42 protein-coding genes, 3 tRNA genes and 1 pseudogene (1 of these 46 running past the window's edge) are annotated in these 57,671 nt (G+C 70.0%); 21 read left to right on the forward strand and 25 right to left on the reverse strand.

The window, feature by feature from the left end; all coding sequences use genetic code 11:
* Positions 1–166 precede the first annotated feature (166 nt).
* Positions 167–1,005 (reverse strand): annotated as a pseudogene (locus tag ACFY3V_RS08340) (IS5 family transposase).
* Positions 1,006–1,764: 759 nt separating this feature from the next.
* Here ACFY3V_RS08340 and ACFY3V_RS08345 point away from each other — a divergent pair.
* Positions 1,765–2,541: an AMP-binding protein gene (locus tag ACFY3V_RS08345; protein ID WP_362904982.1), complete on the forward strand. Its 777-nt coding sequence runs from the start codon at positions 1,765–1,767 to the stop codon at positions 2,539–2,541.
* 275 nt (positions 2,542–2,816) lie between these two features.
* A complete protein-coding gene (locus ACFY3V_RS08350; RefSeq protein ID WP_362904984.1) occupies positions 2,817–3,599 on the forward strand; it encodes an SDR family NAD(P)-dependent oxidoreductase in 783 nt (260 codons plus the stop codon).
* A gap of 57 nt (positions 3,600–3,656) precedes the next feature.
* On the opposite strand, the gene ACFY3V_RS08355 is transcribed toward ACFY3V_RS08350, so the two are convergent.
* On the reverse strand, positions 3,657–4,643 hold the full coding sequence (locus tag ACFY3V_RS08355; RefSeq protein ID WP_362904986.1) for an ArsR family transcriptional regulator: 987 nt from the start codon (positions 4,641–4,643) through the stop codon (positions 3,657–3,659).
* Positions 4,644–4,709: 66 nt separating this feature from the next.
* Here ACFY3V_RS08355 and ACFY3V_RS08360 point away from each other — a divergent pair, with 66 nt between their 5' ends.
* Positions 4,710–6,050 carry an MFS transporter gene (locus ACFY3V_RS08360; RefSeq protein WP_389771309.1) on the forward strand — a complete coding sequence of 447 codons (1,341 nt, stop codon included), beginning with the start codon at positions 4,710–4,712 and terminating at the stop codon, positions 6,048–6,050.
* A 56-nt stretch (positions 6,051–6,106) separates the two neighbouring features.
* On the opposite strand, the gene ACFY3V_RS08365 is transcribed toward ACFY3V_RS08360, so the two are convergent.
* From ACFY3V_RS08365 to ACFY3V_RS08390, 6 genes are all read right to left on the reverse strand, one after another.
* Positions 6,107–6,748 (reverse strand): MBL fold metallo-hydrolase, encoded by a 642-nt coding sequence (locus ACFY3V_RS08365; RefSeq protein WP_389771312.1) that lies wholly within the window; start codon positions 6,746–6,748, stop codon positions 6,107–6,109.
* Positions 6,749–6,844: 96 nt separating this feature from the next.
* Positions 6,845–7,297 (reverse strand): hypothetical protein, encoded by a 453-nt coding sequence (locus ACFY3V_RS08370; RefSeq protein WP_389771315.1) that lies wholly within the window; start codon positions 7,295–7,297, stop codon positions 6,845–6,847.
* 250 nt (positions 7,298–7,547) lie between these two features.
* The gene (locus ACFY3V_RS08375; RefSeq protein ID WP_389771318.1) at positions 7,548–8,354 is read right to left on the reverse strand and encodes an IclR family transcriptional regulator; all 807 of its coding nucleotides are present in this window, start codon (positions 8,352–8,354) and stop codon (positions 7,548–7,550) included.
* Positions 8,338–8,745 (reverse strand): 4-carboxymuconolactone decarboxylase, encoded by a 408-nt coding sequence (gene pcaC / locus ACFY3V_RS08380; RefSeq protein ID WP_350944867.1) that lies wholly within the window; start codon positions 8,743–8,745, stop codon positions 8,338–8,340. The genes ACFY3V_RS08375 and pcaC overlap by 17 nt, the downstream gene beginning before the upstream one ends.
* Before the next feature lie 196 nt (positions 8,746–8,941).
* Positions 8,942–10,366 (reverse strand): 3-carboxy-cis,cis-muconate cycloisomerase, encoded by a 1,425-nt coding sequence (pcaB, locus tag ACFY3V_RS08385; RefSeq protein WP_389771322.1) that lies wholly within the window; start codon positions 10,364–10,366, stop codon positions 8,942–8,944.
* Between the two features lie 28 nt (positions 10,367–10,394).
* Positions 10,395–11,576, reverse strand: a complete 1,182-nt coding sequence (locus ACFY3V_RS08390; RefSeq protein WP_362904998.1) for a thiolase family protein — start codon at positions 11,574–11,576, stop codon at positions 10,395–10,397.
* A gap of 254 nt (positions 11,577–11,830) precedes the next feature.
* Here ACFY3V_RS08390 and ACFY3V_RS08395 point away from each other — a divergent pair, with 254 nt between their 5' ends.
* From ACFY3V_RS08395 to ACFY3V_RS08405, 3 genes are all read left to right on the forward strand, one after another.
* Positions 11,831–13,282: a benzaldehyde dehydrogenase gene (locus ACFY3V_RS08395; RefSeq protein ID WP_389772181.1), complete on the forward strand. Its 1,452-nt coding sequence runs from the start codon at positions 11,831–11,833 to the stop codon at positions 13,280–13,282.
* Positions 13,283–13,461: 179 nt separating this feature from the next.
* Entirely contained in the window at positions 13,462–14,670 is a 1,209-nt protein-coding gene (locus ACFY3V_RS08400) for a CynX/NimT family MFS transporter (RefSeq protein WP_389771326.1), read from the forward strand.
* Between the two features lie 241 nt (positions 14,671–14,911).
* Positions 14,912–16,009, forward strand: coding sequence for a glycerophosphodiester phosphodiesterase (locus ACFY3V_RS08405; protein WP_389771329.1), 1,098 nt, complete (start codon positions 14,912–14,914; stop codon positions 16,007–16,009).
* A 138-nt stretch (positions 16,010–16,147) separates the two neighbouring features.
* Here ACFY3V_RS08405 and ACFY3V_RS08410 read toward each other — a convergent pair whose 3' ends face one another.
* Positions 16,148–16,666, reverse strand: coding sequence for a cysteine dioxygenase family protein (locus tag ACFY3V_RS08410; RefSeq protein WP_362905004.1), 519 nt, complete (start codon positions 16,664–16,666; stop codon positions 16,148–16,150).
* Between the two features lie 157 nt (positions 16,667–16,823).
* A complete protein-coding gene (locus tag ACFY3V_RS08415; RefSeq protein ID WP_389771332.1) occupies positions 16,824–17,876 on the reverse strand; it encodes an amidohydrolase in 1,053 nt (350 codons plus the stop codon).
* Positions 17,877–18,098: 222 nt separating this feature from the next.
* Between ACFY3V_RS08415 and ACFY3V_RS08420 the strand changes: the two genes are divergently transcribed.
* Positions 18,099–19,091: a LacI family DNA-binding transcriptional regulator gene (locus ACFY3V_RS08420; protein WP_362905008.1), complete on the forward strand. Its 993-nt coding sequence runs from the start codon at positions 18,099–18,101 to the stop codon at positions 19,089–19,091.
* A 43-nt stretch (positions 19,092–19,134) separates the two neighbouring features.
* Here ACFY3V_RS08420 and ACFY3V_RS08425 read toward each other — a convergent pair whose 3' ends face one another.
* Positions 19,135–20,655 (reverse strand): aromatic amino acid lyase, encoded by a 1,521-nt coding sequence (locus tag ACFY3V_RS08425; RefSeq protein WP_389771337.1) that lies wholly within the window; start codon positions 20,653–20,655, stop codon positions 19,135–19,137.
* A gap of 4 nt (positions 20,656–20,659) precedes the next feature.
* Positions 20,660–21,040 carry a phage holin family protein gene (locus ACFY3V_RS08430; protein ID WP_350944882.1) on the reverse strand — a complete coding sequence of 127 codons (381 nt, stop codon included), beginning with the start codon at positions 21,038–21,040 and terminating at the stop codon, positions 20,660–20,662.
* An 863-nt stretch (positions 21,041–21,903) separates the two neighbouring features.
* Between ACFY3V_RS08430 and ACFY3V_RS08435 the strand changes: the two genes are divergently transcribed.
* From ACFY3V_RS08435 to ACFY3V_RS08445, 3 genes are all read left to right on the forward strand, one after another.
* The gene (locus ACFY3V_RS08435; RefSeq protein WP_350944884.1) at positions 21,904–22,188 is read left to right on the forward strand and encodes a hypothetical protein; all 285 of its coding nucleotides are present in this window, start codon (positions 21,904–21,906) and stop codon (positions 22,186–22,188) included.
* A gap of 88 nt (positions 22,189–22,276) precedes the next feature.
* A complete protein-coding gene (locus ACFY3V_RS08440) occupies positions 22,277–22,672 on the forward strand; it encodes an OsmC family protein (RefSeq protein ID WP_362905013.1) in 396 nt (131 codons plus the stop codon).
* 480 nt (positions 22,673–23,152) lie between these two features.
* Positions 23,153–23,229, forward strand: a tRNA-Lys gene (locus ACFY3V_RS08445).
* A gap of 162 nt (positions 23,230–23,391) precedes the next feature.
* Here the strand turns inward: ACFY3V_RS08445 and ACFY3V_RS08450 are convergent.
* Positions 23,392–25,164 (reverse strand): protein kinase, encoded by a 1,773-nt coding sequence (locus ACFY3V_RS08450; protein WP_389771343.1) that lies wholly within the window; start codon positions 25,162–25,164, stop codon positions 23,392–23,394.
* Positions 25,165–25,170: 6 nt separating this feature from the next.
* The gene (locus ACFY3V_RS08455; RefSeq protein WP_362905017.1) at positions 25,171–26,574 is read right to left on the reverse strand and encodes a DUF4407 domain-containing protein; all 1,404 of its coding nucleotides are present in this window, start codon (positions 26,572–26,574) and stop codon (positions 25,171–25,173) included.
* Between the two features lie 305 nt (positions 26,575–26,879).
* Here ACFY3V_RS08455 and ACFY3V_RS08460 point away from each other — a divergent pair, with 305 nt between their 5' ends.
* From ACFY3V_RS08460 to ACFY3V_RS08475, 4 genes are read left to right on the forward strand one after another with little or no spacing between them, the layout of a single operon-like run.
* Positions 26,880–28,346 (forward strand): hypothetical protein, encoded by a 1,467-nt coding sequence (locus tag ACFY3V_RS08460; protein WP_389771347.1) that lies wholly within the window; start codon positions 26,880–26,882, stop codon positions 28,344–28,346.
* A complete protein-coding gene (locus tag ACFY3V_RS08465) occupies positions 28,343–29,362 on the forward strand; it encodes a hypothetical protein (protein ID WP_389771350.1) in 1,020 nt (339 codons plus the stop codon). Before ACFY3V_RS08460 ends, ACFY3V_RS08465 begins: the two co-directional genes overlap by 4 nt.
* Before the next feature lie 20 nt (positions 29,363–29,382).
* On the forward strand, positions 29,383–31,305 hold the full coding sequence (locus tag ACFY3V_RS08470; RefSeq protein ID WP_389771353.1) for a hypothetical protein: 1,923 nt from the start codon (positions 29,383–29,385) through the stop codon (positions 31,303–31,305).
* Between the two features lie 14 nt (positions 31,306–31,319).
* A complete protein-coding gene (locus tag ACFY3V_RS08475) occupies positions 31,320–32,993 on the forward strand; it encodes a hypothetical protein (RefSeq protein ID WP_362905025.1) in 1,674 nt (557 codons plus the stop codon).
* 145 nt (positions 32,994–33,138) lie between these two features.
* Here the strand turns inward: ACFY3V_RS08475 and ACFY3V_RS08480 are convergent, their stop codons facing one another.
* The 8 genes from ACFY3V_RS08480 to ACFY3V_RS08515 all read right to left on the reverse strand — a co-directional run bounded on the left by ACFY3V_RS08480 (position 33,139) and on the right by ACFY3V_RS08515 (position 42,846).
* Positions 33,139–35,943, reverse strand: a complete 2,805-nt coding sequence (locus tag ACFY3V_RS08480) for a hypothetical protein (RefSeq protein WP_389771356.1) — start codon at positions 35,941–35,943, stop codon at positions 33,139–33,141.
* Entirely contained in the window at positions 35,940–37,238 is a 1,299-nt protein-coding gene (locus ACFY3V_RS08485; RefSeq protein ID WP_362905082.1) for a CHAT domain-containing protein, read from the reverse strand. Before ACFY3V_RS08485 ends, ACFY3V_RS08480 begins: the two co-directional genes overlap by 4 nt.
* Positions 37,239–37,243: 5 nt before the next feature.
* A complete protein-coding gene (locus ACFY3V_RS08490) occupies positions 37,244–39,004 on the reverse strand; it encodes a hypothetical protein (RefSeq protein WP_389771359.1) in 1,761 nt (586 codons plus the stop codon).
* Positions 39,001–39,936: an AAA family ATPase gene (locus ACFY3V_RS08495; protein ID WP_362905031.1), complete on the reverse strand. Its 936-nt coding sequence runs from the start codon at positions 39,934–39,936 to the stop codon at positions 39,001–39,003. Before ACFY3V_RS08495 ends, ACFY3V_RS08490 begins: the two co-directional genes overlap by 4 nt.
* Positions 39,933–40,367, reverse strand: coding sequence for a CU044_2847 family protein (locus ACFY3V_RS08500; RefSeq protein WP_389772183.1), 435 nt, complete (start codon positions 40,365–40,367; stop codon positions 39,933–39,935). The genes ACFY3V_RS08495 and ACFY3V_RS08500 overlap by 4 nt, the downstream gene beginning before the upstream one ends.
* Before the next feature lie 741 nt (positions 40,368–41,108).
* Positions 41,109–41,185: transfer RNA gene (locus ACFY3V_RS08505), tRNA-Gln, on the reverse strand.
* A 17-nt stretch (positions 41,186–41,202) separates the two neighbouring features.
* Positions 41,203–41,275 (reverse strand) — tRNA-Lys (locus tag ACFY3V_RS08510).
* 140 nt (positions 41,276–41,415) lie between these two features.
* Complete coding sequence (locus ACFY3V_RS08515; protein ID WP_389771363.1) at positions 41,416–42,846, reverse strand: hypothetical protein; 1,431 nt, start codon at positions 42,844–42,846, stop codon at positions 41,416–41,418.
* Between the two features lie 245 nt (positions 42,847–43,091).
* Here ACFY3V_RS08515 and ACFY3V_RS08520 point away from each other — a divergent pair, with 245 nt between their 5' ends.
* Together ACFY3V_RS08520 and ACFY3V_RS08525 are read left to right on the forward strand one after the other, a co-directional pair.
* Positions 43,092–43,781, forward strand: coding sequence for a ThuA domain-containing protein (locus ACFY3V_RS08520; protein WP_362905035.1), 690 nt, complete (start codon positions 43,092–43,094; stop codon positions 43,779–43,781).
* A 293-nt stretch (positions 43,782–44,074) separates the two neighbouring features.
* Positions 44,075–47,212, forward strand: coding sequence for a M14 family zinc carboxypeptidase (locus tag ACFY3V_RS08525; protein WP_389771366.1), 3,138 nt, complete (start codon positions 44,075–44,077; stop codon positions 47,210–47,212).
* A 318-nt stretch (positions 47,213–47,530) separates the two neighbouring features.
* Here ACFY3V_RS08525 and ACFY3V_RS08530 read toward each other — a convergent pair whose 3' ends face one another.
* Positions 47,531–47,674: a hypothetical protein gene (locus ACFY3V_RS08530; protein WP_389771369.1), complete on the reverse strand. Its 144-nt coding sequence runs from the start codon at positions 47,672–47,674 to the stop codon at positions 47,531–47,533.
* Positions 47,675–48,521: 847 nt separating this feature from the next.
* Here ACFY3V_RS08530 and ACFY3V_RS08535 point away from each other — a divergent pair.
* Positions 48,522–50,201, forward strand: coding sequence for an endonuclease/exonuclease/phosphatase family protein (locus tag ACFY3V_RS08535; RefSeq protein WP_389771372.1), 1,680 nt, complete (start codon positions 48,522–48,524; stop codon positions 50,199–50,201).
* Between the two features lie 287 nt (positions 50,202–50,488).
* Complete coding sequence (locus ACFY3V_RS08540) at positions 50,489–52,138, forward strand: serine/threonine-protein kinase (protein WP_389771376.1); 1,650 nt, start codon at positions 50,489–50,491, stop codon at positions 52,136–52,138.
* A gap of 62 nt (positions 52,139–52,200) precedes the next feature.
* Here ACFY3V_RS08540 and ACFY3V_RS08545 read toward each other — a convergent pair whose 3' ends face one another.
* Positions 52,201–53,001 carry a MerR family transcriptional regulator gene (locus ACFY3V_RS08545; protein ID WP_389771378.1) on the reverse strand — a complete coding sequence of 267 codons (801 nt, stop codon included), beginning with the start codon at positions 52,999–53,001 and terminating at the stop codon, positions 52,201–52,203.
* A gap of 2 nt (positions 53,002–53,003) precedes the next feature.
* Entirely contained in the window at positions 53,004–54,257 is a 1,254-nt protein-coding gene (locus ACFY3V_RS08550; protein WP_389771381.1) for an MFS transporter, read from the reverse strand.
* 519 nt (positions 54,258–54,776) lie between these two features.
* Between ACFY3V_RS08550 and ACFY3V_RS08555 the strand changes: the two genes are divergently transcribed.
* From ACFY3V_RS08555 to ACFY3V_RS08565, 3 genes are all read left to right on the forward strand, one after another.
* On the forward strand, positions 54,777–55,913 hold the full coding sequence (locus ACFY3V_RS08555; protein WP_362905049.1) for a TIM barrel protein: 1,137 nt from the start codon (positions 54,777–54,779) through the stop codon (positions 55,911–55,913).
* 173 nt (positions 55,914–56,086) lie between these two features.
* Positions 56,087–56,998, forward strand: coding sequence for an NADP-dependent oxidoreductase (locus tag ACFY3V_RS08560; RefSeq protein ID WP_389771385.1), 912 nt, complete (start codon positions 56,087–56,089; stop codon positions 56,996–56,998).
* Positions 56,999–57,118: 120 nt separating this feature from the next.
* Positions 57,119–57,671 carry the 5' portion of a lytic polysaccharide monooxygenase gene (locus ACFY3V_RS08565; protein ID WP_362905053.1) on the forward strand. Its footprint extends 314 nt past the window's final position, so only the first 553 of its 867 coding nucleotides appear in the window; its start codon is at positions 57,119–57,121; its stop codon lies beyond the right edge, outside the window.

Consider the following 57,671-nt stretch of genomic DNA (forward strand, 5'->3'; position numbering starts at 1 on the left):
GACCCGCTACGACAAGCTCGCCGCCCACTACCGATCAGCCGTGACCATCGCCTGTCTACTGCTCTGGCTCAGGTGATCCACAAAACAGGACCTAGACCACGAGCGCCTGCGCTTTTACCTCCATCTCGACCCGCTCACCTGGGGCTAATCAATTTTTTAGGGATCATCAGGCGGACCAGAGGAGGATGCCGGCGATATGGAGTCCGGCCAGGTAGATGGTCGCGGTCTTCTCGTAGCGGGTGGCGATGCCGCGCCACTGCTTGAGGCGGTTGATGCACCGCTCGACGGTGTTGCGCTGCTTGTACGCCTCACGGTCGAAGGACAGCGGCCTGCCACCCCGGCCTCCCCGACGCAGTCGGTGGCCTCGCTGGTCGGCCGGAACTGGGATCACCGCCCGGATGCCGCGTCTGCGCAGGTGCTCACGGATCGCGCGGGAGGAGTACGCCTTATCGGCCCAACCTCCGGCCTGGTCCGAGGCCGGCCGCGTCGGCGGGGAATGCGCAGGCGTGCCATCACCTCGGTGAAGGCGGGCGCGTCACCGGCTTGGCCGGCGGTGAGGTGGAAGGCTAGCGGCCGGCAGCGATCGTCGGCGGTGAGGTGGATCTTCGTGGTCAGTCCACCTCGGGACCGGCCGATGGCATGGTCGCCCGGCTCGTGGGCTGGGGCCCCTTTTTTGCGGGCCCCAGCCGCGTGCTGATGAGCCCGCACGATCGTGGAGTCCACCGACAAGGCCCAGGTCAGGTCCTCGTCCGCGTCGGCTTGGGCCACCAAAGTGATGAACACCCGCTCCCACGTGCCATCGACGGCCCACATCCTCAGCCGGTTGTAGACACCTCGCCAGTTGCCATACCTGTCGGGCAGGTGGACCCACTGGGTCCCGGTCTGGAACTTGAAGGCGATCGCACCGATCACCTGCCGGTGCTCCCTCCACCGGCCGCCTCGCTTCGGCGGCCGGTCCGGAAGCAACGGCTCAATCCGCGCCCACTGCGCGTCAGTCAACGGCACGCCCGGGCCAACGACCGGCTGATCCAAACGAAACTGCCTAGGTCGCGCGTCCTGTGCGGCGGGTGTGAGGTTCTACATACCTCGGGCTACACATTCGTGGGCGTGAAGATACATCTCCGGATACGCAGTCCGGTGCATGTGTCGTGCTCACCGCGCGCCGTACGTTTTCCTGGTGTTCGACCGATGACGTCCAGCCTTCCGCACCGTGCCGGTCACAGTTCCGGTCCGGGACGGCAGGTCCACACCATCCCGGGCGTCTCGGTCGAGCACGCCGCGGACGTCGCGTGTCCCCGTTGATGGCCCGGGTCTCCTCGGAGGGGTGGAGACCTGGGTCATGGGCCATGCGACAGCGGGCTCGAGTCGCGCAGGGCTCGGGCCCGCCCATCGCGTCTCCGTTTTCGGGGAGGCCACGGAGGTTCGCGGAGGCCGGGGAGTCGGCGGACAGGTCGCATCGGGGGTTTCGAGCGCGAGGAGCGGTTTCAGGGGTTTCGTCGATTTCGTTGGTTTCGTCGAAGGGCGGAGCCCGTGGCCCCGACGCCCGCCGGGGATGCAGGGGATTCGATGCGGAGGCACGTTTTCAACGGGGATTCGGAGCACGGGGAGCGGTTTCGTCGAGGGTGCGGGACCCGCCGACCGGGTGCACACCGGGGGGCGAGGCCCGCCGACCCGGTGTGCGCCGGGGCAGGAGGCCGAATACACAGTCATCTACATACATCTACGGATGCCCGCGCGGATGGAACGGCCCTACCGTCATGCGGCATGAGACCCACCTCCCCGTCAACCAGCTGCACCCTCACCGAGGCGGTGTTCGGCTACGCACACGGTCGAGGTGATCGACCCGCGCTGATCGATCTCGGTGCCGGGGTGGTGTACGGCTATCGCCGGCTGGCCGCGGAGGTGACGCGGGGGGCGTCGGGCCTGGTGAGGCGGGGGGCCAGACGGCGCCAGGTGGCCGGGATCCACGTGGACAGCGCGGTGGCCCAGACACTGGCGGTGCACACGGTCATCGCGGCGGGAGGGGTGGCGGCACCGATCACCTCCGGATGCGAGGAGATGGCCGACCTGCTGGCCGAGTGGGACGCGCGGCTGCTCATCACCACCCCGCGCCTGGCGGACGTGTCGTTGCGGGCCGTGGAGGACTCGCGGGTCCGGCAGGTGATCGCGTTCGGTCAGGCCCGTGACACCGTCGACTTCGCCGACCTGCTGCTCCTGGAGCCCGTCCCGCTGCCCTTCCTCGATCCGGCGGTGCAGCCCGCCCTCCTGATCGACGACGGGGGGGTGCTCACCCACCACGACCTGATCACGCGGATGAACACGCTCGACGAGGGTGCCGAGCTGGGCAAGTCCGACGTCCTGCTGGTGACCTGGCCCCTGGGGTGCAGTCTGGCCATGACGACACTGATCGGGCTGGCGCTGATGCGCGGTTCCCTGGTCGTCGTGGCCCCCGGCCTCTCGTCCGACGAGCTGTCGGCGACGATCCACGACTTCGGGGTCACCGTCGTGGCACTGTCCGACGGAGCCGTCCAGCGCGTCTGACGGCCTCCCCGAGGCGGCTTGCCGGCGTCGGCCGATCGAGGTCCCCCTCGGCCCGGACGCCGGCGGTGTGTCATCAGGCTCCAGGGGCCGGCGGCGTCCGACGTCCTCGCTGAGACGGCCTGCCGGTGTCGGCCGATCGGGTCCGGCCGACACCGGCAGGCTCCCCGAGATGGCCTGGCAGGGGTTTGACCTGGCCAGACCTCCGCCCGGCGGCGTGCGTTCCCGTTCCGCTGGGTAGTCAACGATCAGCCCGTTCGAAGAAGGGGATCGTTGTCATGGCGCGCATTCTGATCACCGGCTCCACCGACGGCCTCGGTCTCATGGCCGCCCGGCTGCTGGCCCACGACGGCCATGACGTCACCCTGCACGCGCGTAACGACACCCGCGCCGGTGACGCGCGCGACGCGCTGCCGGAGGCCGAAGCCGTCATCATCGGCGACCTGACCACCATCGAGGGAATGCGGTCGGTCGCCGTCCAGGCAGGCAGGATGGTCCGCTACGACGCGATCATCCACAACGCCGCCGTCGGATACCGCGAGCCGAGCAGGATCGAGACCGCCGACGGGCTCGCCCACGTGTTCGCGGTGAACGTGCTCGCCCCTTACCTGCTCACGGCACTCATCACCCCGCCCGATCGGCTGGTCTACCTGAGCTCGGGCATGCATCGCGGCGGGGACACCGGTCTGGACGACCTCCAGTGGACCGCCCGGCCCTGGGACGGCTCCCGGGCGTACGCCGACAGCAAGCTGCTGGACGTCGTCCTCGCGTTCGCGGTCGCCCGCCGATGGCCCGACGTGCTGTCCAACGCGCTCGAACCCGGCTGGGTCCCGACGAAGATGGGAGGTCCGGGCGCGCCGGACGACCTCTCCCAGGGGCCGGTGACGCAGGCGTGGCTGGCCGTGAGCCAGGACCCCGAGGCCACCGTGACCGGCGGCTACTTCCACCATCGGAAACCGTGTTTCGTTCATCCGGCCGCGCGCTCGCCCGAGTTGCAGGACGGCCTCCTCGCCGCGTGCGCCAAGCTGACAGGTGTCTCCCTCCCGTCGCACGCGGCGTGAGAGGCCGATCGGCGTTTCGTTCTCGTGCCCGTCACCGGGCGACCGGCCGCCGGCTCCTCAGGGCCTTCGCCCTGATGGGTTGACCAGGGAGTCGCCCAGCGCGGTGCGGTGGTACAGGACACCGCGACCGGTGCGGCTCCCGGTGACCAGGCCCGCCCTGCGCAGGGCGGAGATGTGCCCGCCCACGGTCCCCAGACTCAGCTCCAGCAGGATCACGAGCTGGGTGGTGGTCGCCGGGGTCGCCAGCTCCAGCAGGAGACGGCTCCTGGTCCTGCCGATCAGCCCTGCCAGGCCGTCCGGCGTCTCGGGCGGGATGCCGGTGCCCCTGGCCGGATAACTGATCGCGTACGGCCAGTGGGCCTCCAGGTAGGAGGCGATCCCGGTGGGGAACACGGTCGGCACGAAGAGCAGCCCGCTTCCGTTGAGCCGGTGGGTCTCGTCCGCACCGTTGGAAAGCACCTCGATGACGCCGTCGGGACGCCAGCGGATCCGAGGGCTGAGGTCGTCGAGGGCCGAGGCCCAGCCGTAGGTCGCCAGACGTCCCGCCCGCTGGACCACGTCCCGCTCCAGGATCGCGTGGAAGCGCGGCCACGCGGGGGACACGATCTCCTTCCAGAGAGCCTCCAGTGCCTCGGCGAACAGTCGTACGACCTCCGGTGAGAACAGCACGTCCATGACGGGCGGGGGGAGGCGCGGCGCCCCCTCCAGGTTCCTGGCGATCTCGGCGTGCGCCCGTGCCACCGGGGTGGCCCGCACCACCGCGATCTCCGCCTCGAACGGGGTGTTCACCCCGGTCGGCGGCGGTGCGGGGAAGTCGGCGTTGTAGTGCCGCTCGCGGAACAGCGCCACCATGGCACCCAGCCCGGGGTGAGTGAGCAGCAGCCTCTCGTACGGCTCCCGCATCCTTCCGGCCCACGCCCGCCACTCTCCGGCCTCCCGCCTGCCGGAGAGGGTCCAGAGCGCGTGATGGATCACGATGAGCGGGGAGATGGCGAACCTGCTCGCCATGATGTCGTGCGGGGTGACCTCGATACGGAAGACCACTGAGCGACCTTTCGGATATGTCCGAAAGCTTAGTCAGCCGTTCAAGCGTCTTCCACCATCGTCTCCATGACCACACAAGAGCGCGGCGCGACCTATACGGAGGTCTTCGCGAGCCGGGAGTTCCGTGTCCTGTTCGGAAGCTTCACCCTCCTGGTGGCGGGGGAGCAGGTCAAGATGCTCGCTCTGTCGGCGCTAGTGTACGCGCGGACCGGTTCGCCGGGACTGTCGGCGGCGGCGTACATGGTGGGTTTCCTCCCCTACATCGTCGGCGGGACGTTCCTGCTCTCGCTGGCCGACCGGCTCCGCCCGCGTGCGCTGATGATCGCCGGTGAGCTGCTGCGGATGGTGACCTGCCTGCTCCTGGCCTTCGCCGGGCTGCCCGTCTGGGCGATGCTCGTCCTCGTTCTCGCCACCGGTCTGTTCTCGCCGGTCTTCGGGGCGGCGCGCAGCGCACTCCTGCCCGACCTGCTGCCCGGCGACGCGTTCGTCCTGGCCAGGTCGGTGCTGAACGTGACGGCGGCCGGGGCCCAGATCGGCGGCCTCGCGGCGGGCGGCGCCATCCTCGCCTTCACCGGACCCGAAGGAGCACTCACCGTCACCGCGGTCCTGTCCCTTCTGGCGGCCGCGGTGCTGCGCTACGGCCTGCCCGACCTCCCCGCGAGGAACGCGAGGGGCACCGGCTCCCCCGGCGACGACACGAAGGACGGTGGCCTTCCCGACGAAGACCTCTCCGGCGCCGACCTTCCTGACGCCTGTCTTCCAGGCGGCGGCTCCCTCACCGAGGAGAAGAGCAAGGCGAGTGCCCGGACCGTCGCGGGTGGCGGCGCCGTACGGGAGACGCTGCGCGTCAACCGGGCCCTGCTGACGGACCGCCGCGTACGCGGACTGCTGCTCACGCAGTGGTTGCCGGTCTCGCTCGTGGTGGGTGCCGAGGCGATGATGGTCCCCTACCTGGGAAACACCGCGGGGTTCGCGCTCGCCGCCGCCTCCCTCGGCCTGGCGGTCGGAAACTTCGTCATCGCCCGGTTCGTCTCGCCCGCCGGAAGGGAACGACTGGCGTTCTCCTTCGCGATCGTGTCGGGCATCCCCCTGCTCGCCTTCGCCCTCCAGCCGGGACTCGCCGGAGCCGCGCTGATCGTGATGCTCGCCACCGCGGCGTCGAGCGCCTGCCAGCTGGGGTTGCAGCGGTGGTTCGTGGACGCGGTGCCGGAAGCCGTGAGGGGGCAGGCCTTCGGCCTGGCCGCCGCGGGAATGATGACCGGCCAGGCCGTGGGCGGCGCCCTCGCCGGCGTCGCCGCCGAGCTGACCTCCCCGCACACGGCGATCGTCCTCATGGGAGCCGTGACCGTCCTCAGCTCCCTCGCCCTGCACCGCCCCCTGAGAACCGGCGGACAGCCGCCCGCATGACGATGCTCCGCCCCAGGAGACCGGGCATGGTTCGTCATCAACAGGAGATCAGGGGGTCAGAGGTCGACGCTCTCGCCGGGGGTGAGGCGCCGGATGTCGGCCCCGAGCCGTTCGGCCTCGCCGGCGAGCACGCTCTCCAGCACCTTGACGCCCCAGTCGTTGATCAACCCGTCGTGGATCGCGTACGCGCGCCGGGGTGCCATCGTCCGCAGGTAGACGATCATGTCGGGAACCGTCATCCAGGGAGCCTGGCCGGGCACCAGCAACGTCGGCACGTCGACGACGGTGAGCGCGTCGCCGGGGTGGAAGACCTCCCCGTCGACGACGAACCCGACGTTGTCCACCGGCGGCACGTCGGGATGGCTGAAGTGGTGTTTCTCCCCCACGACGGTCACCTCGAACCCGGCGACCGCCAGCACGTCCCCCGCACGCACGACCCGTACGCTGTCGCCCAACTCGGTCAGGTGCCGGGCCACGCCGGGACAGGTGTGGACGACGAGACGCGGATTCTCGGCGACGGCCGCGCGCAGACGGTCGGGTTCGAAGTGGTCGAAGTGCTCGTGGGTGACGAGCACGGCCTCGGCCCCGGTGATGGCATCGGTCTCGGGAGTCATCGCACCGGGATCGATGACGAGGCTCCGCCCTTCTTTCTCCAGCCGTACGCATGCGTGTCCGAGTTTGGTGAGTCTTATCGTCATGCGCCCATCCTGCTCACCCGCAGCGCCTCCTTGATCGGATCCGCCGAGGGCGAACGGGCACCGACGGGTCGTACGCGGAGACGGACGCCGGGTGGGTCAGGGGCGGGTCAGACGGTCGTACACGGTCGCGGCCGTCAGGCCGTAGGCCAGGTGCGGGACGATGTCGGAGACCCAGGACGAGGCGTCCCACTCGCGCGGATCGGTCAGGCCCAGTGTGGTGAGGGGGGCCACGCTCGCGGCCATCGCCATCGCCGACAGCCCCAGGGCGGCCAACGGCGGCGGAACGCGACGGTCTCCGGTCAGCAGGCCGTACAGCCCGCCGACACCCAGGCCCGTCGCGTACCCGAGCAGCGCGCCCATGCCCTCGCGCCTGCTGTCGGCGGCCTCCCCCGAGCCGAGGTCGGCACCCGCGCGCTCGGCCAGCTTGCCCGCGGCCTCGGCCGGCAACCCGCTCGCGGCCCGGCCACGTACGACCATGTCCAGGTAACCGGCGATGTTCAGCGCGGTGGTGCCCGCCGCGCCGGCGAGGATCCCCGCCACCGGGCTCACGCCCGTCGCCTTCCCGCCGGGCGCGGGCAGGCCGGATCGTGGATGTGCCCTGACCCCGTGGCGGTCCTGGCCCGTGGCCGTCGCCGCGGAACGGCTGTCCTCCACCCCTGCGACATGCGTTCTCCCCCGAGTCGGCAACGAGGTCGGTATGCCCGCCGTCGTCACGGCCAACCCCGCGCCGACCTGCGCTTTCGCGGGGCCGGAGGCAGCGGGGAGACAGCGGGGGACAGGGGCAGCGGTGGGACAGGGGTCAGCGGTGGGAGAGGGAACCGCTCCTGACGCCAGAGGCGTGCAGGTCGGTCTCCACCCGCGCGGCGGTGGCGAGCAGCGGCGGGAGCAGATCGCGACGGGCGGACTCCGGGGTCGTCCGGCTCGCGTGCGAGGAGATGTTGATCGCGGCGCTCACCCGTCCCGAACGTTCCCTGACGGGGACGGCGATCGAGCGCAGGCCCTCCTCCAACTCCTGGTCGACCATGGCCCAGCCCTGGGCGCGGACCTTCTCCAACTCGGTCCTGAGGGCGGCGGGGGAGGTGATCGTGTTGGGGGTGAACCGGTGGAACTCGACGCGCCCGAGGTAGGCGTCGAGGTCGTCGGGCGGCAGCCAGGCGAGCAGCACCCTGCCCATCGAGGTGCAGTGGGCCGGGAAGCGGGTGCCGATGTTGATGGTCACCCGCATGATCCTGCTGGTGGCCACCCGGGCCACGTAGACGACGTCCTCGCCGTCGAGCACCGCCACCGACGCCGACTCGCGCACCTCGGCGACGAGGCGTTCGAGGTGCGGCTCGGCCACCTCGGGCAGCGAGAGACCGGACAGGTAGGCGTACCCGAGATCCAGGACGCGGGGGGAGAGCGCGAACAGCCGCCCGTCGGTCCTGACGTAGCCGAGGTCGACGAGCGTCAGCAGGAACCGCCGGGCCGCGGCCCTGGTCAGGCCGGTCGCGCGGGCCACCTCGCTGAGCGTCAGCTCGGGGCTCGTCGCGCTGAACGCCTTGATCACCGAGAGCCCGCGTGCCAGTGACTGCACATGCTCGGAGCCACGGTCAATCGGTTCCGTCATCCCCGCCCTCCCCGTTTCCCTCGGAGCCCAGCACCGCCCGTGCCACCGCGAACGCCCGGTTGGCGGCGGGCACGCCCGCGTAGATCGCGGTCTGCAGCAGGACCTCCTTGATCTCCTCCTCGGTCAGGCCGATGCGGAGCGCGGCCCTCACGTGCATGGCCAGCTCGTTCTCGTGCCCGAGCGCGGCGAGCATGGCCAGCGTGACACAGCTGCGGGTGCGCCGGTCCAGGCCGGGGCGGGTCCAGATCTCGCCCCAGGCGTACCTGGTGATGAACTCCTGGAAGTCCGCGGTGAACGGGGTGGTCGTCGCGACGGCGCGATCCACGTGCTCGTCGCCGAGCACGGCCCGGCGCGTCGCGTCCCCGGCCTCCCACCTCTTCGTGTCGCTCATCTCTCCGGTCTCCCCGGGCCTCCGCGCATCCACGTCGCTCATTCTTCGGGCCTCCCGCGCTTCTGTCCGTCCAAGCCGCTCATTCGTCCGGCCGCCCCGCCCGTGCCCCCGGCTTCCCGCCCGCCCGTGCCGCTCATTTTCCGGTCTCCCGTCCGTCCATGCCACTCGTCCGCGGTCGGTCCGCTCAGGTACGGGCTCATGTGATGTTCTCGTGGGCGGCGAGCGCCCGGTCGACGAAGACGGCGGCGGAGCCGAGGGCGCCCGCCGGATCGAGGGCCGCGTCGATCTCCTCGGCGCTCAGACGGACACCGGGATCGGCGAGCAGGACCTCCCGCAGCTGCGAGCCCTCTCCGGTGGCGCGGGCGCAGGCGGCGTCCACCAGTCGCCGGGCCTCGGGGGTGCCTCCGAGGCGTACGACGATCTGCTCGGCCATGAGCAGCCCGCGGGTCGCGCCGAGGTTGGCGCGCATCCTCGCGACGTCCACGGTGAGGCCCTCCAGCACCTCACGGAGCCAGGAGGCGGCGCTGCCGACGAGCCTGAACAGCTCGCCCAGCGTCTCCCACTCGGCCTGCCAGGGGCCGGCCGCGCGCTCGTGCTCCTGGACCATGCCGTCGAGGATCGAGGCGACCAGCCCGGGGACGCGCTGGACGCAGGCGAGTACGGACATCGAACCCACCGGGTTGCGCTTGTGCGGCATCGCGCTGGAGGTGCCCCGGCCGGGACCCGTCGGCTCGGCGACCTCCGCCACCTCGGTCTGGGCGAGCAGCTTCACGTCGTTCGCGGTCTTGCCGAGTGTCCCGGCGACGGTGCCGAGTGCGCAGGCGAGCCGGGCCACCGGGGTCCGGTCGGTGTGCCAGGGGACGACCGGCTCGGCGAGTCCCAGCTCGGCCGCGAGGAGTGGCGGCACCTCATGGCCCCGCGCGCCGAGGACCGAGAGGGTGCCCGCCGCCCCTCCGTACTGGACCGGCAGCGGCACCCGCGCGAGGCCGGTCCTGGCGTGGTCCAGCGCGCTCAGCCAGCCCGCCGCCTTCAGCCCGAACGTGATGGGTACGGCGTGCTGCAGCACGGTACGTCCGGCCATGACGGTGTCGCGGTGTTCGGACGCCAGTCGCGCGCAGGCGTCCGCGCAGGCCGACAGGTCGGTGAGGATCGGTGCGAGGGCGCGACGGGCGATCAGCATGGCCGCGGTGTCGTTGACGTCCTGGCTGGTGGCGCCGTAGTGGACGAACCGCCGCAGCTCCGGCTCGATCCGTTCTCGCAGGGCGGCGACCAGGGGGATGACGGGGTTGCCGGTCCGTGCGGCCTCGCGGCCCAGTTCGGCGATGTCGTACAGCTCGGGACGGCAGGCCGCGGCCAGCGCGGTGGGCACCTCGGCGGGGACGAGGCCGATCCCGGCCTGCGCGCCGGCGAGCGCGGCCTCGACGTCCAGCATGGCGGCGAGCCAGGCGACGTCCGACACCCGCGCCGACGCCTCGCCCCTGGCGAACATCCCTGAGAACAGACCGGTGGAGGGGCCTGAAGACGGGTTGGGCGGGTCGGGATGCGGATCGGAGAACAGGCCGGGAGAAAGGTCGTCGGGAGAGGGGCCGGAGGACGGGCCGCCGGTCGCGGGAGAGATCATGTCCACCTCCGGGTGGTCCGGACGCCGCTCAGGAGCCCGTTCCCTCAAGGACGACGGCGAGGCCCTGGCCCACGCCGATGCAGATCGCGGCCAGACCGTACCCGCCGCCCCTGCGGTGCAGTTCGTGGGCGAGGGCGCCGAGGATGCGCGCCCCCGAGGAGCCGAGGGGGTGACCGAGGGCGATGGCGCCGCCGTTGACGTTCACGATCTCGGGGTCGAGGTCGGGCCACTCGGCGAGGCAGGCCAGCGACTGGGCGGCGAACGCCTCGTTGAGCTCGACCACACTCAGGTCGGACCAGCCGATGCCCGCCCGCTTGAGTGCCGTACGGGCCGCGTCGACGGGTCCGATGCCGAACAGGTGCGGCTCGACGCCGATCACCGCGCGGGAGACGATCCTGGCCAGCGGGTCCCGCCCGGATCGGGCGGCACCCGCCTCGTCGCCGATGAGCAGCGCGGCGGCGCCGTCGTTGAGGGGGGAGGCGTTGCCCGCGGTGACGGTGCCGTCGGGGCGGAAGACCGGCTTCAGGCCGGACAGGGACTCCTGGGTCGAGTCGGCCCTGACGGACTCGTCGTGGTCGAGGGCGTCGAGCGGGACCACCTCGCGCTGGAAGACGCCGCGCTCCCAGGCCGCCGCCGCGAGCCGGTGGCTGCGCAGCGCGAACCGGTCCTGGGCCTCGCGGCCGATGGCGTAGCGGTTGGCGAGGATCTCGGCGCCCTCGCCCAGGGCGACCGTCCACTCGGCGGGCATCCGGGGGTTGACCATGCGCCAGCCGAGGGCCGTGTCGTGCAGGGACCGCTCTCCCCGCTCGAAGCCCCTCGCGGGCTTGGGCATCACCCACGGCGCCCGGCTCATCGACTCGGAGCCTCCGGCGACCACCAGGGACGCGTCGCCCACGGCCACCGCGCGGGAGGCGGCGATCGCCGCCTCCAGGCCGGAGCCGCACAGCCGGTTGAGGGTCGTGCCGGGCACCGTCACCGGCAGCCCGGCGAGGAGCACGGCCATCCGTGCGACGTCCCGGTTGTCCTCGCCCGCGCCGTTGGCCGCGCCGAAGAACACGTCCTCGATCGCGGCCGGGTCGAGGGCGGGGGCGCGGTCGGCCAGCGCGCGGACGACGTGGGCGGCGAGGTCGTCGGGGCGGACGCCCGACAGGGCCCCGCCGTACCGGCCGATGGGCGTGCGGACCGCGTCGAGGATGTAGACGTCGTTCACGGTGGAGGGCTCCTGTCTGGGAGTGCTCGGAGGTCGCGGCCGCCGGTCTGAGGGTGCGCGAAGGTCGTGGTCGCGGCGGACCTCGCCGCCGCTGTCCGCGGGGTCGATCCCTCGATGATCGTTCCTTGACATATCCGACATAAGCGGCGTAGCTTCCGCGATACGTCTCGTTCGTTCAGGGAATCATTGTTCGCATAACGAACATTACCCCTTAGTCCTTTCCCTCGGGAGGTCCCGTGCCCCGTACGACCCTCATGGATGCGAAGACGTGGACCGGGCAGGTCTTCGGGAACGGCTGGGTCACCTCGCACGCGGGAGACGCGGCCGTGGTCGAGCCCGCCACCGGAGCCGAACTCGGCAGGGTCGGCGTGGCGGGGGCCGAGGACGTGGCGGCGGCGGCCGTGCTCGCCGTACGGGCGCAGCGGGAGTGGGCGGCGGCCTCCTTCGAGGAGCGGGCGGCCGTGCTGCGACGGGCCGGGAGGCTGTTCGAGGATCACGCGGAGGAGATCCAGGACTGGATCGTTCGCGAGGCCGGGTCGATCCGCCCCAAGGCGGGTGTGGAGACACACGTCGCCGCCCAGGAGTGCTACGAGGCCGCCGCGCTGGCGTCCCAGCCGCCGGGAGAGATCCTGCCGACCGTCAAGCAGCGGCTCAGCCTGGCCAGGCGCGTACCGGTGGGGGTGGTCGGCGTGATCGCGCCGTTCAACTTCCCGCTCATCCTCGCCATCCGTTCGGTCGCCCCTGCGCTCGCCCTGGGCAACGCGGTGATCCTCAAGCCCGACCCGCGCACCGCCGTCTCCGGGGGTGTCGCCATCGCCCGCGTCTTCGAGGAGGCGGGGCTGCCGTCCGGCCTGCTTCAGGTGCTGCCGGGAGGGGTGGAGGCGGGGCAGGCGCTCGTCGGCGATCCGCTGGTACGGGTGATCTCCTTCACCGGCTCGACCTCGGCGGGACGCGCGGTCGGCGAGGCGTGCGGGCGGCTGCTCAAGCGGGTGCATCTGGAACTCGGCGGGAACAGCGCGCTCATCGTCCTGGACGACGCGGACCTGGACCTCGCGGTCTCCGCGGGCGCGTGGGGCTCCTTCCTGCACCAGGGACAGATCTGCATGACCACCGGACGCCACCTGGTGCACTCCTCGATCGCGGAGGAGTATGTGGCCCGGCTCGCGGAGAAGGCCGACCACCTGCCGGTCGGCGATCCCGCGAGCGGGCAGGTCGCGCTCGGCCCGCTCATCGACTCGGGCCAGCGGGACAAGGTTCACAACCTGGTCACCGCGAGCGTCGACGCCGGGGCGCGGCTGGCGGCGGGCGGCACCTACGAAGGGCTCTTCTACCGGCCCACGGTCCTGGCGGACCTGCCCGAGCGCGCTCCCGCCTACGTCCAGGAGGTGTTCGGCCCGGTGGCGCCCGTCGTGCCGTTCTCCACGATCGAGGAGGCCGCCGCGCTGGCGTCCGACAGCGAGTACGGCCTGTCGCTGGGCATCCTCACCCGCGACGCGATGCGGGGCCTCGCGCTGGCCGACCTCGTTCCCACCGGGATCGTGCACGTCAACGACCAGACGGTGGACGACGAGCCGGTGGCCCCGTTCGGCGGAGTCGGGGCCTCGGGCACCGGCTCGCGTTTCGGCGGGGGACGGGCCAACATCGAGGCTTTCACCGAGACCCGCTGGGTGACGATGCAAGGAAATATCGCGACCTACCCCTTCTGATCGCCTGACCCGACTTCCCCCGACGGTGCGCCGTGACGGCGGCAGGCCGTGTCCTGACACCCATTTGTGATGACCCAACTGCCCCTGACGGTGCGCCGTGAGGCTTATGGGAGAGTTGGGCAATGTCCGAACGGGGAGTCAGTGTGTCGCGGGCGTCGGGGACGCCGTTGATGCCGCCGGTGTCGTCTGCGTCGCGGGTTCTGCTCATCGCGGGATTCGTGCTCGCGTCGCTCAACCTGCGGCCCGCGCTCGCGGGCTTCTCCCCGGTGCTGGACGAGATCATGAACGATCTCGGGCTGAACGCCGCCGGGGGAGGGGCGATCACCACGGTCATGGTGGTCTGCCTGGGCGTCCTCGGCCCGCTCGCCCCCCTGCTCGCCCGCCGCTTCGGCCTGGACCGCACACTCCTGGCCGGGCTGCTGATCCTGGCGGCCGGGGTGACACTGCGCGCCGCGGGAAGCGTCCCGGCCCTCTACGCGGGCGCCGCCGTCGCCGGTACGGCCATCGCGGTGATGAACGTCGCGATGCCCGGCGTGGTCAAGCAGCACTTCCCCTCGCGGGTCGGGCCGTTCACCGCGATCTACGTCTCCGGCCTGGTGCTGGGCGCCGCCCTGGCGTCGGGTTCCGTGGTGCCGATCGAGCGGGCCACCGGGCTCGGCTGGCGCGAGGTGACCGCGATGGCCGCGATCCCCGCACTGGCCGCGGCGGTGCTCTGGCTGCCACAGGCGCTGCGCCGCCCCGCTCGCCAGGAGGCCGCGCCCAGGCCGTTCGCCCTGCTGCTCCGCAGCCGGGTGACCTGGTACGTCACCGCCTACATGGGCATACAGTCGCTCACCTTCTACATCATGCTGGCCTGGATACCGACGATCTTCAAGGACGCGGGACTCCCCGCCGACCAGGCCGGATACATGCTCAGCCTCACCAACCTGGCCCAGGTCGCGGCCACGCTGACCGTCCCGGTGCTCGCGGGACGCGCCCGGTCACAGGTGCCGTACGTCACCGCCGCGACCGTTCTCACGATCGCCGGATACCTCGGGGTGCTGTTCGCGCCGGCCGCTCTGCCGTGGCTGTGGATGATCGTCCTTGGGGTGGGGCAGGGCGCCTCGATCGCGCTCGCCCTGCTCATCATCACGCTCCGCGCGCCCGACCCGGTCTCGGTGACCGCGCTGTCGGCCGTCGCCCAGTCCGTCGGCTACACGCTGGCCGCGCTCGGACCGCTCCTGATCGGAGCTCTCCACCAGCTCTCGGGCGGCTGGACACTGCCGCTGCTGGCGGGGCTCGGCGCGTGCGCCCTGCAACTGGGAGCCGGATTCCTGGCGGGCCGTCCGGTCACGGTGGTCGGCACGGACGGCTCACACCCGGCAGAGGGCTCACCCTCCTCGGCCTGAGCGGACGGCTCACGCCCGGCCGAGGACTCGCCCTCCCGGAACGCACGCCCCCGCCGGGCCGAAGACCCGTCCTCCCCGGGACGGCTCACGCCCCGCCGGGGACTCGTTCGTCCTGGCCCGACACCCGTGCCGGCTTCTCTCCGGCTCAGAAACCGTACCTTTACAAGTCGCTGTCCCCACGACCCGTTTCCTTTGCGAGTCGTTGTCCCACCGGCCATCTGGGCCTTCTAGCGTCCTGAACATGATCCGTAGGCTTCTGTCCGCGGCGCTGGCGGTCCTCGCGACCGGTACCGTCGCCGTTGTGCTGCAGCAACCCGAACCCGCCACCGCCGAGCCCCGTGGCCGCGAACCCGTCGTCATCGGCCACCGGGGCGCCAGCGCGTACCGGCCCGAGCACACCCTGCTCTCGTACGAGACCGCGATCGCGCTGGGGGCCGACTACATCGAGCCCGACCTTGTCTCGACGAAGGACCACGTGCTGGTGGCCAGGCACGAGAACGAGATCGGCGGCACCACGGACGTCGAGAGCCACCCCGAGTTCGCCGGGCGCCGGACGACCAAGACGATCGACGGCGTCTCGATCACCGGCTGGTTCACCGAGGACTTCACGCTCGCCGAGTTGAAGACGCTCAGGGCCGAGGAGCGCATCCCCGACCTGCGTCCGAACAACACCGCCTTCAACGGACTCGCGGAGATCCCGACCTTCGACGAGGTCGTCGCGCTCGCCAAGCGGAGCGGGGTCGGCGTCTACCCCGAGACCAAGCACCCGAGCTACTTCGACTCCATCGGGCTCTCCCTGGAGGAGCCGCTGCTCGAGGTGCTCGGCCGCCACGGCTGGCGCGGGAGCCGCGACCCGGTCTTCATCCAGTCCTTCGAGACCGCCAACCTGCGCGAGCTGAGGAAGAAGACCAGGTTGCCGCTGATCCAGCTCATCACCGCCACCGGCGCCCCGTACGACTGGGTCGCCGCCGGAGACCCGCGCACCTACGACACGATGGTCACTCCTGCGGGGCTCCGTGACGTGGCGGGCTACGCGGACGGTATCGGCGTCGACACCAGGCGGATCGTGCCCGCCGGTCCCGACGGCCGCCTCCTGCCGCCCACCACGCTCGTCCGCGACGCCCACCGCGCCGGTCTGAAGGTCCACACCTGGACCGTGCGGAACGAGAACACGCAGCTCCCGGTGGCCTTCCGGCTCGGTGACCCGGCGAGCCCGGCCTACCCGCGCGCCACCGGCAACGTGATGGGCTGGCTGGAGAGGCTCTACTCCCTCGGCGTCGACGGTGTCTTCGCCGACGACCCGGGCATGGCCAACGCCGTCAGGGCGCGCGTCTTCTAGAGCGTCAAGCCGCCGTGACGAACGTATGAGCCCGTGATGAGGTGTCCGGCCGCCGCACCCGTGAACGACGGGTGCGGCGGCGAGGACGGGGGCACTCGGCACCGAGTCGGGCGGCGAGGGCAGCCCCGGTGGCTCCTGTCAGGCGACGCCGGCCATCTGCTCGGCGTCGTCCATGGGACGCAGCTCGTCGGCGTAGCTGACCGAGACGCGGCGCATCACGCCGCTGTCGCTGATGGAGTACTGGCCCAGGCGCCACAGCGGCGGCGAGTACGCGTGGATCGAGACGCTGCCGTGAACCGCGCCGGTCAGCCGGTGGATGTGGTCGGGACCGAAGGAGAAGGACTCGCCCTCCGAGATCACGGTCTCCAGGTGCTCGCCGCCGATGCGGGGGTTGCACTCCAGAAGCGTTCCGGCCACCACGCGGACCGCCCCCGAGGAGGTGTCGTGGTCGTGCCAGCCGGTGTCGTCCTCGGGCCGCCAGCACAGCAGCCAGACGTCCACGTGGGAGTCGCGGTAGAGGGAGGCGAAGTGGCGTCCGCCCTCCTCGGGGAACTCCACCTGCTCCTCCCACCGGGACGGGTCGGCGGCCAGCTCGTTGACCAGGTCGAGGAGTTCGCGCCGGTCGAGGGCGCGAGCGGGCAGGGCCTCGTAGTTCATGGGGTCTCACCGCCGACCGGTCCGGAGACCGCGATGTCCACTCGTCCGGTGTGAATGGCGTGACCGGCGCGGTCGGCGGGCCGGGCGGCTCGTGCGCGCGGCGGGCTCGCGGCTCCGGTCGCCGGGAGCGCACAGCTCTCGCGGCCCTGGTACTGGTTCACTTGCGCGACTCCTTTCCGTTCAGCAGGCGGTTCGGGTTGGTGACCGCGATGGCGTGCCAGGCGGCGTCGCCGAGCGCGGGGTCGGGTGCGATGGCGTAGGGCTGGTCGGAGCCGCTCACCACGACGTCGACGCCGAGTTCGCGGACGATCGCGTCGATGGCGCGCGGGCCGTAGGAGGAGGTCTCCAGGAACAGGTCGGGATCGACCTGTCCCCGGCCCTCGCCGCCCCGGTTGGCCAGGCGCTCGGAGTGGAGCGGTGCCAGCCCGGCGAGCAGCGAGAAGCAGACCCGCAGGCGGGGGTGGCGGGACCGTCCGAAGGCGGTGAAGGCGTACCACGCGGCGTGCATCTGCTGCACGTACGGCACGACGGCGGGCCACCAGCCGGGCCCCTCCGGCTCGGTGGCGGGTCCCGGGTGCACGAAGAGCGGCAGGTCGCGCTCGGTGAGGACGTCCAGCAGCGGGGCGACCCTCGCCAGACCCGCGGCGTCGCGCACCGCGGTCGCGGGCAGTTGGAGCCCGACGAGTCCGGGTCGCGCGTCCGTCCTGCCGTTCTCGACGCCACTCTCCGTGCCGCTCTTCGCGGCACTCTCCGTGCCGCCCGCCGTGTCGCGGTCCTTCGCGTTGTCTCGTACGCCGTTGCGGATGTCGTCTCCCGTCGCGTTCCGTACACCGTGCCGGGCGTCGCCTCGTGTGTCGAGGGTCTTGGCGAGCCTGGCGGGGTCGATCTCGCTGAGGCAGGTCGCCGCCCAGGCGCCGAAGGGCGCGGGCAGGGCGAGGGCGTCCTCGTGGTAGGCGTCGATGATCGGCCAGGCGTCCTCGGGGGGCAGGGACTCGATGCCGAGCGGGCTGGACAGCGACACGAGGGCGAGGTCGAGATCCGTGTTCAGCGCGAGGCGTCCGGCGAGGTCATGATCGGCGGGGTCGACCTCGTAGGTGGGCTCGCCGTCCAGGTGGAGGGTCCAGCCGTCGAGCCGGGGCGCGGCCGTACGCCGTCTGAGCGCGTCCACGAACGCGGGCGTCCACAGATGCTGGTGAACGTCGACGGTCACGACGGATCTCCTCCTTCCACGCTTCGCGGCATTCCCTACCTAGAATAGGGGTAAACGCTCTCACCTTGCCACATCCAACAGTGACACGGTTCAGTGAACCGTTTCAGTGAACCGCTTCACCCTGCATCGTGTCAATACCTCCCGACACCTCCCGACTTCCTTCGGCGCCTCTGATCGCGCGGGGAACGCGCCCTCGAAGGTCCCGGGGAATAGGCTGGACCGATGCCCCAGCCCCGGAAACGAGCGACCATCCGTGAGGTGGCGAAGGCCACCGGTCTGTCACCGGCCTCTGTCTCCTACGCCCTGCGTGGCATGCAGGTGTCGGAGGAGACCATCGAGCGGGTGCGCCGGGCCGCGGCCGAGCTCGGCTACGAGGCCGACCCGATCGCCCGGGCTCTGGCCAGCGGCAGGACCGGCATGATCGGACTGCTCTGCGGCTCCCTGGAGGATCTCTGGCAGCAGGCGCTCGCCGTGGGCATCGGCCGCGCGCTCAAGGACAACGACCGGTACGCCCTCATCCTGGACGCCGCCGGAGACCCCGCCAGGGAGAAGACGCTCGCCAGACAACTCCGCGACCAGCGGGTGGACGCGCTGATCGTGCAGCCGGTCGATCCCGCGGCGCCGCTCTGGGCCGAGCTGTGCGAGGGGCTGCCGGTGGTGTCGATCGGTGACGCCCTGGCCGGGGCACGCGCCGCGGGCGAGGTCGTCTTCGACAACCGGGCCGGGGTGACCCTCGCCCTGGAGCACCTGCGCAAGCGGGGGCACCGGCGCCTGGCCGTCCTCACCTCGACCCGGGCCAGCACTCCCGACCGGCCCGCGGACGTGCACGTCATGGCCGAGGCCGGGAGGCTGGGACTCGACATCGAGATGGTCACCGCCTCGCAGTCGCTGGGACCGGCCACCCGGGTCGCGGGCGAGATGCTCGACGCCGGACACCGGGCGTTCTTCTGCTTCGCCGACTCGATCGCCTACGGCGTCTACGCGGCCTCGGCCGAGCGGAAGCTCGCCATACCGTTCGAGGTGTCCGTGATGGGCTACGACGACCACCCCATGTCGGGCCTGCTCACCCCCGGCCTGACCACGGTCGACTGGGACATCGACGGCATCGTCCGCGCCGCCGTCCGTATCGTCGTGGCCGCCGCCGACGGCACCGCCGCGCGCCGCCGCCGTATCGTCCAGGCCCCCCAGCTCCGCGAACGCGGCTCGGTGAGCTGACCCGGCCACGTGAACCTCACGGGTCGTGAAGAACTCGGAGGTCTCAGGGGGCGAGACCGGGCAGGAGCCCGCGCGCCGCGTCGAGGTCGGTGTCCAGCGGGCGGTCGCGCATCGCCGGATCGAGCGGCAGGTCGCAGGGCAGGCCGCGCTGCCGCAGGGCTCGTACGGAGGCCACCAGCTCGCACGCCAGGACGATCTCCAGCGGTTCGGCGGCGGCGAGCGCGGAGCGGGCCGCCTGCGGGGTGAAGCTCGCGTGGTCCTCGGTGCCGAGGGAGAGCACGGCGCCGCCCAGGGTGACCGGGGCGGCCAGGTGGCGCAGCTCGGCCAGGGCGGAGTGCGCGACGTATTCGAGGATCATCACCCCGGACAGTCCGGGACGTTCGGCGAGGAAGGGGAGCAGTCCCGTGTGGGCCGGGTCGTTCAGGGTGGCGAGCCTGGCCGCGCTCAGCGTCGCGGTCTGCACGAGCGCGGCCCGCAGGGCGTCGAGGGCGAGCGCGACCCGCGCGGAGTGGAAGTTGCCGTTGTGCCAGGCCCGGCCACCGGCGATCAGCGGGTTCTCGGGAGCCGCGTTCATCTCCTCGGTGATCGTTCGTTCCGCTCGTCCGAGGGCGTCGAGCACGGCTCCGTGGACCTGTGGAAAGGCCCGGTAGCCGTACGGGTCCTGGACGCGGCGCGGGCTGGTGGAGCCGACCAGAGCGCGCAGCCCGGCCGCCACCTCGGTCTGCTCGGCGCCGCGTTGCACGACGGGGGAGAGCGGTTCGAGCGAGGCATCGATCGCCCGGAAGGAACGGGCCGCGACCGCCGTGGCGGCGGACAGGAGGACCCCCAGACGGTGACAGGCCAGCGCCGCGTCCGCCAGGGTCGCCGCGCCCGAGCTGATGAACGGCAGCGCGTCGACGGAGGCGAGCGCGAACCGGGGTACGGGATCCCCCGGCCGCGTCCCCGGAGGGCCGCCTTCGGCTCGCTCCCAGGACCGGGTGTCCCCGGTCCCGGTCCCGGCTCCGGCCTGGGTCCCGGCTTCGGTTCCGGTCCCGGTTCTGGTTTCGGCCTCGGTCGGGGGATTCCGGGTGTCCCCGGCTGGTGCCTCGATCCGTACGGTGTCCGAGGGCCGGGTCCAGGGAAGCTCGCCGAGGAGACAGAGCGCGGTGGTGGCGAGGGCGGTGAGGTCGCCGGTGCCGATGGCGCCGTAGGTGCGGATCGGCGGGGTGAGGCCCAGGTTGACGGCGGCGGTGAGAACGGGAAGGAGGGCCGGGTCGACCCCCGAGCCGCCGGCCAGCAACTGGTTGAGACGGACGACGAGGGTGGCGCGGGCGCGGAACGCCTCGATCGTGGGCCCGGCGCCGCCCGCGTGGCTGCGGAGCAGGTCCAGGCCGGTGTCCTCGGTCTCCACGTCCTTGTTGGCGCCCACCCCGGTGGTCCGGCCGTACACGGGCCCGTTGAGCAGGCCGGCCATCCGCCACGCCGCCTGCGCGCGGGCGGTGGAGCCCAGCGCGATCCCGGAGCCGTGGGCCGCCCGGTCGACCTGCTCGCAGGTCAGGTGGGCGCCGTCAAGGACGAAGGTCATCCGCTCAGTCGCCGACGATCGCGTCGAAGATCAGGTCGAGCAGCCAGCTGACCAGGGCGATGACGATCGCTCCCCAGAACGCGGCCCAGAAGCCGTCGACGTGGAAGGGTACCCGGAGCTGTTCGGCGATCCAACTGGTCAGCAGCAGCAGACCGGCGTTGACCACCAGGGCGAACAGGCCGAGTGTGAGGATGTAGAAGGCGCAGCCGAGCGTCGCGATGATCGGCTTCAGGACCGCGTTGACGACCCCGAAGATGAGGGCGACGACGACGAGCGTGCCGATCTCCTTGGCCGGGCTCGCCGCGGACACGGCGATACCGCTCACGAGTTGGGTCGCCGCCCATAGAGCGGCTGCTACGACCACTATTTTGATGAGTATTTTCACGTTTCGGCATCCTCGCATGGATGGTTGGACGGGCGATAGGTCCACATCTTGAGAGTGGATATATGCGTATAACAGGGAGTCTGCTGTATCGCCCCGGCATCTGCGGCTCCGATCGTCACCGGGTGACACGGAGGCACCGGTCGCCCCGATCGGCGGGACGGCGAGCCGCCCCCGGCTCCCGTGGAGAGTTTCGCATCCGTGACCGTATGCGGTCATGAAAGTGGCGAGATCCTGTCAGGCGTGCCGTTCCTCGGCGGGAAGGGCCTCCGCCGGATGGGAGAGTCCCAGGTGAGGAGCACGAATCGCCGAGGAGGGCCGCATCATGTCCGATAACCGATCGTCCGCCGACCGACAGGGGGAGCCGTCCGCGCGAGCCGGGAGGAGCCCCGGGGTGGAACCCGGGAGGGGGCTCGGGACGGGGGCCGGGAGGAGTCCCGAGGAGGGAGCCGGAACGAAACCCGGTGCGGAACCCGGGACCGAATCACGTCCTGTCCCCAAGCCGGGACCTCCGCCCAGGCCGGGGCCGGTTCCCAAGCCGGGGCCTCCGCCGAAGCCGGGCCCTCCACCCAAGTCCGGTCCCGGGACCGGCGCGGGGACGAAAGCCGGTGCGGGGACGGAAGCCGGGCCGGGGACGGAAGCCAGGTCGGCGGACATGATCGACGAAGTGGCCCCATGACTCTGCGAGACCAAGATCATCTTAGCTGGGGCCGTGGTCGACGGGCGGAGAACGCCCTTCGGACGTTCATCGACATGCTTTCGCGGCGCCACCACGGGAAAAACGCCGCCCCGGCCGACGCGCTGACGGTGCATACCGTCAATTGCGCATGATGGTCATATTCTCGGGGCAGAAGGGGCGTGAGGGGGTGGGTCTGTTGGAAACGGACGAGCTTGAGACGCTGTCGGCCCAGGAACTGCATGATCGCGCGGTGCACTACGCCGTGCACCACGGAGATCTCGGCTTTCTGTGGGAGTTGCTCACGTTGATCCCCGCGGCGAACGCGTCCACGGGCAGCGAGGCTGAGACGACCAACGACCTCAGCAAGGTCTCGGCCCTGCTCAGCGACGCGATGGCCTCGGGCCACGGAGAGCTGGGAGAGGCGTTGCGGCCGTTCTACATCGAATACCTCTCCAAACATCCCGAAGCCTGAGGCGAGTCCCGTTCCCGCCTCAACCCGGACGTTCCTCCGCCTGCGAGCCTCTGTAGGGTGATCGGCAGGTTCTCAGGGGAGGGACGCCATGGCACAGGTGAGAGTGGAGCGGACCGAGGACGGGTTCGTGGCGCGCAACGACCGCGGAGCCGAGGTCGCGATGGGCGGCGGTGACGAGCAGGGGGTGTTCACCCCTGTCGAGCTGCTGCTCGCCGCGCTCGGCGGCTGCAACATCGTCACCGTGGAGCCGCTCACTGCCCAGCGCGGCCATCGCCTGGTCCGCCTCGCCATGACCGTCCAGGCCGAGAAGATCGAGACGTCCAGGCTGGGGCCGATCACCATCACCTACGACGTGGAACTGCCCGAGGGCGACGAGAAGGCCGCCGAGGTCCTCCGCGCCGTGGCCCACCGCGTCGAGGAGAAGTACTGCACGGTGAGCCGCGCTCTGAAGGACAATACCGAGATCAACCTCGAACTCCCCTGACGACCCCCGCCGGGTGCCCCAACCGATGCGCCACCGACCCCGAACCAATGCGATCGCCTCCCTCGATGGCACGTTTCCCCGTGCCCGCAGGGCTGACGGCGCTTCGGTGATACCGGGTCAAGGTTGGGTGTAGGCGCAAAATCAACCTTTGGATGACGCGCCCGTTGCATTTGACTAGGTAGTGTTGTTGCAGGTCGAGGGGTCTGCGAAGCCCGGGGGGAGCGTTGCAGAGACTTTTCACCGGATAAGAACGCGAGGGGGATCGCGTTCCTGAGCGGAGCCGCCCGAGTCTTGGGGGAGACAACGGCAAAGCCCGCGAAGAGGCCGGGGCCGGACAGTTGGGGGACTGTCCGGCCCCGCGTCTGTTCAGCGGCGGGTCCGGATCCCGGGTGACTCACGGGCGGATCCGCACAGGGTCCGACCGGGATCAACCGGGGTGCGAGCGCGCTGAGGCTGCTGCTAGAGTTACCTCCGTCGCAAGCGCCGCTAGCTCAGTTGGTTAGAGCAGCTGACTCTTAATCAGCGGGTCCGGGGTTCGAGTCCCTGGCGGCGCACCACCGGCTCAAGCCGATGACCTGGGCACCTTCCGCATCGCGGAGGTGCCCTCAGTCATTTCCGGCCTCGCCTGGCGCCACCGGGCCTTCATCCGGCCGTCGTCCGGTGCTTATCCGGCTTCCACCAGACCTTCACCCGGTCCTCACCCGGCCGTCGTCCGGCGGTCACCTCCGGCCACCACCCGGGTTTTCCGGAGGTTCCCCTCCCCCGCGCGGCCGTTGCTCCCTCGGCGGACGCAGGTGGCGCAGGACCTGAGCGCGTACGGCGTCGTCGAGCCCGTTGAGCAGGCGGTCGGCACGGCCGTCGGAGGAGGATCTGAGCAGTCCGGCGATGATGGCCGGGGGCAGGTAGCCGAGCACGCCGCACGCCCTTTTCGCCGGCATCGTCTCGATCAGGCGGATGGCGAGCGGGCCCGCCGAGAGGGCTCGGACGATTCCGGCCGTGGTCCGCGTGTCCGTACGCGCGAGGATCTTCGCGGCCTCACCGGGGGGAACGGCGCCCAGCAGGGCGCCGCCCCGCCCGGGGTCGACGTGGCTCAGTGCCTGGCCGGCGCGGGCCGTTCCCATCGCTCGCAGTATCGCGGCGGCCTCCTGAGGCTTGGCCGCCATCACGTTCAGCACGGCGCCGCCGGTCCTCGCCGGAGCCGCGCCGAGGATCGAGGCGGCCCTCGCCGCGGACAGTTCCAGCAGGATCGCCGCCGCGACGCCCGGTTCCATCCGGATCAGCACCCGCTGGACGGCCTCCGTGGGAAGGCGGGCGAGCAGCCGTGCCGCGGATGAGGTCGCCATGGCGCCGAGAACCCGTGCGGTTTCCGCCGGATCCAGCCCTCCGAGGTCCACGGACCTCTCCGGCGTGCGATCCGCGACCGCGGGCACGGGGCGGCGCGAGGGGGAGTGGGCGAGGTGGGGGGAGGGAGGTGAGGGGATCGCTTCGCGACGGTGCGGCGGAGGCGAGGGGGTGAGGTCGGGTGGGGGAGACGCGGGGGGCGCCTGGTGACGGTGCGGTGGAGGTGGGGGAGAGGCGGGGGGCGCCTCGCGGCGAGGCGGTGGAGGCGAGGGCGTGAAGCCGGGAGAAGGGGATGCGGGAGCGGACCGGGATCGGTGCTGCGCGGGGTGACCCCGAGGGGCGTCGACGATCGACCTCAGAACCTCCCTGAGCTCCCGGGCGTCCATCCGCCGCTCGGGTGCCTTACGCAGCAGCCTGACGACCGCGTCGGACAGTGCCCCCGTACGGGTGAGGGGGGGAGGGGCGTCGAAGGCGATGGCCTTCATGGTGGCCGGCACGCTGCCGCGGAGGAACGGGGAGTGGCCCTCCAGGGCGTGGAAGAGGGTGACGCCCAGGGACCACAGGTCGGCGGGCGGCCCCGAAGGGAGGTCGTTGATCCGTTCGGGCGCCATGTACTCCAGGGTGCCCGCGAAGGTGTTCTGCGAGGTGAGGCGGCCCTCACCGACGATGTGGGCGATGCCGAAGTCGACGAGGAACACCTCGCCCTCCTCGCCGAGGAGGATGTTGGCGGGCTTCACGTCACGGTGAAGCACGTCGGCCCGGTGCGCGGCGGTCAACGCGGCCAGCACCCGCCCGCCGATCTCGGCGGTCCGGCGCTCGTCGAGGGGGCCGCGCTCGATCAGGTCCTGGAGCGAGTGGCCCTTGACGTAGGCCATCACGATCCAGGAGAGGTCGTCCTGCACGACCACGTCGTAGACCTCGACGATGCCGGGGTGCCTGATCCGCGCCGCGGCCCGCGCCTCGCGCAGCACGCGCCGGCGGCGCACGGACAGGGACTCTCCGTTCGGTGACAGGACGAGCTCCTTGAGCGCGACGCGGCGGCCGAGCATCTCGTCCTCGGCGAGCCACACGTTGCCCATCCCGCCGCTGCCGATCACGGACAGGAGCCGGTAGCGGCCGTTGACCACGCGGCCGTTCGTCTCGGGGGTCACGCAGGATCAGTCGTCGTCATCGGGGAACAGCTCGATCCTGCCGGGCCGCTCGCCCGCGGGGCCGCCGCCGGAGTCGGATCTGCGGAACACCCGGGTGTTCGGCATCGCGCGCAGCATGTCGTCCTCGGCGGAGTAGAGGTCGCCGTCCGGGGTGCGAGGGTCGGTCATCCGCGCGGTGTTCGACGGCCCGGCCGGAGTCTGCACCCTGTGGGCGGCGCGTAACGGGTCTGGCTCCTCCCAGATATCCCATATCGATGCGGGGTCGTCGTCGGGGTCCTGCCGCGTCGCGGAACCCGGTGAGGGGATGGCGGAACCGAACTGGGAGCTGTAACTGTCTCGCGCGTCGCGGAACTCCTGCTTCGCCGCGAGGTTGAGGATCTTCTCGTAGTTGCCCGGCTTCTGCATCAGCTTGACCGCGACCGGCAGGCACTCGATCAGCAGGAACAACAGGATCAGCAGGAGGTGGGTCAACCTGAGGGTGATGTCCTCGCCGGACACCTCGTTGAGCGCCTGCAGCCGGATCAGCAGCCCGCCGGTGGCGCGGTTCTCCGCGTCGAACGCGTTCTGCAGGTCGCTCTGGCGCCGCACGGCGGCGTCGAGCGACTCCTGGGTCTTGGGCAGTGCCTGCCTCGCCTGGGCGAGGCGCTCTGACCTGCTGTTCTCGTCCGTGGCGGTGAGCTCCGCCTTGCGCTCCTCGATCTGCCGGTTGAGCAGGTCGACCCGGCTCTTGGCCTTCTCGTACGTTCTCTCACTGGCCTGAGCGAGGGGGCCGTTGCCCTTGCGCGGGCACGTCTTGCCGCCGTAGAGCTGGCACTGCCACTCGTCGTAGAGCTTCTCGGTCTGCTTCTGCTGGGCGTCGCGCTCGGCCGTCAGTGACTTGACCTTCGGGTCCTTGGCGGGATCCAGCGGGACGTCGCCCTCCGAAGTGATCACGTTCTGGAGAGCGGTCACCTCCTTGCGGAGGTCGTCGACTTCACGCCCGACGCTGCCCGCGCTCTGCCGCGTGGCGAATTCGTTGGCGCGCTGCTGTTTGATCTGGACGATCTGCGCGTCGATCTCGGATTTGAAGATCTGCAGCACCAGCGGGGTGGAGATGACGATGCCGAGCAGCACGGCCATGAGGATCCGCGGCAGGGCCACCCGCCAGCGGCGCGACCCGTCGGCGTGCATGGTGCTGACCAGCCAGCGGTCGAGGCTCATGATGGCGAGGCCCCAGACGAGGCTGGCGGGGATGGCGATGAGGAGGGAGACGCCGAGCGCGGAGTTGAGGGCGAACGTCATCGACACGACCGCCAGCACGCTGGTGGTGAGCACCGCCCCGCCGATGCCCTCGAACTTGCCCTGCTCGGTCGGGCAGAGCTTCAGGATTTCTGGGCGTGCGCCGGACAGGGCAATCAGGAGTGTCCTCATCTATTCCCCTTCCGAATGGCGCTCGAACCGGCGGCTATGAACTTTAGGTCACGAGCGCGGGGCGTCGCCATGACATGGACACTATTATAATTCCGTAAGGTGTGATTCCTTATACCGCAGGGAAATCAAGCCCGGGGAGCGTCCCGGAGATGATCATTGTGAGGCCGTCGCGACCTTGACAAAAGGCGGAAAGGGAATTACGCCGCAGATGTTCGGGAATTCGCCGGGGGCTTCGGGAGGCGGGCGGAGTCGTCGCGCCGACGGTGCTCCGTGCCTTTCTTCAGACGCGTTACGGAGGCCATCAGGTGACCGAGCCGGGTGAGGTTCCGCTCCGCAAGGCTCTCGCCGGGGCGGTCGCGGGACTCGACGAGTCCGGGGGGCTGACCGTGGTGGAGGTGGCCGCCGACGGCATCACCACGTTCCACCTGCGCCGCGACGACCTGGGCAGGCCGCGCTGCCGGTTCACCCCGGTGATCCCGTGGACCTCTCTGTCGGGGGAGCGCGGGCGCGATTTCGCGCGGGGCGACCTCACGTGGCAGGACCCCGCGCGGCGTGATGCCGCGAGGCAGGACCCCACGGAGGAAGCCGTCCTCCGCGCCGCGGGCGTCCACTCCCATGACGTGCTGATCCTTGTCTGCTCCTTCCCCGACAGTCCTCTGGCCGGGCAGGCGATGACCTGGCTGCACGCGGCGTGTCCGGAGGCGATGGCCTTCGTCCAGGCGGACGTGCGGGTCGACGCGCTGCTGCGCGAGGTCGTCGGGAACGACCCGCTGGACCGCCCGTACGAGCTGGTCGTGCTGAGGCGGAGCGCGGTGACGGGTGGGCTCGAACTCGCCGCTCACCAGCTGTTCGGCATCGGGGCGAGGCCCGGCGCGGTCGCCGAGGTCAGTGCTCGCTGCGAGGCGGGTGACGAGAGGGGCACCGCGTTCGCCGTGGTGGCCTGGGGGCGGAGGCCGCTGCTGCTGTCGGTGCAGTCGGCGAGACTCGTTCCCGGCCTTCACGATTTCACGGTCGAGCTGGAGAGACCCGGCCGGGTCCGTTTCCTCGGTCTGCCGGGGCTGGTGGACGACGACCGCAGCTGGGCCGACCTGGTCGAGGCGGTCCCGCGCCGGCTCGACCCCCGGGACGGCTCGCGGCACCTGATCTGCGCGGTGGAGATCAGCGGTGCTCCGGGTGACGTCACGACGCGGCTCGACCGCATCCGTCAGATGATCACGAGGATGTCCGCGGACCCCTCGGGTTTCCTCCGGGTCTCACTGGTCGCCTACGGTGCGCACTCCTACGACCGGAGGGTCCCCGAGGTGAAGGTCGAGGTCGCGGACTGGCTGGCTCCTCCCGGGCAGGCCCTCGCCTCGCTGTCCCGCCTGGAGGAGCGCGACCCGGCGCCGGAAGGCCACCCGCACGGTGCGCAGCTGGAGGACATGCTCGCCGTGGTGGCCGGCCGGATCGGTGAGGGAGAGGCCCAGCGGACGGTGCTCCTCACGGTCGGCGACCGGCCGCCGCATCCGGCCAGGGTGAACGGGACGATCCTGCCCTGCCCGTATCGCCACGACTGGCGCGCGCTGCTGCGCCGGCTCGGACAGCACCCCGGCATCGCGTTCGGAGCGATCTGCGACCGAGACGTCGGAGAGGCCGACCCCGTCTGGTCCCGCCTGGGTGCCACCGCGCTGACCTGGCTGGACGCTCTGGACATCCGAGAGTTCGGTGCCGAGCTCGGTCTGACGGCGCCTCAGGACCAACCGATCCCCTTCCCCCTGATTGAGGTGCCATGACGAACATGTGGAGCGGGCAGCGCGTGGCTCCCGACCTCGGATCCGAGCGTTCGCTGCCCAACATCGCGATGTGGGGCGCTCCGGGCAGTGGGAAGACCACGCTTCTCGCCGCGCTCAACATCGCCCTGCTCCGCCAGGAGGGCGACTGGAGCGTCGTGGGCGCGGACGCCCAGTCCACCAGCTTTCTGACGGAGAAGACCACCGCGCTGTCGCGGGACAAGGTGTTCCCTCCGGCGACGCAGGGGCTGGACAACTACAACTGGTTCCTGGTGGGGCAGCACAAGCGGCGTACACGTTGGTTCCGCAGGTCGAGAACGCCCCGTGCCCTCAAGATCGGCATCAATCTCCTCGACCCGCCCGGCGGGGCGTTCGGCAACCAGCGAGGAGGCGGCGCCTCCCAGCAGGACCTGCTCCGCAACCTGGTGCACAGCAGGGGCATCGTCTTCCTCTTCGATCCCATCAGGGAGAACGAGGACGGTGACGCGTTCGAATACTTCTACGGGGCCCTGGCCCAGCTCGCCGAGCAGGTGATCGCCGGATCCGCGGTGACGGACGGCAAGCTGCCGCACCATCTCGCGGTCTGCATCACCAAGTTCGACGACTTCAAGGTGCTGGAGACGGCGAAGCGGCTGAGGCTGCTCACGACCGACCCCGAGGATCCTTTCGGGTTTCCCCGGGTGGCGAACGACGACGCGAAAGAGCTGTTCCAGCAGCTGTGCAGGGTGTCGGCGAGCGGAAACGCGGATATGGTGCTGAATGCTATTGGGCGATTTTTCCGTGAAGACCGAATTAGGTACTTTGTCACGTCATCGATTGGTTTCTATGTCGGTCCGAAGAACAAGCTCTTCGACATGGACGACTATCAGAACCTTGTTCCGACGATTTCCCGGCCGGTGGACGGTGAGCCGGCCTCCGAGACCCGATACAACACCGAGATTCGGATACGCGGTGAGGTGCGTCCCATCAATGTGATGGAGCCGATGCTCTGGCTCGGACAGCGGATTTCCGCGCCGTAGCCGATCAGGAGGACTGGCCGATGAGCACGGTGCGACTGCCGTTCGAATGGGCGGTCGGGGGAAAGCCCCCCGGCAGCGGTGACGACTACCGGATCCTCGCCTGCAGCCAGGGGCTGCTCAGCCGTGACGACTTCGAGGACATCAGGACCGTCTACACGATCGGCACTCCCGAGGAGCTGCCCCAGGTCGTGATCGCATGGGTGGGCAGCGGGGACGACGCGCACCTGGTCCTGGCCATCCAGAGCTGGTCGGACGAGGAGGACAGACGGCACCGCAGGATCGCCCGCACCCACTACTTCTGCCTGCCGTACGCCCACATCGCCCAGCCCGCCTTCCCCGTGTCCTACGAAGATCTCCACCAGGCCCTCGGGGGGGTCTTGCTGCCCACGGAGAGGCAACTTGTCGTCTCCGTTCCCGAGCTCGACTCCGGCGCGGTCGCGGCGAGGATCGACCGGACGGCCATCTACGCGGCCGCGCTGCTCATGACCGGTCAGCACGTCTGCGTCGTGGGTGGTGAGGCCGTTCCGATGATCGAGCGTCTGCGATTCCTCGACACGGTGGCCGCGCTGCTCCCGTACGGCATGCGTGCGAGGCTGACGGCGTCGACCTGGGCGAGCAGCACCGCCGACCACAAGATCAGGCTCGCGTTCACCCAGCACGTCCCGGCCGGGACATACCCGGTCGTCTGGGGACGGCCGGCGGAGATCCCCGATCGGGAGGAGGACGCGTACCGTTACCTCACCCTGCTGGCGCGTCACGATCCGGACGCCGATCTGGTCGGCTGGCTCGCCTCGCGGACCGAACCGCTCACGTTCGGCAAGAACGGCAGGGCCCGTGCGCTGGACCTCCTACGGGGGTTCAGACCCTCCCCGCCCGCACTCACGCCCCCGCCCGTGTCCCCGCGCGCTCAGGACTCGGTGGAAGGGCTGCTGACCGAGTGCGCCGACGTCCTCGAACGCGGCGGGACGGCCGAGATCAGGGGTGTCCTCGAAAGGTTGGGCGACGTTGTCTCAAGCCGAGGGGTGGCGATCTCGGACGACGAGCGGGCCCTGTACCAGAAAATCATCAGGGACCGCCGGCTGCTGCCGCCGAAGGACGGTCTGCCCGAGGAACTGCGGGCCTACCTGCTCGCGGTGATCCAGATGGCCGGACACGGTCCGCCGGCCTCGTCCGCGCCGCGGACGGACGAGGTCGCCCGGGAGGTGGCCCCGCCGGTCAGGGTGTCGACGACGGCGATCGTCCACAGGCCCTCTCCCGATCCGGTCGCCTCCATGAAAACGGCGCACGACCAGGGTAGGGAGGAGCTGGAGGAGATACTCAGGCCACTGCAGACCAGGGACCTGGTCGCGATGGCCGCACGGCAGCCCTACGACATGCGGGTGATGGAGATCGCCTGTGACGAGCTCGTCAGCCGGGGGGGCGGCCATGCCGAGGACCATCAGATCGCCGAGGCCCTGCGCGAGCACGGTTATCTCGCCGACGCGATCAGCGGGCTTCATCCTGCCGGAGACCAGGCCCGGTTCGAGAGGCTCTACCGCTTGCTGAGGGCGGCCTACGGGCAGGAGTTCGGCCCCAAGCAGTTCGAGGAGGTTGTCCGTTCCTCGGGCTGGCAGTCGGCGCCGCTGTTCGCCACCGCGGCGTTCCTGTTCGGCAAGGGCGCGGGAGACGCCCTGAAGAAGTCCGCCATCAACCTCGTGCGCGATTCGGGACTCGACCGCAAGGTCATCGAGGAGATCGAGAGGTCGCTGCTCGAATCCGAGTCGGGTGTGGGCCACCTGATCGCGGCCGATCCGCCGAGGAAGGAGCGGAGGCAGTGGTTCGGGCGCGGACGCCGAGGCAAAAGGGCCGAGTATCCCGTGCCCCCCTTCACCCTGTACTCCGTGATCGTCGCGCTCATGATCATCGCACTCGTGGAGCTCTTCCTGCTCTTCCCGGACTTCTGAGTGGGAGGCCGGCCATGCCGATAACCGTCGAGTGGGCGCTGTGGGGCATGTCCCCCGGAAGCAAGGGCCTGCCCGAGGTCCTGTCCTGCGGTCAGGGACGGATCCCCCGCTCGGGCTTCTCCGAGCTCGTCGAGCGGTACGCGATGACGACCCCCAGGCAGCTTCCCCAGGTGACGATCGCCTGGGCCGGCGCCGCCGAGGACGCGCACATCTTCCTCGCCGTCCAGGAGTGGTCCGGCACGTTCGACGGGTTGGGCCGGGAGATAGCGGTCACCCGCTGCTTCTGCGTGCCCTACGCGCAGGCCGCCTTCGGCCCCGTCTCCTACGAACGGCTCTACCGGGCGCTGAAAGATCAGAGACCGCCGGACGGCGGTCCGCTCGTCATCGACCCGCCGGCACTGGACGCCGAGGTCACCGCCGAGGCCGTGGACCAGACCGTCATCGGCGCGGCGGCCCTCCTGCTCACCGGGAAAAAGGTCTGCGTCGTCGAAGGCGGCGGAGTGTCGCTGCTCGACCGGCTCAGGTTCCTGGACACGGTGGCCGCGCTGCTCCCGTACGGCTTCAGGACCAAACTGATCGCCTCGACGTGGGCTCCCCTCGCGACCGGTCACCGGAGCAGGCTGTTCTTCGCCGACCACCCCTCTGAGAACGCGCTCACCATCGCCTGGAAGCAGGAGGTGAGCGTTCCCGAGAGCCATCCCGTCGCCCACCGCTACCACGAGATGCTGGCGAGCGGGATGGAGAAGGGACTCGCCGGGCTGATCGCGCGGTTCGCCCGCGACACCGGGCAGCGGAGGTTCTCCACGGAGGACCTGGAGGTCGTCCCTTCGATCGTCGAGTCCGGTGGCGAGCCCTCCCACACGTCGATCGACGACCTGCTGATCGCCTGCGCCGACAGCATCGAGGAAGGGCAGGTCGGCCTGATCCCCGATCACCTGGCCAGGCTCGACGCGCTGCGGGGTTCGGCCGCCGTGAACGGCGGCGTGCGTCGCCGCCGCAACATCGTGAGCGACCGCCGCCTCCTGGACAGGAGTCCCGTCCTGGTCCCGTCGGTCCAGGAGCATCTCTACGACCTGGTGCTGAGCGTGGCCTACGGGCCCAAGCTCACCGTGGACGGGCTTGAGCAGATCCTCAGGGACGTGGATCCGGTTCCCGCACGGCTCCTGACCGCGCTGTCCCGGATGCCGGTGGCCGATCCGGCCGTCACGGTGCGGCTCGCCGGCCGCCTCGACCCGCGCCGGTCCGCGCCGGCCCTCGCGTCGCTCTCCGTCGAGAAACTGGTCGAGGCGGGAGAACGGGAGCCGATCGACACCTCCGTCGTACGGCTGGTGTGCTCGGAACTCGCGGCCCGCTGCGCCAAGCCCTCACAGCGGGCCGGCATCGGCACGACGTTGCGGGGCCGCGCACGTCTCAGGGCCGCGATCGAGCGGCTTGAGGGGACCGACGCGGACAGCCGGTTCGAGAGATGCCTCGTCCTGCTGGTGGCCGACTACGGCTCGTCCATCGACTCCGACGAGTTACGGGAGGCCTTCACCTCTCATACCGAGGTGTTGCCGGCGCCGCGGCTCGCCGCGCTCGCACTGCTGTGCGACGCCCCCGCCCGCCAACTGCTCGCGCAGCTCGTCTTCCGCGAGCTCCTCGTCCAGGGGGGCATCACGTCAAAGACCTTCGAGAAATTCCAGCTCTAGCGATGACATCCCGGAGGATCCCGATCCGTCGCGCACGCACGCTCCCCTGTCACGGAAGCAGCACGCTCCCGCGCCGCCTCGGATCACCTACCGCGCACGCCTCCGGCCTCGGACCGGGGAGAGAAGGACCCCGGAGCGCTCCGCCTCACGGCTGCGCCAGCCAGAGGAAGGGCTTCTCCACGTCGATCGGATGCACCTCGCCGCGTACCCGAACCTCGCCGGCGGGGTGGGCACCGGATTCGGTGGAGGAGGCCGGTTGGCCGCCCTCGGGTCCGAGGGCAGCCGGAACGATGTTCTGGTAGTCCTCCATGTCGAAAAGCCTCTTCCTGGGATCGAGATAGAAGCCGATCGACGAGGTCACGAAGTATCTGGTCCGGTTTTCGTGGAACAGACGACCGAGGACGTTGGGAAACATGCCGGGGTACACGTCCGACAACCCGCACAACTGCGTGAACAACTCCTCGGCGTCCTCGCCGACCACCCGGGGAAACCGGAAGGGGTCCTCGGGGTCGGTCGTGAGCAGCCTCAGCCGGTTGGCCGTCTCCAGCACCCTGTAGTCGTCGAACTTGGTCACGCAGACCGCGAGACGGTGCGGCAGGCGACCGGTCTCGTCGAGAGGCAGGCCGAGCTTCGGCAGCGTCCTCAGGAAGAAGCCGGTGGCGTCGTCCCACCCGGATTCGCGGAGGGGGTCGAAGAGATAGATCAGATCGTCACAGGCGGCGAGCCATCGTGCCATGTCCTCGCGCGGCCTACCTGAGGTGGTCATGGAGCCGAGGTGGAGGACGACGCCGGTCTCACGGCGCCCCATTCCCATGAAGCCCCGGGACAACCGGCTCGTCCGGATCGTCACCTCCGCGTCGTCCAGGTCGGCGCTCGCCGGGGGGAACCTGCGTTCCCGTACGAGGGCGTCGGTGAGTTCGACGAGCCGAGCGGCCGCCGCGCTGTCGGCACCCAGCACCGACAGGCCGGAGTCCTGGCGCAGGACCGCCACGCTGAGCGCGCCGAGAAAGGCCGACTTGCCGCTGCCCACGGCGCCCAGCAACCCGATGCGGCGCACGATGTGTTCGGGGTCGGTTGCCAGGTCGCGCCCGGCCGCGGTCACGCGCGTGAGCACGGGACTCCCGGCGGACGCGACATTTCGTATGGCCATCGCGTCCACGAGGGCGGCGGGGTCGGCCCGCCGCAGTTCCACGGAGTGGTCGGCGCCGATCCTTCGCAGGTGAGGGGACACCCGGCCGGGTGGGGCGTCGGTGACGGCCATGAGACGCACCCCGCGCTCGGCGAGCCGATCGGTCAGTTTCCGGTGGTCGTAGCGGTTCGGGCAGGGAAGCGCGGCGTCTCGGCTCGCCCTCGCCGGGTGGGGCGGTTGCCCCGCCAGCACCAGCAGGACGACGGGCCGGTCCTGCTCATCGGGGGGAAGGCGCTCGTCGATGTAGTGCAGCGCGTCCTCCAGGGGAGCCGCCCCGGGGAAGACCTCCGACGTCGACTCCAGCTGCGCCAGTGACTCCAGGGCGTCCTCGGCGGGTTCCAGCCAGGAGCCGGTGACCACCGGCCGGCGCCCGTCGCCGCGGCGCTTGTAGTCGTGGTAGGTGTAGCCGACGACCGCGACGTTCACCTCGCCGGGGTAGGTGACCGCGAGCCGTTCGATGATGTCCGCGGCCAGTTGCCTGCGTCGCTGGACCGTCTCGTGCCTCCCGGACATCTCGATGGCGAAGATCACGTCTGCCCGCTTCGGCGGCACGGGAGCGGGACGCGCGTCCATCTCATCCATCAGGTAGGCGGCTTCGTCCAGGAAATCGATGCCGGCAGGCGGCGAGGCACCGGTACCGGGGTACGACGCGACGGGGTCAGGCACGAGAGCGGGGCGTCCCCAGAGGTTCGGGCCGTTCATCCGGTCCGGACCGCCCGGTCTGCTGCCGGGCGCCTCGGGCAGCTGTCCGGGAAGCAGTCTGTTCACCTCCCGCATCGTGATCGCCACCCCGCCGCCGAGGTCGTCGGCGGAGGTGACCATTCCGACGACGGCCGCGTAGCCCGGCGACCACACCGGGGCGCCGCTGAGGCCGGGATCCAGCCGATGGCCCGGGTCGGCGGTGAGCGTGACGTTCCCGTGGGCGAAAGCGGGATCCATCATCCCCTTGACGATCACACTCCGGCCCTCGACGTCGACCGGCCCCTCCACCAGCCACCGCCGCCCCACCAGGTCGTCCGCCTCCTCCAGCCGTAGGGGCGCCGAGACCACCTCCGCTGAAGGGCGCTCCGCGAGCAGCAGGAACGCGGGGCCGCCCGGAGACGTCGCCGACGGCGCGACCGAGGTCCCCACCGAGACCACCGAGGCGCCGTAGCGACGCGTCGGAGTGTTCGCCCGGGGAAAGGTCACCCACAGCCGTTCCGTGGAGCGGTGGCCGGTGTGGGCGACGAGATGGGCGCAGGTGAGCAGCCGGTTCTCGCCGACGAGGACTCCGGCGCCCACCGGCCTCGGATCGTCTCCCCGATGGATCGCGGCGATCCAGGTCCTCTCCCGCCTCGTCCGGTCTCCGGGCAGGGGAATCCCGGGTGTCGCCTGGAGATCGCCCCGGCGGTCCTCCCCGGGCGGGAGCGCGGTGATGCGCACGGGCAGCATGTCGGTCCTCACGGTGGCGCCCCTCTGGGTGCTGAGGCTGAGCCGGAGCCTGTGGTCCCCGGCCTCTCCCCGCGCGGTCACGACGAACCTGGCAGGCCCGTACGTGCCACCGAACCGGTGCAGGATCACCGAGATGTCGTCCACCGACTCGACGGCGACCCGCTCCCCGCCGTCGAGCATGCAGCTGAAGACGAACTCCTCCTCCCTGTACGGCCACTCGTCTCCGGGACGTGCGAGCCTGAGGTCCACCGTGACCAGATACTCCTGGCCCACCGTCATGGTCCGGGGCCAGCTGACCAGCGGCTCCAGTTGGATGGTGGGCGGACTCACCGGGTCTCCTCGCGTGGCGTCGGCCTCAGGGTGGTCTCCGGGCTTCCGAAGTACGCGTACATGAAGGCGTAGAAGAACGGGAGCAGCTTCCCGACGGCCTCCTTGTCGTCCTCGTCAAGGTCGTCCCCGATCGAGGCCGACACTCTTCTCCGATGGTCGCGCAGGGCCACGGCGACGGGCGTCCCCGGGTTCTCGGAGAGCGCGTCGAGCAGGCTCTTCGCCAGGTCGTACCCGTGTTTCAGGCCGACCTCTCCCATGGTCCCGATGAACCCGGAGGCCCCGGCGTCGAGGAAGACCCTGGCGAAGCTGCGCAGGACGGTGTTGTCGAGGTCGGGATCGACCCTCTCCCTGGCGGAGTGGCAGGCGTTGAGGAAGACGAGCCCACCGGCTCGTTCCAGGCGGAGCAGGTCGCGCGCGTGGACCTGGCGGAGACTGATCCCGCGCTTCGAGTCGCGAGAGCCCTCAAGGAGTTTGATCTCGGCTCCCAAGGAGGGCTTGTCGGCGTTCCCGTATCTTCCGTGGCAGGCCACGTAGACCAGAGAGACGGGGTCGCCCTCCGCGTCCAGGAGATTCAGCAGGTCCTTGAGGGTGACGTCCGTGGTGGTCGTCCGGAATCGATCCAGCAGGGCGCGGTCGTCGGACATGTCGGGAGCGACGTAGGCGAGGATCTCTCCGGTGCAGTCGGTCACCGCGGCGGGCGGTGTCCCCACCGAGCGCGCGATCGGGAACAGCGCGCCCAGCCACTCACCGGCCAGGCCCCTGTCACGGTGCCGCAGCAACTCCCAGGGGAGGTCGTAGCCCGTGAAATCCTCGATGATCATGCGTACGTCGTCGCCGTGCGCCCGGCGGATCGCGGAGATGAAGCCTTTGAGACCCTCGCTCGCGTCCTTGGACCAGCTTCTGAGGCGCCAGAACGTCTCGACCGGAGACTCCCCGCCGCTGCCGCGACGGATGAGGTCTCCCAGGGCGAGCTTGGGAGGCCTCACCTGCTGCGGCTGTCTCTGGTAGGTGAGCGCGATGCCGCAGCAGCAGATCCCCGCGAGCCCGTAACTCTCCCTGCCGGTGCCGCTCTCCCGCCACACGTTCAGGCGGGCGGTCCTGGGGGGCAGACCGGCGGTCGGGTCGACGGGGGTGGAGGGAAGGACGGTCGTCGTGGAAACCTCCGCCCCCGGGGCGTCGGCCGGTGCCTCCGCCACCCCGGGATCCCCGGGGGGCCGCGGACGCGCCGGTCCGGCGGCGTGCGGGTTGAAGGGACGTCCGCCGTTGATCAGTGCCCTGCGCAGCCCGTTCGGCATGCCGCTCACCGGGGTTCACCGCCGTGCTGGAGCCGGGCACCGCAGGCCTCGGCCAGCGCGCGTGTCAGGGTGGCGCCCGGCCGGGGCCCGGGATCGAGGACGACGGCGTGGATCCGTTTCATCCTGCTCAGTTCTCGTGCCATCGCCAGCGCGTCCTCCACTCCCTCCCTGCCGACGAGATCGGGCAGCTCACCCGTCGCGCTCGCGCGCAACGGGATGTTGCCGCGCCCGTCGGTGACGATGACGAGCAGCACGTCGTCGGCGGGCACCCTCCCCAGGTGGAGCCGGTGGCGCAACGTCTCGACGGCGAGGTCGAGCCCGTGCGCGAGCGGGGTGCAGCGGCCGACGGGCCGTTCCAGGGCTCGTACGACCCGCGGGTCGAGCAGGCTGGACGCGCTGAATCGCTGGGCGCGGAGCTCGTTGGCGACGCCCGCGGCGCCGACCTCGATCACGCAGACGGCCGCCCTGCCGGTATAGGCCCACTGCAGATAGGGGGCGAGGGCGTCGAGCCAGTTCCAGCCCGCCCTGCACGTGTGGTCGAGGACGAGGACGAGGAGCCTGGCCGGGTCGGCGCCTCGGCGATGGACCCTCAGATCCGGTGGGATCAGGTGCAGGGGATGCGGGGGGCGCGAGTAGTGATCCTCGCACCGCCGGGCCTGCAGGGGAGCGGCGCCGAGGATGGTGGCGACGATCGCCAGGTCGCCGAAGGCGCCGGGGCGCGATCCGATGGACCTGCCGTGGCTCGGCCGTGAGGAGGAGTGCCGCGTCGCCTGGGAGCGAAGCGACCCCGGATCCCGTTCCGGCTCGATGTCGTCCTCCGGGTAGGGGCCGCCGAGGTCGGCGGGCGGGGCGGGGCCCGGAGCGAGCGGCTCGGCGGGAGCCGGGGAGACGACGTCGAACCCGTCCGTTCGCGCCCGCGGGGACCGCTCCTCCCTGTCGCGCCGCCGTCCGGCCCCTCCGCCTCCCACGGTGGCGTCCCCTTCCTGAACGCCACCGCCGGGGCCGGAGTCGTCGCCGTGACCCCGGCCGCGTGGTGGAGGGAGACGCAGGAGTGACACCGCTCGCTCGACGTCGGCGTCCGTGGTCCGCGCACGGCCGTCGAGGGTCGCCAGCGCCCGGCCGATCCTGGCGAGGGCGAGGTCTCGGCGCGCACCGGCCGTGCCTGTCGCGGTACGGCCGACGATTCCTGTGACCACCTCGTCGGGTACGGTCGCCGGTCGGCCCTCGGCCAGCGCGCGACGCCACTCCTCCGACGGGGGGTCCAGGTCCGCGGAGAGTCCTGAGGCGTCGATGCGCAGCGGGAAGCGGTCGAGCAGATGCGGAGGGATCCGGCCGATGTCGGCGCGGGCGCAGACGGCCACCCACCGGCTTCGCGGTGCCCAGGTCACGCCGAGCCCTTCGCGCTCCAGGTGGGCCACGTCGGTGTCCAGGAGGGTGAGCGCGGCCCGCTGCCCGGTGAGCGAGAGCTTCGCGAGATCGGAGACGAGGACGGTGAGAGGAGGAGCACCGGGCCTGTCGACCAGGGGACCGGGGGAGACGCCGAACGTGGGCCCGGAGGACAGGCCGATCCACGCGCTGTCCGCGACGGCCGACGCTCCCAGCACGTACGGGTGGGGGTTTCCGAGGAGTGAGCCGAGCCACTGCCCGATGTCGAGCAGCAGGGCGGGCTCAAGGTCGAACAGGAGCACCCCGCGAAGCCGTGGATCGAGCGCGGCGCACGCCAGGGCGTACCTCACTCGCGACGCGGTCGGCATGGCCATGGTCACCCCAAGATGATCGTGTCCAGCTGGTCTCGCTCCTTGGCGGTCCACTTGATCGACTCTCCGTACACCGCCTCGGGAAGGCGGTGCGCGAGGGCGAACTCGGCGACGGCGCGGACGTCGTCGGACGTGACGGTGCCGTGTCCGTCCAGCGCCGCTCGCGCTCTGGCGGCGAGTGCCATCACCTTCTCGCCGCGGTGTCCGGCCACCTCGAACTTCGCCGAGATCCGGGAGCAGAGGCCGAGGATCTCGTCCGGCATCTTCACCTCTCCCACCCTCGCCCTGGCACGGTTGAGCCGCTTTCTTATCTCCCGATCCTGTCTGGCGCCGTTCTCCAGCCACGAGGAGTCCGACTTGGTGATCTCCTCCTCGAACCGCAGGACCGTGCGGAGGATCTCGTGCCGCTGCTCGGCCGCCGTCTCGGCACTCACGGGCACCAGCAGGCCGAACCGGTCGAGAAGCTGCGGGCGCAACCACCCCTCCTCCGGATTCATGGTGCCGACCAGGGTGAACCTGACGGGGATCGTCGGCCGGTCGAGCCCTTCCCGATGGACCACGAGCACGTTGGTCGAGGTGACGTCCAGGATGATGTTGACCAGGTGGTCGTCGAGGAGGTTGACCTCGTCGATGTAGAGGAGGCCCTGTTTGTCGGCGGCCTCCAGCAGGCCCGGCTGCCGCTCGGTCCTGCCCGTCATCAGCGCGTCGATGCTCCAGCCGCCCAGCACGCGGTCTTCGGTGGCGTTGATGGGCAGCGTGACCGGAAGCTCGCCGTAGGCCATCAGGCTGAAGGACCGCACCGTGGTCGACTTCGCCGTGCCGCGCTCGCCGCTGAGCAGCACACCGCCGATGCCCGGGGCGACGAAGGCGAGCTCCAGGCATCGGAGCAGGTCGGCCTGTCCGACGACGTGGCTGTAGGGCAGAATCCGCACCTTGGTCATGGAGCCGGCTTCCTCCAGCGCAGCGTCACCATGATCTGTGCCCCCGAGCTCAACTCCACGATCTTCGCGCCGACCTTGCCGTCGACCTTCACGGCGAGCTGCATCTCGAACTCGTCGGGACGGGCCTTCTCCTCCATGGCCTCGATCTGGTTGCGCGCCTCGTGGGCGCAGTTCGCCACCATCTGAAGTGCCTCGCTGAACAGGTGGCGGCTGATTTCCAAGGGCTTTTCCAGTGCCCCCCGGGTGTCGTCGTCGTAGATCGAGGCGTGGTCGTTCGTCTCGAATTCGTCGAGCTCTATGTTGATGACCCCGTGACCGGAGGCATTCGGAGCCGCCACCACAACCATGAAACCTCGCAGGAGATCGATGTTGTTCGTTGTGCCGCCTGACAGGCCACTGATTCTGCCGTAGATACCGGCGTGCGTCACCATATCCACTGATGTGCTTTCTTTGGAATACGGCTCGGTTGATTCTCCCGCCGTCGGTCCTTCGGATGAGATGTCTCGATTCCGGCGGGTGAGGGCAGGGCTTTTGTGTCGTCGCAGGTCGTGGAGGTGTTCGCTCCCTCGGGGAGTCGACCGTCCCGCCGTGGTCGGATCCGGTGGACCGGCCGCGTTTCGCGGCCCTCGCGCGTGCCGGAGGGTCGCCGATGTGAAGCCGTGTCAGTGCGAGGTCGCGAAGATCTGTGAGGCGATTTAGGTAGAATGGTATGAAATATCATTCTAATTCTGGTTCGGTGCTGAAGGGAGGGGAACGGGGGTCCGGCGTCCATCTCCGATCCTGCGCCGACGCGTGACCGGAAAGTCGCCACCGCCTCGTCGCCGTATGACCGGAAATCTCGCGAAGGCGCCGTCGACGCGCGGCCGGAAAGGCCGCCTCGATTCGGCGGATGTGCGACGGGAAAGCCTGACCCGGCCGGATCCGCCTTTTCTGGAATCCTGTTCTTTCGCGGCAGGATCTGTCATTCGTCGAGTGGTGCCGTGAGGTTCGACCCGTGTTTCCACGGTGCGCGGTAAGGAGGGGACCCGGTCGGCTCCTGGCTCACCTGCGAGAAGAAGTCCGGTCTCGGCGGTGGGGATCGCGTGAAGACCCGCTCGTCCACCACTTCGCCGGAGGCGATCTCTGTCCGGTGGAGGGGGCGACACGATCGGTGCCCGGAGCGTTCGGTGGAAGGCCTCGTCGGCCGGGCTCGAACCGGCGTCCACCCGGTCCCAGAGCCGGGCGCTCTACCACTGAGCTACCACGAGGCGCATCCATCGTGCACGGCACCGCCGGCCGGGCTCGAACCGGCGTCCACCCGGATGAAGAGCCAGGCGCTCTACCACTGAGCTACAGCGGGCCGCGCCTCAGTATGACCGTTGCCACCTGGCGGACGCCACCGGTATTCCGGCATATCGGTGGCGCCGACGGGCCCGCACCGGCGCTCACCCGATCCGAAGCCCGGCGGCGCCACCGCTGACCCTCAGCGGGGTGACCGGCCTATTTCTCCGGGAGGTCCGCGGCGGGCAGATCACCGACCACGACTCCGGAGGCCAGTCCGTGGCGGGCGTCGGCGGCGAGCTCGGGCTTCACGCTCCTGCCGCTGAACACCCCGGCACGCCGCAGCAGGGCCGCCCACACCGGATCGGCGACGGTCACCCCGTGCACCAGTTCGGGCGTCGGCCGAAACACCGCGACGCCACGTCGAGCCGCGGGCGCGGTCCACCCCGTCTGCTCCGGGTCCAGCCCGGCCGCATGGCAGGCCGCCTCCACGGTGACCCGCGGGCAGGCCGCGGTGCCGTCCAGCACCTCCCAGGGCAGCGGCAGCGCCGCCCACACCGCGGTGTCGGGATCGACGTCGCCGCCGGTCTCGCGATGCCAGGCGGCCAGATCGGCGGCCATCAGGCGCATCACCTTGCCGGGACAGGCCACTTCCAGCAGTTCCAACGCGTCCAGCGACGCCAGGCAGGACAACCAGGCGGCCCGGGCCGCGTTGTAGGCGACCGCCAGGTTGTTCCACGTGGTGGAGTCGTCCCCGCGCCGTACGAGCATCGTGGTGCGGTCGGTGCCGGGGTTCCAGCAGGCGCGTAGCACATCGGCGCTGTGCCGCATGACGGCCGACCACTGACCCAGCAGCCGTCCACGCTCCTCGTCGGTCAGGCGTCCAAGGATGTCGGGAGTCGTGCGTACCTGGGCGATCATCCACCAGTCGCTCCGGTCCGCGCACCGGTCGAGCAGCATCGACGCGATCTCGTCGAACGGATTCTCCCGCCCGGACAGGCTGAACTTCCGGCGTGTTTTGCGACGCGCGGTGTAGTACGCCACGAAGCACGCGGCGTCGACGTCGGAGACGAACCGCTCCAGTGGGATGTCCGCGCCGAATCCCGTGACGCCCACCATGAGCAGACGCCGCTTGACCTGCTCGGTACCCAGCGTGCCCGCCTTGGCGGCGACCCGGCGCAGCACCCTGAACCGGCGGTTGTACTGCCGCTTGGACAGGTCCATGCCCGCGGCCTTCCGGGCGTCCCGGTTGAGCCGGTCGGCCAGGAAGTCACCGCGGTCCGGCGTCCACCGGATCTCGCGCCCCATGTTCGCCGCGAACTCCAGCAGCGACTCGGGAACGTCGGGGTCGACCTGCGCCGACCGCTCGAACAGACGGCTCGCCGCCGCGACCTGCCGGGTACCGCCGACCGGCCTCGCGTAATCGGTGGACATCGAGGAGAACCAGCCCTCGCGACGGGAGGAGTACCTGGCCGCGCGCTCCAACACCGTACGCTCACGCCGCGACAGCTGCCCGTCCAGTGCTGGCAGCACCAGATCGGCGACGTCCTCGGGCCGGTACCGCCGATCCAGCGAGTCGTGCAACTCGGCGAGGATCTCCCGGCGGGATCGGCCGCTGTCCTTGTCGTCGTGGAACGTCATGGAAGTCATGATCCCGGCTTCTCCGCCCTGGCTTCGACTGATTTATCCGATCGCGGCCATCTGGCCCCGACCGGCGCCGGTGGGCCCCACCGAGGGGGATCCCGGCTCTCCGGCTCCGCCACGCGCGGGGGTACGGCACCCAGCGATCTACGCGATACAGCTACTTCCTATGAAAAATGGGGATTTAGGGTACGCAATACATCGCGGTGATCACCGCGATGATCGTCGTCACGATTGGTCTGGGTGCTCCGTTTATGACCGTTGATCCGGCATACGAGGTTCTGGTCTTCTCCAAGACGGCCGGGTTCCGGCACGACTCCATCCCGGCGGGCATCGCCGCGCTGGGCGAGCTCGCGACCGAGAACGGCTTCACCGTCGACGCCACCGAGGACGCCGGTGTCTTCACCGCCGAGAACCTCGCCCGATACCGGGCGGTCGTCTTCCTGATGACCACCGGCGACGTGCTCGACGCCGCGCAGAAGACGGCGTTCGAGTCGTACGTCGCGGACGGTGGCGGATACGTGGGCGTCCACTCCGCCGCCGACACCGAGTACGACTGGCCCTTCTACGGCGGCCTCGTCGGCGCCTACTTCTCCTCCCACCCCGAGATCCAGCAGGTGACCGTGCGGGTGGAGGACGGCGCGCACCCCTCGACGGCTCACCTGCCGACGACCTGGGTGCGCACCGACGAGCTGTACAACTACCGCACCAACCCGCGCTCCACCGTCCACGTGCTCGCCACGCTGGACGAGTCGACCTACTCCGGCGGGTCGATGGGAGACGACCACCCGATCGCCTGGTACAGGACGTACGAGGGCGGCCGGTCCTGGTACACCGGCCTCGGCCACACCATCGAGTCCTACAGTGAGCCGAACTTCCGCGCCCACCTGTACGGCGGGCTTCGCTACGCGGCCGGGGTCGCCACGGGCGACTTCGGGAGCTGACGGTTTCGCGGTTCCCCGCCAGGAGGGCCCCGGCCAGGTTCGCCCGGCCGGGACCCTCGCCGTCTTCATGGACCGTCTCCGGAGACGGTCCATGAAGACGGCTTCGGAGAGGGCTTCGGGAGCGTCTTCGAGGACTCGCACGCCGCGCGTCCCTCGCGATTCCGGAAGTCCCGGGCGCCTCCTGACCGGATCAGGTCAGCGCGGAATCATGGCGATGGTTGACGTTGACTCAGGTCCGACTATCCCCCAGATTTCGTGCATTCCTATCTTTCGGGGGATGTACGGAGGTCGCAATGAAACGTGCGAGATCGGTCGTTCTCGCAATCGCGGTCCTGCTTCTGGGCCTGATGGTGAGCACGCCCGCGGCGGCGGTACCCGATCCATCCGCCGACGGCGACGACGGAGTGAGCGTCTACGTCGGCGAGCTCACCCCGCAGCAGATGGACGAGCTGCTGAAGTCGGGTGTCGAGCGTGAGGAACTGCGGATCACCAGGTCCGCGAACGGGGAGAAGGTCAGCGTCGAGGCGATCCTCGGCGCGGCCCAGGCGGAGCAGCTCGGCAAGGCGGGCCTCGACCTGAAGGTCCAGCGGCCCGCGGCGGCGAGCAGGCAGGCGGCGAAGGGGGACGGCGTCTTCAAGCCGTACAGCGGCGCCGGCGGCATCCGCGAGCAGATCGTCAACGCGGCGAACGCCAAGCCGAACATCGCCAAGGTCGTCGACCTCGGCACCACGGTCAAGGGGCAGCCGCTCACCGCGATCAAGGTGACGAAGAACGCGCGGCAGCTCAAGGACGGGGCGCGCAAGGCCGTGCTCTACATGTCCGCCCAGCACGCCCGTGAGTGGATCACCCCGGAGATGAACCGCAGGCTCCTGCTCCACTACCTGAACGGCTACGGCACCAATCCCCAGATCACCCAGCTCGTCGACAACGTCGAGCTCTGGTTCATCCCCGTCTCCAACCCCGACGGCTACGACCACACCTTCACCGCGGGCAACCGCCTCTGGCGCAAGAACCTCCGCGACAACAACAACGACGGCCAGATCACCAGCGCCGACGGCGTCGACCTGAACCGTAACTTCGCCTACAAGTGGGGCTACGACAACGAGGGCTCCTCCGACAACCCGGCGAGCCAGACCTACCGGGGCCCGAGCGCGCAGTCGGAACCCGAGACCAAGGCCGTCGACAACCTCGCCAAGCGGGTCGACTTCACCTACATCCTCAACTACCACTCGGCCGCCCAGCTGCTGCTGTACGGCGTCGGCTGGCAGCAGGCGACCCCCTCTCCCGACGACCTCATCTTCGAGGCGCTGCTCGGTGACGACGCGACCCCGGCCGTACCCGGCTACGACCCCGACATCGGCGCCGAGCTCTACACGACCAACGGCGAGACCGACGGTCACATGACCAACAAGCACGACGCGCTCACGATCACACCGGAGATGAGCACCTGCGAGGTCGCGGTCGAGAGCGTCCCCGACGACGAGTGGACGCTCGCCGACTGCGCGGGCGGCTCGGGCTTCACCTTCCCCGACAGCGAGGCCCTGATCCAGGCGGAGTTCGCCAAGAACGTCCCGCTCGCGGTCAATCTCGCCAAGTCCGTGAAGACCCCCGACGCGCCGGTCTCCCCGGTGGGCCGCACGGTCCCCGACTTCCGGCCCGACAGCTTCACCGTCTCGTACGGTGACCCGCAGCCGGTGGCCGTCACCATGCGGAGGTCCCTGCTCACCAAGCAACTGCGCTTCCGTATCAACGGCGGCCCGGTGCGCCAGCGCGGCCTCAGCGAGTGGAAGGGCGGCGAGCGGTACGGCGACGAGAACAAGCTGTACTTCGCCGAGTACCGCTCCAAGGTGGAGGGCGCGAAACCGGGAGACAAGGTCGAGGTCTGGTTCACCGGCCACAAGCCCGGCGTCGGGACCGTGGAGAGCGAACACTTCACGTACAAGCTGGAGAAGAAGTCTAAGGCCAAGGTCCTCATCGTGGCGAACGAGGACTACACGGGATTCAACCCCGACTACCCGGCGTCGGTGACCGCGCCGAAGTACGCGGCGCAGTACAGGCAGGCGCTGCAGACCGCCGGATACGCCTCGGAGACGTGGGACGTCGACGCCCAGGGCGTGCCGCACCACCTCGGGGTGCTCGGCCACTTCAAGGCGGTGGCCTGGTACCTCGGTGACGACCGGCTCGCGATGGACGCCCAGGACGTGGAGACCGAGACCCCGTTCGGCCCGCTTCCCGACATGGACGTCAAGCGCGAGCAGCAGGATCTGACCGTCTCCGTCCGCGACTACCTCAACGAGGGAGGCAAGCTGCTCTACACCGGGGAGACCGCGGGATACTTCGGCTTCTTCGGCACCAGCCTCGGCGGCATCTACTACGGCCTGGACGGCGCGCCGGACTCCGACTGCGTCATCACCACCCAGGACGGCTTCTTCGAGGAGTGCCTCATCCTCGCCGACGACTTCGCCCAGTACTACCTCGGTGTCTACGGCCGCAACCCGCGTGTCGGGCCGACCGGGTTCACCGGCACCGGTCCCGGGCTGAACGGCGCGAGCGGCACCTTCGGCGGCCCGGCGCTCGCCGACAACCCGCTGGACGAGGCGGGCAACCTGCAGGTGACCAGCAACACGCTGCCGCCCGCGAAGTTCCCCCAGTTCAAGAGCTGGGCCTCGGGCGACTACATCGGGGCGACCGGCCCGTTCGACCCGGTCGAGGGCGGCTGGTACGTGGCGGGCCCGCACACCGACGACGCGTACAAGAGGCTGACGCGCACGATCGACCTCGCGGCAGTCCCGGCCGCGCAGCAGCCCAAGCTGCAGTTCCAGCTCTCGTACGACACCGAGGAGGGCTACGACAACGTCATCGTCGAGGCGCACACGGTCGGCCAGGACGACTGGACCACCCTGCCCGACCTCAACGGCCGAACCAGCACCGACGTCCCCGCCCAGTGCGAGGTCGGCTTCCTGCTGGACGAGCACCCGTGGCTGCTGCGCTACCTCACCCCGGGCAACCCCTGTGCGCCGACCGGGACGAGCGGTGCCTGGAACGCCTTCACCGGTAGCTCCGGCGGCTGGCAGCCGGTCGCCTTCGACCTGTCCGCGTACGCGGGCAAGAAGGTCGAGGTGTCGGTCAGCTACGTGACCGACCCCGCCACCGGCGGCGCCGGCGTGTTCGTGGACGACACCAAGGTCACCACCGTCGGTGGCCAGCTCGCCGCCGAGGGCTTCGAGTCCGGTCTCGGCGACTGGGCGATCCCCGGACCGCCCCCGGGCAGCCCGACGGGCGCCGGTGACTTCGCCAGGGCACAGGCCGACAAGACGGCGGCCGTCTCGACGAAGGACACCGTCTTCCTCGGCTTCGGCCTGGAGCAGGTGGCCTCCCCGGCCGAGCGCGCCGCGGCCATCAAGAAGATCATGAAGCACCTGATCGGCTAGCCGGCTCCCGCCGGTAACGGCTGTCTCCGGTCGACGGGCGCCCCCGTCGACCGGCCCCGACCGCGAGGCCGGGCGTCACCCCCGTGACGCCCGGCCTTCGCGCTTGAGTCACCGGACCCACAGTGGTCACAGCTGCCAGGCGGAAACCCGCCGAGCCCGGCATTACCGCCGATTTCCGGCCGATGGAAGAAGCCCGGCCACGCTGACGTCGTCCGCACAGCCGCGTTCACGGCGGTCCAGCCGGCCATGGACGTGAAAGCGGTCTGCCTGCCGTGTGGTGACCCGGTCGAGGCCGGTGACCTGTCCCTGTTCCAGGTCCTAGGCCGGGGCCAGTGCGGCGCGCACCAGTGAATCGTAGGTGTCGGTCGTGCGCTCCAAGGCGACGCCGAGAGACCGCGCGAAGCCATCGAGCTCCTCCTGAACGGCGAGGGTTCCGGCCGTTTCCCGGCCGATGAGACGCACACTCTGTGAGGAAACTCAACGCTTTTCGACCAGGATGGAAAAGGCTTTACAGTCTGGAGTTCGGCAATGTAGCTTCGCCATCAAGTTCGAATGAAAGTCGCGTTCGTCTCAACACATCTGGAGCTCGCCTGATGGCTTTGGTTCGTCCAAGCGCCGACCGCGTGAGCACGACCCGCGCACCTTCCTCGTCTCGACCGTGCCGCCATGCCCCGGCGCCGCCCGGCGCGACGACCGTCCGTTCCTGGTCAGGGCGGGCAACCGTCTCGCCCGGTGGTGTCTCGGAGGCTCGCCGCGCCGGCCGGTCCGCGTCGTCGGAAGGCGCGCGCTCGAACCGACCTTCCGCGTGACCGACGCCCAGGCGTCACATCCTCGGCCAACGCACCCGCTTCCACCTGGGAAAACGACGCTGCGAAGGGGAAGCGTCGGCAGAAGGCGTGGCGTTCTCACCGGTGCTCCCGGACGCCGCGGGCGGTGCAGGTCACCGCCGCCGACATCCATGAAGGCTCGTCGGCACCCGCGCTCCGATCGCGAGTGGCGAGGCCGACGGCTCTCACCGCATCCCCTCACCGTGGCACCGTCGCCGAACACGGCATCGACACCGTTCCCCGCGCTCGCGCCGCCTGAGGGTTCACCGCTCCGCATCGGTGCCGGATCGCCGAACGGAGCCTCAGCGGACTGATTTCCACCGTCTCATGCCCCGCAGCTACGAGACCGTGACGGTCCGCCGCGAATCATGCGCTTTATCGATTTCGTGATTCGCCGACTCAGCATGAACTCACCTCGACCTCGCGAGGAATCCGAAAGAGGTATTCGAGTGTTACGAAGGATTGTCACGATTATCGTCTCGGTGCTCTTCACCGTGGTGCCGATGGCGGTCGTGTCGCCGGTCGCACCGGCCGTGGCGCAATCCCAGGACAGGGTCATCATCTCGGGAGACTGGGACGGTGACGGTACGGACACGTACGGCATCGTGGACACCTCCACGAACCCGATGACGTGGTACCTGACGGACCGATACGACAACTTCTGGGTCGACAACCTCGTCCCCGACACCGTCTTCACCTACGGCGCCTCCGGCGCGACACCGATCGTGGGCGACTGGAACAACGACGACATCGACACCCCGGGGGTCTTCGTACGCACCGGCGGAACGCCGTCGTGGCAACTGCGCAACAGCAATTCATCGGGGTCCGCCAACGTGACCTTCGGCTACGGTGCGGCCTCGGACACCCAGCCCCTGGTCGGAGACTGGGACAAGGACGGCGACGACACCCCGGGCCTGTTCCGGCCGGGCAGTCCCAACACGTACCTGCTGCGCAACAACAACACCGCGGGGAGCGCCGACCTCACCTTCACCTACAGCAGCGGTACGGGCAAGCCCATCGCGGGCGACTGGAACAACGACGGCCGTGACACCATCGGGTTCATCAGCACCGCCACCAGTCCCTTCACCTGGCAGCTGCGCAACACCAACAACGCCGGATCGGCCAATGTGACGTTCACCTACGGCAGCGGCAGCGCGTCGTCGGTGTTCTTCGCCACGGGCGACTGGGACGGCAACGGCTCCGACACCCCCGCGGTCGCGCTGCCCCTGACCAACGGCCCCTTCCAGTGGCATCTGCGTAACAGCAACACCAGCGGCGTCGCCACCAGCGGCGTGCGCTTCAACCCCGTCACGCCGCTGAAGCTGATGCACTTCAACCTGTCCGGCGGCATCCTGAACAACGGCACCTACCCGATCATCGGGCGGATCGTGCGGGAGGTGCAGGCGCGCCGCCCCGACGTGATCTCACTCAACGAGATCTGTGACCGTCAGTACGCGCACCTGGTGGACCAGTTGGCGGCGGCCGGATACGCGATGCAGGGATACTTCCAGGAGTCCCGCACGTTCGTCCCCGACTGCATCGTCTTCCCCGACACCCGCAACGAGGCCGGGAACGCCATCCTGGTACGCGCCGAAGTGACCCAGCAGAAGGGATACATGTTCACCAGTGACCACAAGCTGGAGGAGCGGGACCAGCCCGTGATCACGGAGGAACGCAGCGTCGCCTGCGTCGTGGCCAACTTCCCGCCGGCCAATCAGCCGGTGAAGGCCTGCTCGACACACCTGGCCGACGGCGACGCCTCCGGAGCACAGGCCGAGACCCGGGAGCTGACCCGCGTGTTCGGTCCCGAGGCGAACTCCAGGCCGTTCATCCTGATGGGCGACCTCAACCTCACCCCGGACGACGCCGCGATCGGCACGCTCTACTACCCGGCCGGGAGTGGAAACTTCTGGGAGACCGACACCTACTGGAGCAGTTGCATCGGCGAGGACGGGATGTGCGAACCGGTCAGGGGCGGCCGGCCCACACGGGTCGGCGGCAACCGCAAGATCGACTACACCTTCCTCAGCCGTGACCACTTCAGCGTGCCGATCGACGGCGTCGACATCGTGGACGCCGGTAACTGCGACACCCACCCCTGCTCCGACCACCTGATCATCCACAGTTCCGTCGACCTGTACCTCCCGAGGAAGGCGCCCTGACCGGCTAACCGGGCCGTCCCACCAGTGGCCGGACCGCGAGGCCGGGCGTCACCCCCGTGACGCCCGGCCGGTTCAACGGCCAAGCGCATCCCACCGACGTCGTTCACGCGACCGTGTTCGGCTTCGCCTCAACCCCGGCCTGCTGATCGCCCGGTGGGCGATCAGCAGGAAGGCGATCCCCTGATCGGCCGCGGCGTTCTTCGATGGACTCCGGGCAGATCGATTTCGATTGTTCTGGCGGTATATCGTGTTCCGTCGGCAACGCGTGCGATCTAGGATCTTCCGCTGTGACGGCATACGGACTTCCTCCCGTGCTCGGTCTTGAGCCCGCCGACCCGACCGTGCTCGGTCCCTATCGCATCGCCGGGCGCCTGGGCAGGGGTGGGATGGGGACGGTCTATCTCGCCGAGGGGCCGTCAGGGCCGGTGGCCATCAAGGTGATCAACACGAATCTGGCCGCCGACCCGGAGTTCGTGGCGCGGTTCAAGAACGAGGTGGCCGCGGCGCGGAAGGTGAGCCGGTTCTGCACCGCTCCGGTCCTGGACGCCCGGCTGGAGGGTGAGCCGCTCTGGGTCGTGACGGAGTACGTCGCCGGGCCCGACCTCGCCCGTGTGCTGCGCGATCACGGCACGCTGAGCGGGGCCAACCTGGAGGCGCTCGCCGTTGGGGTGGCGCTCGCGCTCACCGCGATTCACGGTGCGGGGGTCATGCACCGAGACCTCAAACCGGCCAACGTGCTGCTGTCACCGCTGGGCCCCAGGGTGATCGACTTCGGTATCGCCCGTGCCCTGGACGCGAACGGTGGACAGACCTCGACGGGCCGTGTCATCGGTACTCCCGACTACATGGCTCCCGAGCGGTTCTCCGGAGGAACGTCAGGCCCGCCCGCCGACATCTTCGCCTGGGGGTGCGTGGTGGTCGCCGCCGCGACGGGGAGGTCTCCCTTCGCCGCACGGAACATGCCCGAGGCGCTCTACCGGGTCATGCACCACACCCCGGACCTGGAGGACCTCGAACGGGGCCTGCGTGATCTGGTGAAGGCCGCGCTCGACAAGGACCCGGAGGCCCGGCCGACCGCGCAGGACCTGCTGTCCGGCCTGGTCGGAAGGAACGACGCGGAGGACACCGCCAAGCTGGCGGACACGCTGCGGTTGAACCTCTTCGGCCTGCTCCCGCCGACCGTGCGGGTGACGGGCCCGGCGGAGCGGGAAGCGGGTCGGACGCCGTGGTTCCGGCGGCGTTCGGCGGTCGTGGGCGGTGCGGCGGCCGGAGCTCTCCTGTTGGCGGCGGGCACCGTGATCGGAATCCGCGCGCTCCCCCAGGGCCCGCCCGTGAGTACCGACGTGCTGTACCGGGACGACTTCGGCAACGACAAGTCCGGCTGGCCCAACGACGGGACACGGGTGGACACGCCCCGCGGCTACACCGGGGACGGCCGCTACACGCTGGCCACCGACTTCTCCAACAGCGACCGCTGGACCGATGCGCCTGTCAACGCGGAGCCTCCCGAGCGCGCGCTGGTCGCCGTCCGGATCGACATCGCCAAAGGCACGCCCTGGAACGCCTGGACCGGGGTCTCCTGCGACTACAAACTCGACGACGAGCACCTTCACTACTACACCCTGGAGATTCGTCCGGACGGGCGTGCGAGGATCCGCAAGAACACCAGCGTGACCGCGTGGGACATGACGCCCGACCTCCTCACGCCCGCCTTCTCCAAGGAGAAGGCGACGCTCCGGGCCGAGTGCTCCCGGGACGGGGACGAGGTGAGTCTGGCGCTCTGGGTGAACGACCGTCTCGTGGCCGAGGCCGTGGACGAGGACGCGGACGGGGCCAAAGGCAGACCCAGGTTCGGGCTCACCGTGGGAAAGCGGCCGGGGGATTCCACGGAGACCCGGGTGTACTTCGACGACTTCGAGATCGGTCGGCTTCCCTGAGACGGGTACGACTCCGTCGTACCACTACGAAGTCGTACCACTACGAATATGTGATCATGGATTCAGGTGACCGGGACGGTTATCGGCCGCGGCCCTTCGGCGCGTTTCGCGACGCCGAACGTGATGTCCCACTCGGGGCTGCGGTCGAAGTGTTCGCCGATGAGTCGCATGGTGTGCCGCTGGGCGGGATTCATGTGCTCCGTTATGAGTGCTGTCAGTGCGTCGGTGTTCGTTCGGTCCCCGGCGCTGTCGGGAAAGTTCGGGAGCGCGTTGCCGTGGGCGGCGAGGAATGCGCGGATCGCGGCGACCGCACGGTCGACGAGTGGGGCGATCTCGTGCTCCGAGGCGTCGGCGGGTAGCTCCTGGATCGCGGTGTTGACGTGGAGGAGGTCCTCGGGTGCGTCTTTCAGGGCCCTGACGAAGGTGAGCGTGTCCTCCTTCGTTATCAGGCGGGTAAGAAAGAGGGCGACGTTGCGTGAGGCGGGATCGTCGCCGAGTGCCTCCATCGCGAGGAGTGCCTCGGGAGACAGGTCAGGTGACACTCCGAGACCGATCAGCTCGTCGACCTCGGATCGAATGCGTTCGAGGTCGGCGATTCTGGTCTCGAGTTCCATGCGTAGTCCGCGCAGGGATTTCTGACCGTGCTCTTCGGAATCGAGCATCCGGGCGACGTCGTCGAGGACGAAACCGAGGCCGGCGAGGCGGTTGATGCGCAGCGCGAGTACGAGGTGCCGGGCGGTGTACTGCTTGTAGCCGTTCGCGAGCCGTTCGGGTTCGGGCAGGAGCCCGATGTCGTGCCAGTGACGGATCGAGCGCAGCGTGACGCCGGCGAGGTCCGCGAGTTGCCTGGTGCTCCACGCCACGATCACCCCTCCTTCGCCTCCACCGCTACACCTATTGTGTCCAACGACCGGAACGCGGGGACGCACAGCGCGACCACGACGGTCACCACGATCACGACCGCGATCCCGATCCCCGCCGTCGCGAGCCCGAACCCGGAGGCGAACGCGGCGATGGGAGCCGAGGTGAGGGCAGGTGCCGCGAGCATGAGAGCGTTCTGCGCACCGAGGACACGTCCGCGCATCTCATCCGGAGTCGCCTCGATGGTCGCCACCCCCAGCACCGCGGACATGGGGCCGTTGGTCAGGCCGATGAACACGGCCGCGGCCAGCACCGTCCAGGGCGCCGCCATCATGCCGATCACGGTGAATCCGATGCCTGTGCCGACCATCCCGATCACGAACCAGGCGCGGCGCGACACCTTCCCCACGGTCGCCGCGTACACGCCCGCGCTGAGAAGACCACCGACCGCGATCCCGGTCGCCGCGAACCCGCTGAACTCCGGCAGGTTCTCGCTCGTGAAGTAGGCGGGCATGATCGTCGCCTGCAACGCCACGATCACCGCGACGAACACCGCCGACAGCAGGCTCGCCCCCAGCACCAGTCGGTGCCCGAGCAGGAACCGCCACCCGGTCGCCAGGTCGGTGAACACCCCGCGAACTCCCGTCCCCGGGCCGCGGACATCGGTCAGCGGGATCTCTCCCGCTCGGGACGACATCGCGAACGACAGCAACGCCGCGGCAAGGCTCATTCCGGCGGTGATGAACAACGCGGCGGCACTCACACCGAACAGCCACACCAGCAGCCCGCCCAGGCCGGGCCCGATCAGCATCAGCGCGCCCGCCAGCGACTCGCGGACACCTACCAGCCGGTCCAGCGCACCCGGCTTACCGCCGTCGAGGTGGACGAGGCGGGGAAGCAGCGTCTCCCGCGCCGTCATCCCCGGCATGTCCCCGAACGCGCCGATCACGCCCAGCACGATGAACCACGTCAGGTTCAACCCCCACAACGCGTCCACGACCGGGACCGCGGCGACCGACGCGGCGGACAACACGTCACTGACGATCGACACCGTCCGCCGGTTCACCCGGTCGACGACCACCCCGGTGAGCATTCCCACGACCGCGGCGACCGCGGCGGTCACCGACGCCAGGACGCCGGCGGCGAGGATGTCACCGGTCTTCGCGAGCATCAGCAACGGGAACAGGACGGACGCGACCCCGTTCCCCAGCAGGGAGAGACTGTACGACCCCAGATAAACCCAGGTGCTTCGACTCATGGACGCATCACAAACCATGCCGCTACGGCACAGTCAAGCCGGCGGCCGAAGGCGCCCGGTGAACACGAGTGAAGCCGTCCCGGCCGGTGAGGACGGGATGTGCGAACCCGTCAGGGGCGGCCGGCCCACACGGGGCGGCGGCGACCGCGTCGTGGACGCGCTTCGGCGCCGCGCGGGGAGGGAAGGATCCTGCGCACGCCGATGCGGGCTGAAAAGGTTTGTGCCGGGTGCGCGGGAGGTCGATCTCCGGACTTTTGCCTGGTCAAAAGGGGTGTTTTTGGTTGGCCTGAAAAGGGGTGAACTTCCCTCGGAGACTTATGTGGGAAGAGTCCGGACTTTCATTGACGAAGCGATATTTCGGCGTTAACAATTACTCACGGTGCGCGATAAGCGGCAGTGGTGCGTTCGGAGGCCCCCAGTGCCGGATGTCGGCATCGGTGGCACGCTGAAGCCCTCCAGACACCTCATTTTCGCTGTGACGTCGGTCAGCGCACGCGTCCTTCACACGAATGGATATGTGTGAATACTTTCCATGCCCACGATGACGACCAGGTCGAAGGCGGCGCCCTCGGGCGCAAGCTGGGACTGACCCGTCGACAGTTGTTCGCCGCGACCACGGGTATGGCCGCGGCGGCGGCCATCACCGCACTGCCGGGCAGGGCCTCGGCCGCCGCGGCCGCCCCCCTGATCCGCGACAGCAAGCGCGGCATCATCCTCTACACGGTCCGTGACGCCATCTCCCGCGACCCCAACACGACGACCCTGCCGTCGGGGTTCAAGGAGGTGTTCAAGGCGCTCAGCGACATCGGCTACGAGCGCATCGAGTTCGCCGGCCTCACGCAGCACGCCAACGCCGAGGGCGGGCAGAACCTGGAGAACATCGCCGGGGCGAAGCTGCTGCGCTCGTGGCTGGACGCCAACGGGCTGCGGGCCGAGGGCAACCACGGGTTCATCCCGGGGTCATGGCCGCTGACCCAGACGGATCTCGACCGGTTCAAGGTCAGCCTGGAGATCGCCAACATCCTCGGCATGGACCACATGGGCACCGGTAACGACCCCACCAACAGCAACTACAAGGCCGACTGGGACATCGCCGCCGAGAAGTGGAACATCCTCGGGGAGATCGCCCGGAACTCCGGCTACGTCAAGCTGTACACCCACAACCACGACGCCGCCTACAACTTCCTTCTCGACAGCGGACCGCTGGACGTGCAGGGCCGTCCGACGCGCTCCTCGGGGGTCAGGAAGCTGGAGTACTTCCTGGGCGTCACCGATCCCAAGTTCGTGAACCTGGAGATGGACATCTACTGGGCGCACGTCGCCCAGTACAAGTTCAAGACCTACACCGCCCCCGACGGCTCCGTCCAGACCAACGTTTTCAACCCTCTCGCTCTCGTCCAGGCGCAGGAGCGCCGGTATCCGCTGTTCCACGCCAAGGACGGAAAGATCAACACCGCGACCGCCAACGGCTACGACATGGTGCCCTTCGGTACGGGCGACATCGACTACACGACGTTCTTCCGGGGGCTGACCAGCCAGCACCACTACCCGATGTACGAGCAGGACACCGCTCCGGGTGGTACGGCGAACCCGGGCCAGTCGCTGCAGTTCGCCCAGATCAGTTACGACAACATGTCGGCCCTCACCACGGAGTGACCCCTCGGCGGTCCCGGAGACCGGCCCCCTTCGAAGGGGGCCGGCCTCCGCGTCGGCCGGTATGACGCCCCATCGGTGCCCGGAGCGGGTGAGTTGACCTCGATCAAGCTTGAGGTTGCAGGCTGGGCGGCGACGTACGCGAGCGAAGGCGTACGCGAGCGAAGGGGAGTCCCATGAAGGCAGCCGCGTTTTTCGAGTTCGGCGGTCCCGAGGTGTTGCGGGCGGCGGAGCTTCCGACGCCCGAGGCGGGCGAGGGGCAGGTGCGGGTGCGGGTCAAGGCGGCGGGCGTGCAGCCGTTCGACCTCGCCATCCGGGAGGGGTGGGTCCCGCAGGGGATGAGCGGTGAGCTGCCCCGGGTGCCGGGCAACGAGTTCGCCGGGGTGGTCGACCAGGTGGGCGAAGGGGTGGACGGCATCTCCGTAGGCGCCGAGGTCCTGGGCTTCAACCTGCTGAACTGCTACGCCGAGTACGTGGTCGTACCGGCGGAGAACGTCACGCCCAAGCCCGCGAACATGCCCTGGGAGGTGGCGGGCGGTTTCACCGCGGGGACCCAGACCGCCCACATCGCGCTGCGGCAGCTCGGGGTGGGGGAGGGGGACACGGTCCTGGTCCACGCCGCCGCGGGCGGGGTCGGTACCGCGGCGGTCCAGCTCGCCCGGCTCTGGGGAGCGGCCACGGTGATCGGCACGGCCCGCGAGGAGAACCACGACTACCTGCGCGCTCTCGGCGCGACCCCGGTCACGTACGGGGAGGGACTGCTGGAGCGGGTGCGCGCCCTCGCCCCCGGTGGGGTGGACCTGGTCGTGGACGGCGCGGGCGGCGAGGCGCTGGACGTCTCCCTGGAGTTGGTGAAGGCGGAGCGCATCGTCACGCTCGTCGAGCACGACAGGGCCGCGGAGCTGGGGGTGCAGCGGACCAGGGGGGTGCGGGAGGCGTCTCGCCTCGCCGAGCTCGCCGCCCTGTACGCCAAGGGCGACCTCGTCTTCCCCGTGCGCGGGACCTATCCGCTGGAGCGGGCCGCGGACGCCCACCGCGAGGTCGCCGGCAGGCACGGACAGGGCAAGGTCGTGCTGGTCACGGACTGATATCCACGTATCCCTGGCGTTGTGACCGAAATCCTTAGTAAGGTTTCTTGTTAATAACGTGCTATCCGTCGGCTCGTTGGACAGTTCTGCCTCCCATTTCTCTCTCCAGGAGGAGTCCACGTGCATCTGCGACACAAGGTGGCCACCGGTGCCGCCGCCGCGATCAGCGTAGGGTCCGTGCTCGCTCTGCTGCCGTCCACCGCGGCGGTCGCCCACGGCTCCATGTCGAACCCGCCCAGCCGGGCGTACGTCTGCAAGACGGAAGGCCCGGAGACCCCCAAGTCGGCGGCGTGCAAGGCGGCCGTCGCGGCCGGGGGCACCCAGGCCTTCTACGACTGGCACGAGGTGTCCCGGCTCGAAGCCGGTGGCAACCACCGCCAGATCATCCCCGACGGCGAGCTGTGCGGCGCCGGGCGTGACAAGTATCGCGGGCTCAACCTCGCCAGGGCCGACTGGCCCGCCACCTCGGTCTCCCCGGGGCCGCTCACGGTCACCTACCATGCGACCGCGCCGCACGCGAACAGCAACTTCGAGTTCTACATCACCAAGCAGAGCTGGAGCCCCACCCAGCCGCTGCGCTGGTCGGATCTGGAGCACATCAGGACCTTCAACAACCAGAACCCCACCCAGTTCACCAACTGGACGATCAACCTCCCGCAGCGGAGCGGCCGCC

It is taken from the genome of Streptosporangium sp. NPDC000095, assembly GCF_042899335.1.
Taxonomy (GTDB): domain Bacteria; phylum Actinomycetota; class Actinomycetes; order Streptosporangiales; family Streptosporangiaceae; genus Streptosporangium.

Coding starts and splice junctions, on each gene's coding strand:
- ACFY3V_RS08345 (WP_362904982.1), top strand. CDS start 1,765: ATGAGACCCACCTCCCCGTCAACCAGCTGCACCCTCACCGAGGCGGTG.
- ACFY3V_RS08350 (WP_362904984.1), top strand. CDS start 2,817: ATGGCGCGCATTCTGATCACCGGCTCCACCGACGGCCTCGGTCTCATG.
- ACFY3V_RS08360 (WP_389771309.1), top strand. CDS start 4,710: ATGACCACACAAGAGCGCGGCGCGACCTATACGGAGGTCTTCGCGAGC.
- ACFY3V_RS08365 (WP_389771312.1), bottom strand. CDS start 6,748: ATGACGATAAGACTCACCAAACTCGGACACGCATGCGTACGGCTGGAG.
- ACFY3V_RS08375 (WP_389771318.1), bottom strand. CDS start 8,354: ATGACGGAACCGATTGACCGTGGCTCCGAGCATGTGCAGTCACTGGCA.
- pcaC (WP_350944867.1), bottom strand. CDS start 8,745: ATGAGCGACACGAAGAGGTGGGAGGCCGGGGACGCGACGCGCCGGGCC.
- pcaB (WP_389771322.1), bottom strand. CDS start 10,366: ATGATCTCTCCCGCGACCGGCGGCCCGTCCTCCGGCCCCTCTCCCGAC.
- ACFY3V_RS08395 (WP_389772181.1), top strand. CDS start 11,831: ATGGATGCGAAGACGTGGACCGGGCAGGTCTTCGGGAACGGCTGGGTC.
- ACFY3V_RS08405 (WP_389771329.1), top strand. CDS start 14,912: ATGATCCGTAGGCTTCTGTCCGCGGCGCTGGCGGTCCTCGCGACCGGT.
- ACFY3V_RS08410 (WP_362905004.1), bottom strand. CDS start 16,666: ATGAACTACGAGGCCCTGCCCGCTCGCGCCCTCGACCGGCGCGAACTC.
- ACFY3V_RS08420 (WP_362905008.1), top strand. CDS start 18,099: ATGCCCCAGCCCCGGAAACGAGCGACCATCCGTGAGGTGGCGAAGGCC.
- ACFY3V_RS08425 (WP_389771337.1), bottom strand. CDS start 20,655: ATGACCTTCGTCCTTGACGGCGCCCACCTGACCTGCGAGCAGGTCGAC.
- ACFY3V_RS08440 (WP_362905013.1), top strand. CDS start 22,277: ATGGCACAGGTGAGAGTGGAGCGGACCGAGGACGGGTTCGTGGCGCGC.
- ACFY3V_RS08455 (WP_362905017.1), bottom strand. CDS start 26,574: ATGAGGACACTCCTGATTGCCCTGTCCGGCGCACGCCCAGAAATCCTG.
- ACFY3V_RS08465 (WP_389771350.1), top strand. CDS start 28,343: ATGACGAACATGTGGAGCGGGCAGCGCGTGGCTCCCGACCTCGGATCC.
- ACFY3V_RS08470 (WP_389771353.1), top strand. CDS start 29,383: ATGAGCACGGTGCGACTGCCGTTCGAATGGGCGGTCGGGGGAAAGCCC.
- ACFY3V_RS08475 (WP_362905025.1), top strand. CDS start 31,320: ATGCCGATAACCGTCGAGTGGGCGCTGTGGGGCATGTCCCCCGGAAGC.
- ACFY3V_RS08485 (WP_362905082.1), bottom strand. CDS start 37,238: ATGCCGAACGGGCTGCGCAGGGCACTGATCAACGGCGGACGTCCCTTC.
- ACFY3V_RS08495 (WP_362905031.1), bottom strand. CDS start 39,936: ATGACCAAGGTGCGGATTCTGCCCTACAGCCACGTCGTCGGACAGGCC.
- ACFY3V_RS08500 (WP_389772183.1), bottom strand. CDS start 40,367: ATGGTGACGCACGCCGGTATCTACGGCAGAATCAGTGGCCTGTCAGGC.
- ACFY3V_RS08515 (WP_389771363.1), bottom strand. CDS start 42,846: ATGACTTCCATGACGTTCCACGACGACAAGGACAGCGGCCGATCCCGC.
- ACFY3V_RS08520 (WP_362905035.1), top strand. CDS start 43,092: ATGACCGTTGATCCGGCATACGAGGTTCTGGTCTTCTCCAAGACGGCC.
- ACFY3V_RS08525 (WP_389771366.1), top strand. CDS start 44,075: ATGAAACGTGCGAGATCGGTCGTTCTCGCAATCGCGGTCCTGCTTCTG.
- ACFY3V_RS08550 (WP_389771381.1), bottom strand. CDS start 54,257: ATGAGTCGAAGCACCTGGGTTTATCTGGGGTCGTACAGTCTCTCCCTG.
- ACFY3V_RS08560 (WP_389771385.1), top strand. CDS start 56,087: ATGAAGGCAGCCGCGTTTTTCGAGTTCGGCGGTCCCGAGGTGTTGCGG.